We start from the raw sequence: 56,645 nt of genomic DNA, 5'->3' as shown, positions 1-56,645 counted from the left end.
GGAGATCCGCTACTTCAAGGTCGCCGACCAGCGGTCCCTGGAGGTCGCCGAGCACGGCCTGTGGGCGCCGCCCTGCCGCGAGCTGCTCCTCACCGACCAGGTGCGCGAGCGCGCCGCCGCCCTCGCCGAGGAACACCCCGAGCTGGGCGAACTCCTCGGCAAGATCGCCGAGGGCATCGCGGTCGAGGGCATGGAGTCCCTCGCCCCGGTCCTCGTCGACGACATGGAGCTGCTGCTCGACGTGCTGCCCGAGGGCTCCATGGCCGTGGTGTGCGACCCGGAGCGCGTGCGCACGCGCGCGGCCGACCTGGTGGCCACGTCGCAGGAGTTCCTCCAGGCGTCGTGGGCGGCCACGGCCGGCGGCGGCGAGGCCCCCATCGACGTGGACGCGGCGTCCCTGCGGTCCATCGCCGACGTCCGCGACCGGGCGCGCGAGCTGGACATGATGTGGTGGTCCGTCTCCCCGTTCGCCGCCGACGAAGAGCTCGGCTCGGACACCCTCAAGCTCGGCATGCACGCCCCCGAGACGTACCGCGGCGACACCGCGCGGGCGCTCGCCGACACCAAGGGCTGGCTGTCCGACGGCTGGCGCACCGTCTACGTCACCGAGGCGCACGGCCCCGCGGCCCGCACCGTCGAGGTGCTCGGCGGCGAAGGTGTCCCGGCCCGCCTCGACCAGGACCTCACCGAGCTCAGCCCCGCGGTCGTGCAGGTCTCCTGCGGCTCCATCGACTACGGCTTCGTGGACCCGGCCCTGAAGCTGGCGGTCCTCACCGAGACGGACCTGACCGGCCAGAAGGCGGCCGGCAAGGACGGCCAGCGCATGCCGGCCCGCCGCCGCAAGACGATCGACCCGCTCACCCTAGAGTCCGGCGACTACATCGTCCACGAGCAGCACGGCGTGGGCCGTTACATCGAGATGGTGCAGCGCACGGTCCAGGGCGCGACCCGCGAGTACCTCGTCGTCGAGTACGCGCCCGCCAAGCGCGGCCAGCCCGGCGACCGCCTCTACATCCCCACCGACCAGCTCGAGCAGATCACCAAGTACGTCGGCGGCGAGGCCCCGACGCTGCACCGGCTCGGCGGCGCGGACTGGACGAAGACGAAGGCCCGCGCGAAGAAGGCGGTCAAGGAGATCGCCGCGGACCTGATCAAGCTGTACTCGGCGCGCATGGCGGCGCCCGGCCACTCCTTCGGCCCGGACACGCCCTGGCAGCGCGAGCTGGAGGACGCCTTCCCGTACGTGGAGACCCCCGACCAGCTCACGACCATCGCCGAGGTCAAGGAGGACATGGAGAAGACGGTCCCGATGGACCGCCTGATCTGCGGCGACGTCGGCTACGGCAAGACGGAGATCGCGGTGCGCGCCGCGTTCAAGGCCGTCCAGGACGGCAAGCAGGTCGCGGTCCTCGTGCCCACGACGCTCCTCGTCCAGCAGCACTTCGGCACGTTCTCCGAGCGCTACTCCCAGTTCCCCGTGAACGTGAGGGCGCTGTCGCGCTTCCAGACGGAGACCGAGTCGAAGGCGACCCTGGAGGGCCTGCGCGACGGGGCGGTCGACATCGTCATCGGCACGCACCGCCTGTTCTCCTCCGAGACGAAGTTCAAGGACCTCGGCCTCGTCATCGTCGACGAGGAGCAGCGCTTCGGCGTCGAGCACAAGGAGCAGCTGAAGAAGCTCCGCGCGAACGTCGACGTCCTGACGATGTCCGCGACCCCCATCCCCCGTACGCTCGAAATGGCCGTCACCGGCATCCGTGAGATGTCGACGATCACCACGCCGCCCGAGGAGCGCCACCCGGTGCTCACCTTCGTGGGCCCGTACGAGGAGAAGCAGATCGGCGCGGCCGTCCGCCGTGAACTGCTGCGCGAGGGCCAGGTCTTCTACATCCACAACCGCGTCGAGTCCATCGACCGCGCGGCGGCCCGCCTGCGGGACATCATCCCCGAGGCGCGTATCGCGACGGCCCACGGCCAGATGTCCGAACAGGCCCTGGAACAGGTGGTCGTGGACTTCTGGGAGAAGAAGTTCGACGTCCTCGTCTCGACGACGATCGTCGAGTCGGGCATCGACATCTCCAACGCGAACACGTTGATCGTCGAGCGCGGCGACAACTTCGGTCTCAGTCAGCTCCACCAGCTGCGCGGCCGCGTCGGCCGTGGCCGCGAGCGCGGTTACGCGTACTTCCTGTACCCGCCGGAGAAGCCGCTCACCGAGACCGCGCACGAGCGTCTCGCCACCATCGCCCAGCACACGGAGATGGGCGCCGGTATGTACGTGGCGATGAAGGACCTGGAGATCCGCGGCGCGGGCAACCTGCTCGGCGGTGAGCAGTCGGGCCACATCGCGGGCGTCGGCTTCGACCTCTACATCCGCATGGTCGGCGAGGCGGTGGCCGACTACCGGGCCGCCGTCGAGGGCGGCGTCGAGGAGGAGCCGCCCCTGGACGTCAAGATCGAGCTGCCGGTCGACGCGCACGTCCCGCACGACTACGCGCCGGGCGAGCGGCTCAGGCTGCAGGCCTACCGCGCCATCGCCTCCGTGAACACCGAAGCGGACGTCAAGGCGGTCCGCGAGGAGCTCACCGACCGCTACGGCAAGCTGCCCGAGCCGGTCGAGAACCTGCTGCTCGTCGCCGGCCTGCGCATGTTCGCGCGGGCGTGCGGCGTCGCCGAGATCGTCCTCCAGGGCAACAACATCCGCTTCGCCCCCGTGGAGCTGAGGGAGTCGCAGGAGCTGCGCCTCAAGCGCCTCTACCCGGGCACGGTCATCAAGGCGGCGGCGCACCAGGTGCTCGTCCCGCGCCCGAAGACCGCGAAGGTGGGCGGCAAGCCGCTGGTCGGACGCGAACTCCTGGGCTGGGTAGGGGAGTTCTTGACGTCGATCCTCGGTTCGTAGAGTCTCGCGGGACGGGCCCGGGGCCCGTCCGGGACGGGGCGAGTGCGACGAGGGGACGGTCGGTCATGTCCGAGAAAGCTGAGGTCGAACCCGGCAGGGTGCGCCAGATGTGGCACCTGCTCGAACCGCTCCACGCGGTGCTGTACTACGCGCCCGAGGCCTTCGAGGAGGCGGCCGGGCTCGGGTTCCGGACCGACGAGCGGTGGCCGAGCTACTTCGCCTGGCGCGCCGCCCCGCTGGGCGCCGCCGGTGCCACGCGGGTGGCCTCGGCGTTCTACAGCTTCAGCCCGGCCAGGGTCGCGGAGCACGTGCCGGCGGCGTGGCGGACCGCGGGACCGGACGCGGTCCTCACGGCACGGCTGCGCTCCGTCGACCGCGCGTACCGCACGCTCTTCGGCGAGCGGCTCGACGGCCCCGAGTTCGCCGAGGCCGCCGCGCTCGCCGGTGAAGCCGCCGGGGCGGTGAACGTCGAGGGCCGCCCCTTGGCCGCAGCCAACGCCGAACTGCCCTGGCCCGAAGAGCCGCACCTCGTGCTCTGGCAGGCGGCGACGGTCCTGCGCGAGCACCGGGGCGACGGCCATCTCGCCGCACTGCTCGCGGCGGGGCTCGACCCGGTCGAGGCGCTCGTGTCGTTCGCCGGGGTGGGCGCCGCCTCCGCTCAGACGTTCACCAGCCGCGGCTGGAGCCCGGAGCAGTGGGACGCCGCATGTGAACGGCTCGTCGCGCGCGGCCTGTTGGACGAGAAGGGCTCCGCAACGGAGGACGGAAAGGCCCTGCGGGCGGAGGTGGAGGAGCGTACGGACGAGCTGGCCGCCGCACCGTGGCGCACGCTCGGCCCGGCGTACACGGCCCGGCTCTCCGACCTCCTCGGCCCCCTGTGGGTGGAGGTCCTCGGCTCCGGACTGCTGCCGTCGGAGACGACACTCGGCATCGGGAAGGTGTGACCGGGCAGGTGTGACCGGGAGGGGGACCGGGAGGGGGACCGGGAAGGTGCCTGCTTCCGCGCGCCCCGGTGCGCCCGGCCGACGGGCGCGCTCACCCGATACGGTGACACCGAAACCGGACTAGCAGGGGGGAGCGTCGTGATGCGAGGCGCTGGGCGGGCCGTCGCCGCCGTACTGGTGACCGTGGCCGCCGCCACCGGCTGCACCGTGGAGAAGCAGGGCGAGTCGGGGTCGGGGCCCGAGTACAAGGCGGGCAGTGCCCTCGACGCCGTGAACTCGCTGACCGTCAAGGGGCGGGCGCCCAAGACCGGTTACGACCGGGGCCGCTTCGGCAGCGCCTGGGCCGACACCGACTCGAACGGCTGCGACACCCGGGACGACATACTCAAGCGGGACCTGACCGGGGTGAAGTTCCGCGACGGGCGCTGCACGGTCGTGTCCGGGACGCTCGCCTCCGACCCGTACACCGGCAAGGAGATCGCGTTCGCGCGCGGCCGCAGCCAGGTCGACATCGACCATCTGGTGGCCCTCTCCGACGCCTGGCAGAAGGGCGCCCAGAAGTGGGACCCGAGCAAGCGCATCGCCCTGGCCAACGACCCGCTCAACCTTCTCGCCGTCGACGCGGGCCCCAACCGCAGCAAGGGCGAGGGCGATACGGCGACCTGGCTGCCGCCCCGCAAGGGGTACCGGTGCACGTACGTCGCCGGGCAGGTCGCCGTGAAGAAGAAGTACGGGCTGTGGGTGACGGCCGGTGAGCGGGACGCGATGAAGCGGGTGCTGTCGACCTGTCCCGACCAGGCGCTGCCCACGGGCGGCAACCCGACGTCGGCGCCGGAGCGCTTCCACGCCAAGTGACCGCGTGCGCGGGCCGGTTCAGCCGTCCAGCTTGTCGAGGTCGACGATGTCCTTGTCGGCCGGCGGGGCGGCCTTGACCGGCTTGTCGTAGTCCGAGAACGTGAGCGACGCCGGCTCCTTGGCGGACTTGGTGACGAGCTTGAGCACGTACGGCTTGCCCTCGGTCGCGACATAGAGCGTGAACTCGTCCTTGCCGTCGGTCTCGGTGACCGTGAACGCGGGGGTGCCGTCGACCGTCGTCGCCCTGCCCTTACGGGCGAGGGTGTCGTTGCTCTTGAACTCGGCGAGCATCGAGTCGAGATCGCAGAAGTCCGCCATGTCCTTGGCGTCGGGGCTGTCCGCCTTCGACTTCATCCAGCGGCCCGCGAGCATCTTCACGACGGCGTCGGTCTCCGCCTTGGACTCGCCCTCGGCCTGCGCGCGCAGGAACGCCTCGTCGGACTTGAGGTACATGGTCGGGCCCGTCTTGATCAGGTCGACCTTGCCCTGCCCCTTCATGCCCATCGACCCGGCGCACTCGCCCTTCTTGTCGAGGGCGACGTCGAGGGCGATCTGCCCCCCGTCCCCGTCGGCCGCGTCGCCCTTGATGGTGAGGGACGAGGCGCCGCGGGTGGCCTTCATCGCCTTGTTGGCGATCTGCGGTCCCGACAGGTCGGCGAAGGGGGCCTTGGGCTTGTCGTTCGGGCCCGCGGCGTCACCGGGGCCGCCGGTCCCGCACGCGGTGAGCGAGAGGGTGGCCGTGACGGCGGTGAGGCAGAGGGCGGCAAGTGTGCTGCGGCGCATGGGAGTTCCCCGGGTGAGTGGTTGAGGTGGTGGAGGCGGAGCGGTGGTGTGCGGCCGTCAGAAGTTGCCGTTGGTGATGACTTCGCCGTCGGCGTCGTAGACCGTGACGAGGCCGTTCTTGCTGTCCTTCCAGTCCGCGAACGCGGAGGCGATCAGCTTGGAGGGGCCGGAGCCCTCGCCCATCAGGCCGCCGGTGAAGTCGGTGTAGACGTCGGCGCTGTCGAGGATGTCGTTCTGCTGGTCGGCGCCCTGCACCTTGAGGACGTGGGTGACGGCGGCCTTCTCCTTGGGCGTGCCGTTCTTCGCGACGAAGGCCTTGAACTGCTCGGCCTGCGAGGCCTTCGACGTGCCCTTGTCGCCGGAGTCGGACTTGGCCCCGTCGTCGGCCTGGCCGGCCTTGTCGCCGGAGCCGCCCGCGTTCTTGTCCGCGGCGGCGGAGGTGCCGCCGCCCTTCCCCCCGTTGCCGTTGTCGCCGTTGTCGCCGGAGTTCGCCGATACGACGCCGATGACGACGATCCCGACGACCGCACCCAGCGCGACCTTGGTCTTCATGCCCATGACTGATCCCCCCAACAGAAGGCGGCCCCTCGATTCCGGCGACCGCTCGTTTCGATGGGTCAATAAGAGCAGAGCTTGTGAACCGAGTCAACACGATTCACGGAGTCGAGTGTGTACACGATCGTGAATGGGGCGCTTACGTGTTCGCGGGTATGCTCGGCGCCACAGTCATGCGGGGGAGCCGAGGGGAGCACGCCGGGTGCAGGACAACGCCACAGAAGTGACCGCGGCCGGGATCGCCCGGCTCGCGGGGGTCGGCCGCGCCGCCGTCAGCAACTGGCGCCGCCGCCACCCCGATTTCCCCAAGCCCGTCGGCGGGACCGAGACCAGCCCCTCCTTCGCCCTCACCGACGTCGAGAACTGGCTGCGCGAGCAGGGCAAGCTCGCCGAGGTCCCGCTGCGTGAACGCGTGTGGCAGCAGCTCGCCGGGCACCCCGCGGGCCCCGGCGCCGCGCTCCTGCACACCGGCTGCGCCCTGCTCCTCGTGCACGACCGGCCCACCGACTGGCTCGAACTCGCCGCGGTCTCCGACGAGCACCTCGCCCAGCGCCTCCCGGCCGCCCTCGACGAGGTCCTCACCCGCCGCTTCGGCCCCCGCGACGAGCGCGCCGTACGCCTGCCCGACACCGGGCTCCTGTCCTCCGTCCCGCTGCTGCGCGGCGCCGCCGAACTCGCCGCGGAACTGGGCGCCCGCCAGGCGTACGAGTTCCTGCTCGGCCGTCATCTCGACGCCAACCCGCGCCAGTACACGCTCACGCCCGCGGGCCCCGCCCAGCTCATGGCCGCCCTCGCCGGACCCGCCCGCACCGTGCTCGACCCGGCCTGCGGCACCGGCGCCCTGCTGCGCGCCGTGCGCGACCTCTCACCCGAGCCGGACCAGCGCCTTCACGGCCAGGACAGCGCCCCCGACCTGGCCGCCCTCACCGCGCTCCGCCTCGCGCTCGGCACCGCGGCCGCAGGCGGTGCCACCGTGCGCACCGCGGCCGGCGACACCCTGCGCGCCGACGCGTTCCCCGACGTCCGCGCCGACGCCGTGCTCGCCCACCCGCCGTTCAACGAACGCAACTGGGGCCACGACGAACTCGCCTACGACGCCCGCTGGGAGTACGGCTTCCCGGCCCGCACCGAGTCCGAACTCGCCTGGATCCAGCACGCGTTGGCCCGTCTGCGCGACGGCGGCACCGCCGTCCTGCTGATGCCGCCCGCCGCCGCCTCCCGGCGTTCGGGCCGTCGCATCCGCGCCGACCTGCTGCGCCGCGGCGCCCTGCGTGCCGTGATCGCCCTGCCCGCGGGCTCCGTCCCGCCCAACAACATCCCGCTGCACCTGTGGGTCCTGCGCAGGCCCGGCGCCGGCACACCGCCCGCGCCGGAACTCCTCCTCGTCGAGACGACCGGCGGCGCCCCGGCGGGCTCCGGCGACGGACGCGACAAGCTGCCGTGGGAGCAGGTCCAGCAGGCCGTCCTCGACGCCTGGCGGCCCTTCGACCGCGACGGCACGATCGAGGAACTGCCCGGCGTGGCCCGCTCCGTGCCCGTGATCGAGCTGCTCGACGACGAGGTCGACCTCGCGCCCGCGCGCCGGCTGCCGCCCCCGGCCGCGGGCGGCGGCGCCGAGGAGCTCGCCGCGGTCCGCACCCGCCTCGGAGACACCCTGCGCCTCACCGCCGACCGCGCCCCCGACACCCCGCCCGCCGCGCAGAGCCCGGCCCGCTGGCCGCAGACGACGGTGGGCGAACTCGCCCGCGCGGGCGCCCTGTTGCTGCGGACCGCCCCGGCGAGCTCGGGTCCCGCCACCGGCGGTTCCGCGCGCGTGCCCGTCCTCACCGACCACGACGTCCTCGCCGGCACCGCACCCTCCGGATCGCCCCAGGGCGGCGACGAGGAGCCCGTACTCGTCGAGGCGGGCGACGTCGTCGTGCCGGCGGCGGGCGGCGGGGCGGTCGTCCGCGTCGTCGACGAGGCCACCGCGGGCGCCGCGCTCGGCCGCGGCCTGACGCTGCTGCGTCCCGACCGGGCCGCGCTCGACCCCTGGTTCCTCGCCGGGTTCCTGCGCGGCACCGCCAACAACCGTCAGGCCAGCAGCTTCGCGTCCACCGCGACGCGCCTGGACGTGCGCCGCCTCCAACTCCCGCGCCTGCCACTCGCCGACCAGCGCCGCTACGGCGAACGCTTCCGCGCCCTGGCCGGGTTCGAGGACGCCCTGCGCCAGGCCGCGCGCCTCGGCGAACAGCTCGTGCGGGGCCTGCACGACGGACTGACGGACGGCACGCTCGGCCCCGAGTGACGCTTTGGACATCCGTACGACAACGGTTCCGTACAACCCGGCGCGGGTTGTCGGAGTCGGCCTATACGCTCGACACACAAAGGACCCGTCAGCAGGAGCAGCAGGAGAAACCATGCACGGCCAGGGCTACATGCCACCGCCACAGCGCCCGTCGCATGGCGTGCAGATCGGGTTGCGCGTCCTGTTCGTGGCGCTCGCCGTGCTGAGCATCGGCTTCCTCGCGTGGACGGCGCTGCTGCGCCTCGCGCTGACGACGCGCAGCAGGACGGACTGGATCGTCTTCGCGTCCGTCGCCGCGCTCCAGGCCGGCACGGTCGCGCTGCTCGCCACGGACCCGGGCGTCGACGAGTTCACGACGTGGCGCGGCGACGCGGGCATGACGATCCTCCTGATCACGCTCGCCGGAGTCGTCTCGTACTACCTCGTGGCCGACATCCGCCACGGCCGCAAGGGGCGCCTCGGGTTCTACGGCGGCTACGCGAGCGGGTACCAGCCGCAGCAACCCCCGCTCCAGCGGCCCGCGTACGGGTATCCGCAGGCGCAGCACTACGCGCCGCCCACGCCCCATCCCGCGCCGCCGTCGACGCCGCCCGTGCACGACCAGCTCACCCAGACCGCGGGCCAGGCCCCCACGCCCGTGCCCAACCCCGCGCCGCAGACCCAGACGCCGCCGCCCCACCGCATCGACCAGGTCCGCGCGGAACTCGACGAACTCAGCGACTACCTGCGAAAGCAGGAAGGCGGACGGTGACCCACCCCCTGAACGCGTCCGGCGGACAGCTCGTCGCCGGGCGCTACGAGCTGTCGACCCTCATCGGCCAGGGCGGCATGGGCCAGGTCTGGACGGCGTACGACCAGCGGCTCGACCGGCGCGTCGCCGTGAAGCTGCTGCGCCCCGACCGCGTCGCCGGCCAGGAGGCCGACGAGCTGCGCCGCCGCTTCGTGCGCGAGTGCCGCGTCACGGCCCAGGTCGACCACCCCGGCCTGGTCACCGTCCACGACGCGGGCACCCAGGGCGAGGACCTCTACCTCGTCATGCAGTACGTGGACGGGGCCGACCTCTCCGACCACCTCGCCGAGCACGACCCCTATCCGTGGCAGTGGGCGGTCTCCGTCGCGGCCCAGCTGTGCGCCGTCCTGTGCGCGGTGCACGCCGTGCCGATCGTGCACCGCGACCTCAAGCCGCGGAACGTGATGGTCAAGCAGGACGGCACCGTCACCGTCCTCGACCTCGGCGTCGCCTCCGTGCTCGACACCGACACCACCCGCCTCACCCACACCGGCTCCCCCATCGGCAGCCCCGCCTACATGGCGCCCGAACAGGCCATGGGCGGCGCGGTGGGCCCCTACACGGACCTGTACGCGCTCGGGGTGCTGCTGCACGAACTCCTCAGCGGAGACGTCCCGTTCGCGGGCTCCACCGCCCTCGGCGTCCTGCACCGCCACCTCTACGAGCCGCCCCTGCCGGTCCGCCGCCTGCGCCCCGAGGTCCCCGAAGCCCTGGAGGCGCTCGTCCTGCGCCTGCTCGCCAAGGACCCGCAGCACCGGCCCGCCTCCGCGCAGGAGACGTACGAGGCCCTGCTCCCGCTGCTGCCCGCGCGCGGTGTGCCGAGCGGCGGCCCCCTCGACCCGACCCGGCCCTTCCTGCGCCCGCACGCCCCCTGGCCCGACCGCGCCCGCACCCCCGCCCCGCAGCCCGCCGCGCCCACGCCCCACACCGACAAGCCGGACGTCGCGGGCGCCGTCGACGAGGTCAAGCGCCTCCTCGGCGAGGGCCGCATCACGCAGGCCGTCGACATCCTCGGCGCGATCCTGCCCGCGGCCGCGGCCCAGCACGGCGAGCACTCACCGGTCGTCCGGACGCTGCGCAAGCAGTACGCCGCGACGCTCATGGACGACGGCCAGTACCGCCGCGCCCTGCCCGAGCTGCGCCGCCTCGCAGACGAGCGCTCCGCCGAGGCGGGCCAGGCCGACCCGCAGTCCCTCCAGTTCCGCTACGAGGCCGCGCAGTGCCTGGAACAGCTCGGCGAACCGGCCGCCGCGCTCGCCGAATACCGGGCGCTGCTCCCGTACTACGAGAACCAGTACGCGACGACGGACATCACGCTGCCCCTCGAAGTCCGGCGCCGCATCGGCCACTTGCTCCTCGCGCTCGGCGACCGGGCCGCCGCGCACGACACCCTCGTACGTCTGCTGCACGACGCGGAGCGCCTCCACGGGCCGGGACACCCGTTCCCGGCCGAAATCCGCCGCACCTTGCAGTGGCTGGGGCAGGTCCGGGGCTGAGCCCGGGGCGGGCCGGGCGCGGGGGAGTGCCTCAACTCCCGGCGAATCGTTGGGTCGAATAGGTGGCCGAGAGCACGGCCACTGCCTAACATCGATCACCGCCGGACTTTGTGCACCGACGCACAAACTCTTCGCAGGGAGGCCCACCTTGCATCGCCGCAACAGCCGCCGCACCGCGCTCGTCCTCGCCACCGCCGCCGTAGCCGCGGTCCCCCTCCTCACCGCCTGCGGCGACAACGCGCATCCCGGCGCCGCGGCCGTCGTGGGCAGCGACCGCATCACCGTCTCCCAGCTGGAGAACCGGGTGAACGAGGTGCGCGACGCCCAGCAGGCCGCCACCAAGGACGACCAGCAGTACGAGCAGGCCATCGCCAAGTCCGGCAGCCTCACCCGGAACACGCTGCACTCCATGGTCTTCGACCGGGTCCTGCACCGCGCGGCCGCCGACGCGGGCGTCACGGTGAGCCGCAGGCAGGTCCAGGAGCGGGAAGCCGCGATGGCGCAGCAGGCCGGCGGCGTCCGGCAGATGCGGCTCGCCCTGCTCGAGCAGTACAACATCGCGCCCGAGCGCATCGCGGACAGTGCCCGCACCGATCTCGAGGTCATGGGCCTTGCCCAGAAGGTCGGCGCGAACATGCAGTCCCAGTCCGAGGCCGACCAGGCCCCCTTCTGGAAGGCGCTCGACCAGGCCTCCAAGGAGCTGAACGTCGACCTGAACCCGCGCTACGGCACCTGGGACATCGCCAAGAGCCACGGCCGCGCCGACGCGAAGACGCCGTGGGTGCGCGAGGTCACGTCCCCGAAGACGGGGGACGAGCAGACGGCGTAGGGCCTGACGGGCGGCCTGGGTTACGTTCGAGGCGTGAACGCCGAGAACGCACCCGCCGCCGTCCCGACCGGCCGCATCGTCCTGCTCACCACCAGCCACCGCGTCGCGCCCGGCCTGCTGTCCTGGTCGGCCTGGCAGCTCCTGCACGCCGCCGACGAGGTGCTGTGCGCCGACGCCGCGCACCCGCAGCTGCCGTATCTGCGGGAGGCCGGCATCGCGGTGCGGGAGGCGGCGCCGACGGCCGGCGAGCTCGTCGACGCCTGTGCCGGGGGCCGCACCGTCGTGGTCGTCGCCACCGCCGAGGGCGACCGGCGCCTGACCGACGGCCTGGCCGCGCTCGCCGGCTCGGGCCGCGTCGCGATGCCCGATCTGGAACTGCTCCCGGCCTCCTACGACCTGCCGGGCGCCCGCCTCCTCGACCTGGTCCAGGTCATGGACCGCATCCGCCGCGAGTGCCCGTGGTCCTCGCAGCAGACCCACAAGGGCCTGGCGAAGTACGCGATCGAGGAGGCGTACGAACTCGTCGAGGCGATCGAGGACGGCGACCGGGACGAGCTGCGCGAGGAGCTCGGGGACGTGCTCCTCCAGGTCGTCTTCCACGCCCGGATCGCCGAGGAGGCCTCCGGCGAGGAAGGGGACGAGGCGTTCTCCGTGGACGACGTCGCCGGCGGCATCGTCGAGAAGCTCATCCACCGTCACCCGCACGTCTTCGGCGACGACACGGCGCTCACCCCGGAGGACGTGAAGGAGCACTGGCTGCGCACGAAGGCCGTGGAGAAGCAGCGCGAGTCCGTCACGGACGGGGTGCCGGTGGGACAGCCCGGCCTCGCGCTCGCCGCCAAGCTGGGGTCGAGGGTCCGCACGGCCGGCCTCGACGTGCCCCTCCCGACCGGAGAGGGCGTCGGCTACGAACTGCTGACGCTCGCCCTGCGCGCCGAGGCCGACGGCGTCGACCCGGAAGCGGCGCTGCGGGCGGCGGCGCGGGCGTACCGGGACGCGATCCGCGTCGCGGAGGGGCAGGCCTAGGGCCTCTCGTTCGGATCAGGCCGGATCAGGCCGGATCAGGCCGGGCTCGCGGGGCCCGGCACCGCACCTCTCGGCGTTGTCGTCAGGCGCCGCCTCCCCTGGCTCCCGGGGCGTTCGAGCAGGAGCCTCATCGTGTGGGCTCCTTCCTCCGTCTTGCGCAGCACGGCACCGGGCCCCGCTCCCTGATCCGGCCTGATCCGAACGAAAGGCCCTGGGCCCGCGGACGGGCCGGCCCAGGGTCTTTCGTCCGCACCGGTCGGCGGTGGGGTCCGGCCGGAGGGGCGCCCCGCGCCGGATACCGTCGACGCGTGACCGAAAAGCCCGCGCAGCGCACCGCTCCCGAACTCTTCACCTGGGAGTTCGCCACCGACCCGTACCCGGCCTACGCCTGGCTGCGCGAGCAGTCGCCCGTTCACCGCACGACGCTCCCCAGCGGTGTCGAGGCCTGGCTGGTCACGCGCTACGCGGACGCGAAGCAGGCGCTGGCCGACCAGCGCCTGTCCAAGAACCCGGCACACCACGACGAGCCCGCCCACGCCAAGGGCAAGACCGGCATCCCGGGCGAGCGCAAGGCCGAGCTGATGACGCATCTGCTCAACATCGACCCGCCGGACCACACGCGCCTGCGCCGCCTCGTCTCGAAGGCGTTCACCCCCCGCCGGGTGGCCGAATTCGCCCCCCGTGTGCAGGAGTTGACCGACCGGCTCATCGACGAGTTCGCCGCCAAGGGCGAGGCGGACCTCATCCACGACTTCGCCTTCCCGCTCCCCATCTACGCGATCTGTGACCTGCTGGGCGTCCCGCGCGAGGACCAGGACGACCTGCGGGACTGGGCGGGCATGATGATCCGCCACGGCAAGGGCCCGCGCGGCGGGGTCGCCCGCGCCGTGAAGAAGATCCGGAACTACCTCGTCGAGCTCATCCACCGCAAGCGGGACGAGCCCGGAGACGACCTGATCTCCGGCCTCATCCGTGCCTCCGACCACGGTGAGCACCTCACCGAGAACGAGGCCGCGGCGATGGCCTTCATCCTCCTGTTCGCCGGTTTCGAAACCACCATCAACCTCATCGGCAACGGCACATACGCCCTGCTCACCCACCCCGAGCAGCGCGAGCGGCTCCAGCGGTCGCTGGCCCCCGATGCCGCCGAACCCGGCCTCCTGGAGACCGGAATCGAGGAACTCCTGCGCTACGACGGCCCGGTGGAGCTCGCCACCTGGCGCTTCGCGACCGAGCCGCTGACCGTCGGCGGGCAGGACATCGCCGTCGGCGACCCCGTCCTCGTGGTGCTCGCCGCCGCCGACCGTGACCCGGCGCGCTTCGACGAGCCCGACACCCTCGACCTCTCCCGGCGTGACAATCAGCACCTCGGATACGGGCACGGCATCCACTACTGCCTCGGCGCCCCTCTCGCGCGGCTGGAAGGACAGACCGCCCTCGCCACGCTTCTGACGCGCCTTCCGGACCTGCGACTCGCGGGAGAACCTACCGATTTGCGCTGGCGCGGCGGGCTCATCATGCGGGGATTGCGCACGCTTCCGGTCGAGTTCACGCCGCATCAGGAGGGTTCGGACCGAGCCCCGTAACTGACGTTCCGTCAAGACTGTGACTTTCACGTGATCTCGGCTGCATCGACTTGTGACAAGCGTTCGACTCCCGCTACGTTCACCAGTCATCGCGGCACCACCCGCCGCAGCATTCCCCGAGCCCCCGAAAGGCGCATCCATGCTCACCGGGAACGGTCGTCACCGTCGCCCCCGCCAGGCTCCCGCGCTCATCGTCGCCGCGGGAGTGGCCGGCTCCGCCATCGCGATCCCCCTGCTCGGCGCGACCAGCGCGAGCGCCGCGTCGACGGCGACGTGGGACAAGCTCGCCGAGTGCGAGAGCGGCGGCTCCTGGAGCGCCGATCCGGGCAACGGCTATTACGGCGGGCTCCAGTTCTCGCAGGAGACCTGGGAGAACTACGGCGGCCTCGACTTCGCGCCGCGCGCCGACCAGGCCAGCCGCTCGCAGCAGATAGCCGTCGCCGAGAAGGTCCTCGACGACCAGGGCCCGCGGGCATGGCCGGTCTGCTCGGTCACCTCGGGCCTCACGGCGGACGACGCCGCGGCCGACGTCGACCCCGGGGCGGCCCTGCCGACCCCGTCCGCGTCCGCCGGTGACTCCGGCGGCGACGACGCGGCGAAGGGCGACACCGCGAAGGACGACGCGAGCGACGAGCCGGCGGACTCCGCCTCCTCGGGCGCGAAGGGCGACTCCCGAGAGAAGAATCACGACAAGTCGGGTGATACCGCAGGTAACACCGTGGATGACGTCAAGAGTGACAAGTCCGGTCAGGATGACTCGACTTCGACCTCCGGCACGCCGTCGTCGGAGGCCTCCGGCGACGCGGACGCCGCCACCGCGCCCGCTTCCGGCCGCCATCGCGGCGACGCCGCCGAGGACGACGCCGCGGGCTCCTCGCGCGCCGACGACAGCTCGGGCCGCCACGCCTCACGCGGCGGCGAAAGCGGCCGTAAGGGCGCGAATACGGACGAAGGCGCCTATACCGTGCGCGCCGGCGACAACCTCTGGGACATCGCCGACACCCATGACGTGGACGGTGGATGGGCCGCTCTGTACGCCGAGAACAAGAAGACGGTCGGCACCGACCCCGACCTCATCCTTCCTGGTCAGAGTCTGGATCTAGGACTCGAATCGGGCGAAAAGTAGAGGCAGTTCGGGCTTAATGTCCGCTTTGGCGAGAGTGAGAGATGGGTCTCAAAGGCCCTGATCGTCTTTGAAATCAGGGCGATCCGCTGCTTACGGTCATCACCGCTCGCCACAGCGGGCCCCGTCGGATGTCACGCCGAATCCTGCCAACTTCCGTACGGGAACAGTCGTCGCGTAAGCGCCGTAGGCAGGAGCGGGGGACCCAAGGTAAGTGCCGGCCCCGGCCGTCGAGAGACGGCCGACCGACCGGCTTGGGGTGAAGTCGCACGCAGGACGTGCGACCGGGCACTCATCCGGCCCGAACCCGACAGCTCACCTCGTAGGCGTCGGTGAGGGGATCTCTCGATGCTGTTTTCCAGCAAGGGCAAGCACCGCCGCCCGTCCAAGGCCGTCCGTGTCGCCACGCTCGCCGGTGTCGCCGGTGCCGCTGTCGCCGTTCCGCTGATGGGTGCCACCGGCGCTTCCGCCGCCACCGCCTCCGAGTGGGACGCGGTCGCACAGTGCGAGGCCGGCGGCAACTGGTCGATCAACACGGGCAACGGCTACTACGGCGGCCTCCAGTTCTCCTCGTCCACGTGGGCCGCGTACGGCGGCACCGCCTACGCCTCCACCGCCGACAAGGCCTCCAAGGCGCAGCAGATAGCCGTCGCCGAGAAGGTCCTGGCCAGCCAGGGCAAGGGTGCCTGGCCGAGCTGCGGCGTGGGCCTGTCCGCCGCCTCGACCGGCTCCGCCCCGGCCGCCGCCCCGCAGAAGCAGGAGCGCACCGAGCAGCCGACCACCCGCAGCCAGGAGCGCAAGGCGCCTGCCGCCCCGAAGCAGGAGTCGAAGAAGACCGTCGAGACCCCGGCCGGCAAGAAGGTCAAGAAGGGTGACGGCGAGTACAAGGTGAAGGCCGGCGACACCCTCAGCACCATCGCCGAGGCGCACGACACCAAGGGCGGCTGGGCGAAGCTCTTCAAGCTGAACAAGGACATCGTCGAGGACGCCGACCTGATCTACCCGGGCCAGCAGCTCCACCTCAAGTAAGCGGTAGAGGAGAGCGGCAGCCCTCAGGCCGCTCGGGTACCGGCTTTCGGCGGACGGCCGGTACCACGCCAGGTCCCCCCCAAGGACTCCCCGCCCCGGGTGCGCATTCCCCCGTCGCACCCGGGGCGGGGTTTTGGTGCGTGAGGGGTCCTGGTCCTTCGTCCGTCGTCGGCCGGGACTCTTTGTTCCGTTCGGAAACAATTCGCTCTCGGTTTGTCCACGGGCCGGTCGGTCGGCCGATCCGTGCCCCGGAGCCGGTTAGGCTCAGGTCTTGCCGGACCATGCGGCCCGGCGTAGTTGCGTCACATCCCAGAAGGAGATGCTCGTGCCGTCCATCGACGTCGTCGTAGCCCGGGAAATCCTGGACTCCCGAGGTAACCCCACGGTCGAGGTCGAGGTCGGCCTCGACGACGGCAGCACCGGTCGTGCCGCTGTCCCGTCCGGTGCGTCCACCGGCGCGTTCGAGGCCATCGAACTCCGCGACGGTGACCCGAACCGCTACCAGGGCAAGGGTGTCGAGAAGGCCGTCCTCGCCGTCATCGAGCAGATCGGCCCGGAGCTCGTCGGCTACGACGCCACCGAGCAGCGCCTGATCGACCAGGCGATGTTCGACCTGGACGCCACCGACAACAAGGGCTCGCTCGGCGCCAACGCCATCCTCGGCGTCTCCCTCGCCGTCGCGCACGCCGCCTCCGAGGCCAGCGACCTGCCGCTGTTCCGCTACCTCGGCGGTCCGAACGCGCACCTGCTGCCCGTCCCGATGATGAACATCCTCAACGGTGGGTCGCACGCCGACTCCAACGTCGACATCCAGGAGTTCATGATCGCGCCGATCGGCGCGGAGTCCTTCTCCGAGGCGCTTCGCTGGGGCGCCGAGGTCTACCACACCCTCAAGAAGGTGCTGAAGACCAAGGGCCTGTCGACCGGCCTGGGCGACGAGGGCGGCTTCGCCCCGAACCTCGGCTCGAACCGCGAGGCCCTCGACCTCATCGTCGAGGCCATCAAGCAGGCCGGTTACGTCCCCGGCGAGCAGATCGCGCTCGCGCTCGACGTCGCCGCGTCCGAGTTCTACAAGGACGGCAAGTACGAGTTCGAGGGCAAGTCCCGCTCGGCCGCCGAGATGACCGAGTACTACGAGGAGCTCGTCTCCGCGTACCCGCTGGTCTCCATCGAGGACCCGCTGTACGAGGACGACTGGGCCGGCTGGAACGTCATCACCGAGAAGCTGGGCGACAAGGTCCAGATCGTCGGCGACGACCTCTTCGTCACCAACCCCGAGCGCCTCGCCCGCGGCATCGAGGAGGGCTCCGCCAACGCCCTGCTCGTCAAGGTCAACCAGATCGGTTCGCTGACCGAGACCCTGGACGCCGTCGAGATGGCCCAGCGCAACGGCTTCAAGTGCATGATGTCCCACCGCTCCGGCGAGACCGAGGACGTCACCATCGCCGACCTCGCCGTCGCGGTGAACTGCGGCCAGATCAAGACCGGCGCCCCGGCCCGCTCGGACCGCGTCGCCAAGTACAACCAGCTCCTGCGCATCGAGGAGATCCTCGACGACGCCGCGGTCTACGCCGGCCGCTCGGCGTTCCCCCGCTTCAAGGGCTGAGCACGCCCTTAAGGCACTGCCTTAGGAAGCGTCGTACGTACGTCCCCGCACCCGGTCCCGTACCGTGTGCGGGGACGTACGCACGTAAAGGGGAGGCGTGAACATGGCCGGGAGAGTCCGGGACAGGGACCGTGACCGGTTCTCCACCGCGACCCGGCTGCGTCTGCTCGGCGAGCAGACCGCCGAGCGCGTCTACCGCTCCCAGACCAGACGCCAGGCCCGCCGCTCCCGCCTCACCGGTCGCGCGGCACTCCTGGCTCTCGTCCTGTGCACCCTGGTCGTCGCGCTCGCCTACCCCATAAGGCAGTACGTCTCCCAGCGCGGGGAGATCGCCGATCTCCAGCGCCGGCAGCAGGAGGCCCAGAACAGGGTCGACAGGCTGCGTGACGAGAAGGCACGCTGGCAGGACGACTCGTACGCCGAGCAGCGGATCCGCGACCGGCTCCACCTGGTGATGCCGGGCGAGACCGGCTATGTCGCGCGTGACCCCGCCGCGGCCAAGCGCACCCGCTCCGAGAAGGCCGCGGAGGGCAGGCCCTGGTACTCGAACGTCTGGGACGGCGTCGACAAGGCCGACCGCCCCGACAACTGACCCGCCCTCGCCGAAGCCCGAAGCCCCGCACCCCGAATCCGCAGTACCCCCACCGAAGTTCACTGAAGGAAAGCCCCCAGGCATGGACACGCCCCCGCCCCAGACCGAGCCGACCACGCCCACGGACGCCGACATCCAGGCGTTCAAGGAGCAGCTCGGCCGCCCGCCGCGCGGCCTGCGGGCCATCGCGCACCGCTGCCCGTGCGGCAACCCGGACGTGGTCGAGACGGCCCCGCGCCTCGAGGACGGCACGCCCTTCCCGACGACGTACTACCTCACGTGCCCGCGTGCCGCGTCCGCGATCGGCACGCTGGAGGCGAACGGCGTCATGAAGGAGATGACGGAGCGCCTTCAGACGGACCCCGAGCTCGCGGACGCGTACCGCAAGGCGCACGAGGACTACATCGCGCGCCGCGACGCCATCGAGGTCCTCGAGGGCTTCCCGAGCGCGGGCGGCATGCCGGACCGGGTGAAGTGCCTGCACGTCCTGGTCGGCCACTCCCTGGCCGCGGGCCCGGGTGTGAACCCGCTCGGCGACGAGGCCATCGCGATGCTGCCCGAGTGGTGGGCGAAGGGCCCCTGCGTGTCGGCCGCGCCCGAGGAGAGCGAGTGACCAGGGTCGCCGCCGTCGACTGCGGCACGAACTCGATCCGGCTGCTCGTCGCCGACGCCGACCCCGCCACGGGTGAACTCGTCGAACTGGACCGCCGCATGACGATCGTGCGGCTCGGGCAGGGCGTGGACCGCACGGGACGCCTCGCGCCCGAGGCGCTGGAGCGCACCTTCGCCGCCTGCCGCGAGTACGCCGAGGTCATCAAGGCGCACGGCGCCGAGAAGATCCGGTTCGTGGCCACGTCCGCGTCCCGCGACGCCGAGAACCGGGACGACTTCGTGCGCGGGGTCATCGACATCCTGGGTGTCGAGCCCGAGGTCATCACCGGTGACCAGGAGGCCGAGTTCTCCTTCACCGGCGCGACGAAGGAGCTGACGGGCCGGGCCGACCTCGACAGGCCCTACCTGGTCGTGGACATCGGCGGCGGCTCGACGGAGTTCGTCGTCGGCGAGGACACGGTCGTGGCCGCGCGCTCCGTCGACATCGGCTGCGTCCGGATGACGGAGCGCCACCTCGTGGGGGAGGACGGCCAGGTCACCGACCCGCCGACGCCCGCGCAGATCGAGGCCGTCCGCCAGGACATCGTCGAGGCGCTCGACCTCGTGACGCAGACCGTCCCGCTGACCGCGGCCCGCACGCTCGTCGGTCTCGCCGGTTCCGTGACGACGGTCGCCGCGCTCGCGCTCGGCCTGACCGAGTACGACTCGGTGGCCATCCACCACTCCCGTATCTCCTACGAGCGTGTCGCCGAGCTCACGGACTGGCTGCTGACGTCCACGCACGACCAGCGCTCCCTGAACCCGGTCATCCACCCGGGCCGCGTCGACGTCATCGCCTCCGGCGCGCTGGTGCTGCGCCTGATCATGGAGTGGATCGGCGCCAAGGAGGTCGTGGTGAGCGAGCACGACATCCTCGACGGCATCGCCTGGTCGATCGCCTAGCCCTTTCCTGGCCCACCCGATCCAGGCCTTTTCCCGGCCCCTTCCCGGTCCCTTCCCCACCCCCCTTCTGACCTGCCGGTACCGCCGGCGGCCGACTCCCCTGAGCGCTCAGGACGTCGTCTGAGCGCGGTCCAGGAGGGGGGCGACACGCTCCGGCGACACTCCGTCGGGAAAGTTCGTGAAGTTCTTCACAAGGAATTCGGCCTCATGGGGCGAGGTTCCGGGCCAGATGGCCCGCGGGAGGGGGTCTTCGGACTCTGGCGGCTGCCGCGCGGGGCGTTCCAGGCTTGTTACGTACCGATGAACCGGATGAGTGGTCCACCCCCGCCGAATGCCCGGAGCGGCAGCTCAAGAGGGGTGCGGAACGACCGGCCCTCTACCGTGGTTCCCCGCCGGGGCCATGACCTCGGTCACTTGGGCGGCGGAGTGTAGCAGAGGCCCCACCCGTGCTTGTGAAGGGGCGCACGAGCGACCCCCTCCGGACGGGTGGATACTCGATGGCATGAGCACCACGGAGCGTCCCAGGATCCTCGTAGTAGGCGGTGGGTACGTAGGCCTGTACGCAGCACGACGCATTCTCAAGAAGATGCGTTATGCGGAAGCGACCGTCACGGTCGTGGATCCGCGCTCGTACATGACTTACCAGCCCTTCCTCCCCGAAACCGCCGCCGGCAGCATCTCGCCGCGCAACGTCGTCGTCCCGCTGCGACGCGCTGTGCCCGGAGCCGAGATTCTCACCGGCCGGGTCACCACCATCGACCAGGACCGCAAGGTCGCCACGGTCGCCCCGCTCGTCGGCGAGGCGTACGAGGTTCCCTTCGACTACCTGGTGATCGCGCTCGGCGCGGTCTCCCGCACCTTCCCGACGCCGGGCCTCGCCGAGGTCGGCATCGGTATGAAGGGCGTCGAGGAGGCCATCGGCCTGCGCAACCACGTGCTCGAGCAGCTCGACAAGGCCGAGTCCACGAACGACGAGGAGATCCGCCGCAAGGCGCTCACCTTCGTGTTCGTCGGCGGTGGCTTCGCGGGCGCCGAGACGATCGGTGAGGTCGAGGACCTGGCGCGCGACGCGGCCAAGTTCTACAAGAACGTGAAGCGCGAGGACATGCGCTTCGTGCTCGTCGACGCCGCCGACAAGGTTCTGCCCGAGGTCGGCCCCGAGCTCGGCACGTACGGCAGGAAGCACCTGGAGTCCCGCGGTATCGAGGTCTACCTCGGCACCACGATGCCGTCCTGCGTCGACGGTCACGTCGTGCTCAGCAACGGCCTCGAGGTCGACTCCAACACCGTCGTGTGGACCGCCGGCGTCAAGCCGAACCCGGCCCTCGCGCGCTTCGGTCTCCCGCTCGGCCCCCGCGGCCACGTGGACACCCAGACCACCCTCCAGGTGCAGGGCAGCGACTACATCTGGGCCGCGGGCGACAACGCCCAGGTTCCGGACCTCGTCGGCCGCGCCGCGGGCAACCCGAACGCCTGGTGCCCGCCGAACGCCCAGCACGCCATGCGCCAGGCCAAGGTCCTCGGCGACAACGTGGTCTCCGGCATGCGGGGCTTCCCGCAGAAGGAGTACAAGCACGCCAACAAGGGTGCTGTGGCGGGTCTCGGCCTGCACAAGGGCGTCGCGATGATCGTCATGGGCAAGATGAAGATCAAGCTCAAGGGCCGTCTCGCCTGGTACATGCACCGTGGCTACCACGGGCTCGCCATGCCGACCTGGAACCGCAAGATCCGTGTGATCGCCGAGTGGACGATCAACATGTTCCAGAAGCGCGACATCACCGCGCTCGGCGCCCTGGAGACTCCGCGCGAGGAGTTCTACGAGGCCGCCAAGCCGGCGCCGGCCCCGGCCGCCGCCGAGTCTCCGAAGGTCGAGGAGAAGGCCAAGGCCTCCTGACCCCGGTCCAGTAACACCCCTGAAGGGGCGCTCGCCATCCGTGGTGCGAGCGCCCCTTCGGCGTTCCCGGATCCGCCCGGCCGGTGCTCCGGCCCGCCGATATACGTGGCGGCTACATGTATTTTGCCGTTCCGTAACGCAGTAACGGGACTGCGAGAGCGCTCCGTTGGTGTTTACGTGGTGTTGGACGATTCCGGGATCGTCTCCCATTACGGAGGTGTGCGCCATGCAGGACGCCGCACAGCGGCTGAAGAACCTCGCCGAACAGCTACTCGGAGTACCGCTTCCCGTAAGGCTTCGCGCCTGGGACGGTTCGGAGGCCGGGCCGCCCGCCGGACCCACTCTCGTCGTACGCAACCGCCGCGCGCTGCGCCGCCTGTTGTGGAAGCCGGGAGAACTCGGCCTGGCCCGCGCCTGGGTGGCCGGTGACCTGGACGTGGAGGGCGATCTGTACGACGCCCTCGGCCGGATGGCCGGGCTCATCTGGGAGCGCCCCGAGGAGGACGGCAGGAGCCTCGTCGAGGCACTGAAGGAGCCCAGGGTCAGGGCCGCCGTCGCCGAGCTGGTCAAGCTCGCCGGGCCCTTCCTGCCGCCCGCCCCGCCCGGTGAGGAGATGCGCAGACGCGGCCGCCTGCATCTGCACACCAAACACAGCGACCGACGGGCCATCAGCCACCACTACGACGTCGGCAACGACTTCTACGAGCTGGTCCTCGGCCCCTCGATGGTCTACTCGTGCGCGTACTGGGACTCGCCGGACGGCACCCTCGAGGACGCTCAGCGCGACAAGCTCGAACTCGTCTCCCGCAAGCTCGGCCTGGCACCCGGTCAGCGCCTGCTCGACGTCGGCTGCGGCTGGGGCTCCATGGCCATCCACGCCGCCCGCGAGTACGGCGTCGGCGTCGTCGGCGTGACGCTCTCGCAGGAGCAGGCCGCGTACGCCCGTAAGCGGGTCGCCGAGGAAGGGCTCACCGACCGGGTGGAGATCCGGGTCCAGGACTACCGCGACGTGCGCGACGGCCCCTTCGACGCGATCTCGTCCATCGGCATGGCCGAACACGTCGGCTCCGAGCGGTACCTGGAGTACGCCGAGTCGCTCTACGGGCTCCTCAAGCCGGGCGGCAGGCTCCTCAACCACCAGATCGCCCGGCGCCCCCAGAAGGACGAGTCGACGTACGAGGTCGACGAGTTCATCGACGCGTACGTCTTCCCGGACGGGGAGCTCGCGCCGGTCGGCACGACCACCGGGCTCCTGGAGCGGGCCGGGTTCGAGGTCAGGGACCTGGAGGCGATCCGGGAGCACTACGCGCTCACCCTGCGCCGCTGGGTGGCCAACCTGGAGGCGGGCTGGCCCGCGGCCGTGAAACTGACCAGCCCCGGCCGGGCCCGCATCTGGCGCCTCTACATGGCCGCGTCCGCGCTGAGCTTCGAGCGCAACAAGATCGGCGTGAACCAGATCCTCGCCGTGAAGACACCCCTGTCGGGCGAGCCGGGCATGCCCCTGAGGGCGCGTACCTGGAACTGAGGGCCCGGACACGCGGATGGGGCGCACCGGCACTCGGCCGGGGCGCCCCATCCGCCGTTTCGCTACTCCGACTTGATGGCCGCGAGCATGTTCAGCCGGGCCGCGCGGCGGGCCGGCCACAGGGCCGCCAGGATGCCCACGAGGGCGGCCAGCGCGAGGAAGATCCCGATCCGGCCCCAGGGCAGGACCAGCTCGTACGTCGTCAGGGACGTCGCCATCAGCTTGCCGGCCGCCCAGCCGAAGAACACGCCGAGGCCGACGCCGAGCACACCGCCGAACAGCGAGATCACCAGGGACTCCAGGCGCACCATGCGCTTGATGCCCTTGCGGTCGAGGCCGATCGCGCGCAGCATGCCGATCTCCTGCGAGCGCTCGAACACCGACATGGCCAAGGTGTTGATGACGCCGAGGACGGCGACGACGACCGCCATGGCGAGCAGGCCGTAGAGCATGTTCAGCATGAGCGTGAACATCTTCGAGATCGCGTTGGAGATGTCCTGCTTGTCCTGGACGAGGATCGCCGGGTTGTCGCCGAGCGCCTTCTCGATGCGGTCCTTGGCGGCGGCGGACGTGCCGCCGTCGGTCTTCACCATGACCTGCATGTCGGACGGGTCCGTGACGTGCGGGGTCAGGACGGCGGAGTCCAGCATGATGCCGCGCATCATGTCGTTGCCCTCGTAGACCCCGGCGACGGTGAGCTGCTGCTTCTTGCCGTCCTCGAAGTTCGTGGTGAACGTCGAGCCGGTGCGCCAGCCGTGGTCCTTCGCGGTCTTGTCGTCCACGACGACGTCACGGCCGCCGATCCGGAAGGTGCCGCTGTCGACCTTGAGATCGGTCAGCGAGGCGATGGTCGCGCCGTTGACGCCGGTCAGGAACTCGGTCTGTCCGTCGATGCGCGAGGGCGAGTTGCTCAGGCCGCTGGTGGCGGTGACGCCGTCGACCTCGGCGAGCTTGCCGGCGACCTCGGGGGACAGGGAGTTCATGTTCGCCATGGAGACGACGTAGTCGGCCTTGAGGGCGGACGACGCCATCTTGTCGATGGCCTGCTGGGCGCTGCCCGCGATGACCGTCATGCCGGTGATCAGCGTGAGGCCGATCATCAGGGCGGAGGCGGTCGCGGCGGTGCGGCGGGGGTTGCGGACGGCGTTCTGGCGGGCCAGCTTGCCGGAGATCCCGAAGACGCGCAGGACCGGTCCCGCGGCCGCGATCAGCGGGCGGGACAGCAGCGGGGTGAGGATGAAGACGCCGATCACGAGGAGGCCCGCGCCGAGACCCAGGGGGGCCTGCGCCGAGGTGCCGTCGCTCATCGTCGTCGCGTACAGGGAGGCGGCGATGCCGGCCGCCGCGAACAGCGCGCCGATCGTGTTCCGTACGACGAGGGAGCGGGTGGTCGCCGTGGCGTGCACGCTGCTCATCGCCGCGACCGGCGGGATCTTGGCGGCGCGGCGGCCGGGCAGCCACGCGGCCAGCATCGTGATGACGACGCCGACGACGAGGGACGTGACGACCGTGCCGGGCGAGACCACGAGCGGCCCGTCGGGGATCTGCGCGTCGGTCGCGCCCATCAGGGAGCGCATCCCGGCGCCGATGCCGATGCCCGCCGCCAGACCCGTGACGGCCGCGACCGCGCCGACCACGAACGCCTCCGCGAGGACGGAGCGCGTGACCTGCCTGCGCGAGGCTCCGACGGCCCGCATGAGCGCGAGCTCCTTGGTGCGCTGGGCGACGAGCATCGTGAACGTGTTGGCGATGATGAAGACGCCGACGAAGAGCGCGATACCGGCGAACACCAGCAGGCTCGACTTCATCGAGCTCATGCTGGACGAGATCTGCTGGGCCTGGTCGTCGGCGAGCTGCTTGCCGGTCGTGGTCTCGGCCTGCCCCTTCGGCAGGGCCTTGTCGAGCGCGCTCCGCAGGGCGGCTTGGCCGGTGCCGGCCGCGGCCTTGACGTCGATCTCGTCGTACGAGCCCTGCTTGTGCAGGAGCTGCTGCGCGGTCGCCGTGTCGAACAGGGCGAGGCTGCCGCCGGCCGCGACGTTGCCGTCCTCGGTGGTGAAGATGCCGGTGACGGTGGGCGTCAGGACGGGTCCGTCGATGGACATCCGTACGGTGTCGCCGACCTTGTAGCCCGCGCGCTTCGCGGTCTGCGAGTCGAGCGCGACCTCGCCCTTGCCGCTGGGCGCCCTGCCGCTCTTGAGCGGGTAGCGCGGGTCGTGGTCGCCCCAGTAGTTGGCGCCCTGGGTGGAGAAGCCGTTGCCGACGAGCTTGCCGTTCTTGTCGGCGACGGCCGCGAAGCCGCTGACGACGCCGATGGCGGAGGCGGCGCCGGGCGTCTTCGTCGCCCGGTCGAGGGTGGCCTGCGTGAGCTTCGGGTCCTTGGCGACCCGGTCGCCCTTCGACTCGGCGGTCTTGGGCGTGACGGCGACGTCGACCTGGTCGAAGCCCTTGGCGGAGCTCTTCTGGAAGGCGTCGGAGATGGTGTTGGTGAAGACCAGGGTGCCGGAGACGAAGGCGACGCCGAGCATGACGGCGAGCACGGTCATCAGCAGCCTGGTCTTGTGCGCGAACACATTGCGCAAGGCGGTACGGAACATGGGGTTTCTCAGTCCAGGAGTACGGCGACGGGGCGGCGGGGCGGCGGCTGTGCGGGCAGGCGTCAGCTGGTGCGGCCCTTGGCGTCGAACTGCTTCATGCGGTCCAGGACCGAGTCGGCGGTGGGGGCGTACACCTCGTCGACGACGCGGCCGTCGGCGAGGAAGATCACGCGGTCCGCGTAGGCGGCGGCGACCGGGTCGTGGGTGACCATGACGACGGTCTGGCCCAGCTCGCGCACGGAGTTGCGCAGGAAGCCGAGGACCTCGGCGCCGGAGCGCGAGTCCAGGTTTCCGGTCGGCTCGTCACCGAAGATGATCTCGGGCCGGGAGGCGAGGGCGCGGGCGACGGCCACGCGCTGCTGCTGGCCGCCGGAGAGCTCCGAGGGCCGGTGGCCGAGCCGGTCGGACAGGCCCACCATCGCGATCACGTTCTCCAGCCACTGCTTGTCCGCCTTGCGGCCCGCGATGTCCATGGGGAGCGTGATGTTCTCCAGGGCCGTCAGGGTGGGCAGCAGGTTGAACGCCTGGAAGATGAAGCCGATCTTGTCCCGGCGGAGCTTGGTGAGCTGCTTGTCCTTGAGGGACCCGAGCTCGGTGTCGCCGATGCGCACGGAGCCCGACGAGAAGGTGTCGAGGCCGGCGACGCAGTGCATCAGGGTCGACTTGCCGGACCCGGACGGGCCCATGATCGCGGTGAACTCGGCCTGCCGGAAGTCGACGGAGACCCGGTCGAGCGCGACCACCTGGGTCTCGCCCTGTCCGTAGACCTTGGACAGATCCGTGGCGCGCGCGGCCACTGCGGTGGCCTTGCCGGCGATGGGGGTGGTGGTCACGGAAGGGGGCTCCTGTCGGACGACGGGTGGGGACGGGGTCCCGTTGGAGGGACCTCTCCATCGTCGTGGCCGTCTCGGGCCGTGAAGTCAGCCGCTGTTCCGGTTCCTGGGGGCGACTTCGGGGGGACCGGAGCCGTCCGGGTCATACCTGGGGATGACCCGCGACCCTGAGAGCGAAGATCACCGCGGGAGGTGAAATCCCGTCAATCCACGGTGACGGGGTCGAGGGCGCCGAGGGGTGTGGAAGGGCCTGCGGCATGTGCTGATGGCGGCTACCGTGGTCTGATGCACCCTCAGGCGTCAATAAAATAAGACAACATCGAGCGGGTGTTCCGCTGTTCGGGGGATCTGTCCCGATAGGCTCAGAACCTCGTTGCGGAGCCCACGGCCTGCCCGGATGGTGGAATGCAGACACGGCGAGCTTAAACCTCGCTGCCCCTTCGCGGGCGTACCGGTTCAAGTCCGGTTCCGGGCACCTCCCGCTTTTCCTCCCCGCTCCCGACCGAGTCGTTCTCCGAGCCGCTTCTTGTCGCCGCGTGTCGATCGCATCCGATCGCCGCGGCGTTTTTTCGTGCCCCCATGAGTCCCGGGACCGTTTTCGGATCGTTTTCTCGGCCCGAGACCGTTGACAGCGGTTCGAGCCGGGCGGAGACTCCGCTGAGCACATTATGAACGAAAGTTCACCATGCGAACAAGGCTGAACGAAAAAGAAGGTACCCATGCGCACCACCGTCGGCATCATCGGAGCGGGCCCCGCCGGACTGCTCCTCGCCCGGCTTCTGCACAACGCCGGAATCGACTCCGTCGTCCTGGAGAGCCGCGACCGCGCGTACGTCGAACAGCGCCAGCGCGCCGGGATCCTGGAGCAGGGCACCGTCGACGTACTGCGCGAGGCGGGCGCGGCGGAGCGCATGGACCGCGAGGGCATCCCGCACGACGGCATCGAGCTGCGCTTCGACAGGCGCCGCCACCGCGTCGACTTCCCCGCCCTGACCGGCGGCAGGTCGGTCATGGTCTATGCCCAGACCGAGGTGTGCAAGGACCTCATCGCCCTGCAGCTCGCCGAGGGAGGCCCGCTGCTCTTCGAGGCGGAGGCGCTGGCCGTCGAGGGTGCCGAGACCGAGAGCCCGAGCGTCCGCTTCCGCCACGAGGGCCGCGAGGACGTCCTCGACTGCGACTACGTCGTCGCCTGCGACGGCTCGTGGGGCGTGGGCCGCAAGGCCGTACCCGCCGACGTCTCCCAGGTCTTCGAGCGCACGTACCCCTTCGGCTGGCTCGGCATCCTCGCCGATGTCGCCCCGTCCCACGACGAGTTGGTCTACGCCCGCCACGACCGCGGCTTCGCCCTCCTGTCCATGCGCTCCCCGTCCGTGACCCGCGCCTACCTCCAGGTCCCCGAGGGCACGAACGCCGACGACTGGAGCGACGAGGAGATCTGGGACGAGCTCGACCACCGCCTGGAGACCGCCGACGGCTGGAAGCTGGAGCGCGGCCCCATCACCTCCAAGTCCGTGACCCCGATGAGGAGTTACGTCCACGAGCCGATGCGCCACGGACGGCTCTTCCTCGCCGGGGACGCCGCCCACATCGTCCCGCCGACCGGCGCCAAGGGCCTCAACCTCGCCGTCGGCGACGTCGTCACCTTCGCCCGCGCCCTGACCCACTGCCACAGGACCGGCTCCACACAGCGCCTCGACGCCTATTCGGAGACCTGCCTGCGCCGGGTCTGGCAGGCCGAGCGGTTCTCGTACGCGATGACGACGATGCTGCACCGCATCCCCGACGCGACCCCCTTCGACGACCGCATCCAGCGCGCGCGCCTCGACCGGATCACGGCCTCGCGCGCCGCCGAGACCGACCTCGCCGAGGGCTACACGGGCTTCCCCCTCGACTGAGCCCCGTCCAGGAACCGCCGCCCACCCGTCCCCGCGTACCCACGACGAAGTGAGTGCTGATGTCCCCCGACACCTCCCACGGCACCGCCATACCCTCCCCGCCCCGCACCTTCAGGGCCGTCGCCCCCGTCATCGCCCTGTGCTGGCTCGTCGTCTTCTTCGACGGCATGGACGTCAACATCTACGGCGCCGTCATGCCGCACCTCCTCGACGACAAGGGCTTCGGCTTCACCCCCTCCACCGCCGGCACGATCGGCTCCTGGACCACGTTCGGCATGCTGATCGGCGCACTCGGCTGCGGCACACTCACCGACTGGCTCGGCCGCAAGCCCATGGTCACGGGCTCCGTCGTGCTCTTCTCCGTCGGCTCCGCCGTGTGCGCGCTCGCCCCGAGCGCCGCCGTCTTCGGCGGGGGCCGCTTCCTCGCCGGGCTCGGCCTCGGCGGCCTGATGCCGATCGGCCTCGCGATCGTCGCCGAGTTCGCCCCGCCCCGCAGGGCCGCCCTCGCCACCGGCCTGATGATGACCTCGTACCACGCGGGCGGCATGGCCGCGACGGGTCTCGGCCTCGCGCTCGGCCCCGACCACGGCTGGCGCGTCGTCTTCTGGACCGGTGTCATCCCGGCCGTCGTCGCCGTCCCCCTCGTCCTGAAGTGGCTGCCCGAATCCCCGGCCGTCCTCTTCGCCAAGGGCCGCACCGCCGACGCGAGCGCCGTCGCCGCCCGCTACGGGCTGCCCGAGCCGACCCGCGCCGAGGCCCCCGCCGCCGGCGCCAAGGGCCGCTTCGCCGCCGTAGCCTCGCTCTTCTCACCCGGCACCCGCGCCGCGACCCCACTCCTGTGGGTCGCCTCCTTCGCCGGCCTGCTCCTCGTCTACGGCGTCTCCACCTGGCTGCCCGAGCTGATGCGCGCCTCCGGCTACTCGCTCTCCTCGTCCGTCACCTTCCTCATGGTGATCAACGCGGGCGGCATCGTCGGCATGCTCGTCGCGGGCCGCGCCGCAGACCGGTTCGGCGCGGTCAGGGTGTCCGCCCTCTGGTTCGTCCTGACCGCCTGCGGCGCCTTCCTGCTCCGCGCCCACCTGCCGCTCGGCGTCGCGTACGCCCTGGTCTTCGTCACCGGCGTCTGGCTGTTCTCCGCCCAGGTCATGGTCTACGCGGCCGCCCCGTCCGTGTACACGCCCGGCCAGCGCGCCACCGGCCTCGGCTGGATCACCGGTGTGGGCCGCACCGGAGCCGTCGTCGGCCCCTGGCTGGGCGGCGCGGTCGTCGCCGGAGGCAACGCGGGTCTCGGCTTCACCACCTTCGCCGCGGCCGCGGTCCTCGGCGCCGTCGCCATCTCCCTCGTGCCCCTCGTTCGGCGGAACACCGGGCATGCCCCGGACGTTGCGGGTAACAGGATGGGAAAGATCCTCCCTGAGCACTAGGCTGGGGTCTTTGCCTGCCTATTACCCTTGAGCCAAGGCCGCGCAGGGTGGCTATGGAGGAGTGAGATGAGGAGCAGTAACCCGGTCTTCTCGCGACGGGGGTTCAGCCGCGACAACGGCTACGCGGGCTTCAACGCGCAGCCGCAGGCCGGGGGACCCGCAGTCGGCACACAGGGCAACCCCTACGCCGGCAACAACCCGTACGCGCAGAACCCCTACGCCCAGCAGGACCTGCAGTACGGCGCTCCGCCGCAGGCCCCCGCCACCACCGGCCGCATGACGATGGACGACGTCGTCATGCGCACCGCCACCACCCTCGGCGTCCTCGTCCTGACGGCCGCGCTCGCCTGGGCGCTGCTGCCGGTCGACACGGCGAACATCAACAAGTCGTACGGCATCGCGATCGGCGCGGGCCTCGTCGCGATGGTCCTGGGCTTCGTCCAGTCGTTCAAGCGCAAGGCGTCGCCGCCGCTCATCCTGGCGTACGCGGCGCTCGAGGGCGTCTTCCTCGGCGTCCTGTCGAGCATCGTCGACAACTACATCGCGAGCGGTGCGGCCATGCAGGCCGTGCTCGGCACGATGGCGGTCTTCGTGGCCGTCCTCGTCGCGTACAAGGCCGGCTGGATCCGCGTCAACCGCCGCTTCTACGGCTTCGTGATGGCCGCGGCCATGGGCTTCATCCTGCTCATGGCGGTGAACCTGCTGTTCGCCGTCTTCGGCGGCGGTGACGGCCTCGGCTTCCGCAGCGGTGGCCTCGGCATCGTCTTCGGCATCATCGGCGTGCTGCTCGGCGCGTGCTTCCTGGCCCTCGACTTCAAGCAGGTCGAGGACGGCATCGCGTACGGCGCCCCGCGCGAGGAGGCCTGGCTCGCCGCCTTCGGCCTCACGATGACGCTCGTGTGGATCTACCTCGAGTTCCTGCGCCTCATCGCGATCCTGCAGGGCAACGACTGATCACCCGGCCAGACGGAGAAGGGCCCGCGCACCATCGGTGTGCGGGCCCTTTTTCATGGGGTTCATGGGTTACGGGTTTTACGGGTTTCAGGGGTGCGGCTGTCGTGGGGACGGATGGGTCGGGGGTGGAACGCTCAGCCCAGGCGACGGGCGGCCCGCCGCAGGTCGTACTCGTGGATGATCGCCTTGGCATGGCCGTAAGCGAGGTCGTGCTCCCCGCGCAGCCAGCTGACCTTGTCTTCGAAGCGGAGGAAGCAGGGGCCTTCCTCGACGGTGCGCAGCCAGTCGGAGATCTCACGACCGGTGCAGTGGGGGATGCGAGCCAACAGATTCTGGTGGGTCTCCTGCGAGAACACTTGGGACATCGGCGCCTCCGGACGCATTGCGATGTAGCCGGTCCTTCAGGCCACCGTGCCTGAGCGTTCGGTCGTTGGCAACAGTCGAGGGAAGGCGCATAGGGTCGCGGCATGCTCGATACGACGTCGTTGACGGACGCAGTGGACCGATTCGCCGACCGGCTGCGCGCCGCGCCGCAGAGCAGGCTCCAGCGGGGGGCCGCCGCCGAGGCGCTCGCCCTCGCCAGGGAACTGTCCGCATGGGCGCAGCGCCTGGAGGACCCCGACGGGCCCGTACGGGAGATGCCGGACGCCGGGATGTTCGCCGGGGCCGACCAGATCACCGTCGCCGCACACGACCTGTCCGTCGTCCTTCAGAACCCCGCCCAGCTGGGCGAGGCGCTCACGCTCGTCGAGGAGGCACAAAAACGCGCCGGGGTGTGAGCCGACCCGGCGCGTTCTTCGATGTGTGGGGACAGAGGCCGAGCGGGGCGCTCAGACGGAGGCTATGACCCGGTCGGCCAGGATGTAGACGTTCTCGCGGCCGCAGGCGAACGTCAGCGCGTACGCGCCCGAGACGCCCGAGCCGCCCAGCAGCACGGGGGACTCGCCCTCGCGCAGGGCCGCGGCCAGCTGCTCCGCGGTCTCGCGGTGGCCGGGGGTCATGCAGAGCGTGGTGCCGTCCACGAAGACGTACACGTCGAGCGTGCCCAGCGGGCCCGGGCGCACATCGGCCAGGGCGGTGCGGGCGTCGGCCAGCTCCTCCAGACACGTGACCGTCCGCTCGTGGTCGCTGCTCCCGCCCGAGACGGGCGACTGCACCGGCACGAAGTCGGGGTGCGAGGGGTGACGGCGACGGGCGGCCGCGAGCTCCGCGGACTCCCCGGCGAACTCGTCGGCGCCCGCGTCGGCCGGCTCCACCACGGGCTCCAGGCCCGCCGCGAGACCCGGCTCCAGGCCCGCGAAATCGGCCTGGCGCGGCATGAACAGATCGTCACCGAGACCCAGCGCGCCACCGAGCATGGACGGCGCGTCGGAGGCGTCCCGCGCCTCCTGCGCGGCCCAGAAGGCACGCGCCTCGGCGAGCTCGCGCTCCCGCTCCTCCGCGAGTGCGTCGGCGACGGCCGCGCGTATCTCCTCCGCGTCGGGCGTGGTGCGCGCGGCGGGCACGCCTCGACCGGCGCCGACGGCGCGGTCATGGGCGAGCTCGTCCCGCAGTTCGGTGATCTGCCTGCGCAGTCCGTGGACGGTGTGCAGGGCAGCGGCGCCCACGGCCGTGGCGGCGGCCGTGGCGATGAGCAAAGCAAGAGGCATGGCGCTCACTGACGTACTCCCGGTTTCAAGTCGACCCCCGACTTCCTACATCAGCTTGAAGCCTGGACCATCCCGCTGTCAGTGCATTACGTCACGAAATGGACAGGTATTTGGCCGGGTGTTTAGGGGTGGTATGCGCTGGGGGCCCTGTTGACCTGCAAAAACCCTCTCCCCCAGGAGATACGTCACATCCTGGGGGAGATTGGATCACGATTCAGCAGAGGCGCAACCCGACTCCTGGGTCAGCTGAGGCGCTCGATGACCATCGCCATGCCCTGGCCACCGCCGACACACATGGTCTCCAGACCGAACTGCTTGTCGTGGAACTGGAGGCTGTTGATCAGGGTGCCGGTGATGCGGGCGCCCGTCATGCCGAAGGGGTGACCCACGGCGATCGCGCCACCGTTGATGTTCAGCTTGTCCTCGTCGATGCCGAGGTCACGCGCGGAGGGGATGACCTGCGCGGCGAACGCCTCGTTGATCTCGACCAGGTCGATGTCGCCGATGCCGAGCCCGGCGCGCTTCAGCGCCTGCTTCGACGCCTCGACCGGGCCGAGGCCCATGATCTCGGGGGACAGGCCCGAGACGCCGGTGGAGACGATGCGGGCGAGCGGCGTCAGACCGAGCTCGCGGGCCTTCGTGTCGGACATGATCACGAGGGCCGCGGCGCCGTCGTTGAGCGGGCAGCAGTTCGCGGCCGTGACCAGACCGTCGGGGCGGAAGACCGGCTTCAGGCCCGAGACGCCCTCCAGGGTGACACCCGCGCGCGGGCCGTCGTCCTGCGAGACGACCGTGCCGTCGGGGGTGGTGACCGGGGTGATCTCCCGCTCCCAGAAGCCGTTCTTGATGGCCTGCTCGGCCAGGTTCTGCGAACGCACGCCGAACGCGTCCATGTCCTCGCGCGTGACGCCCTTCGTCCGCGCCAGGTTCTCGGCGGTCTGGCCCATCGCGATGTACGCGTCCGGGACGAGGCCGTCCTCGCGCGGGTCGTGCCAGGAGGCGCCCTCGGACTCGGCGACGGCGGCCGTACGGGCCTCCGCGTCGGCGAACAGCGGGTTGTGCGTGTCCGGCAGCGAGTCCGAGTTGCCCTTCACGAAGCGCGACACCATCTCGACACCGGCCGAGATGAAGACGTCACCCTCGCCGGCCTTGATGGCGTGCAGCGCCATGCGGCTGGTCTGCAGCGACGACGAGCAGTAGCGGGTGACCGTACATCCGGGCAGGTGGTCCATGCCCATCTGCACGGCCACGATGCGGCCCAGGTTGTTGCCCTGCTCGCCGCCGGGCAGACCGCAGCCGAGCATCAGGTCGTCGATGTCCCGCGGGTCGAGCTCAGGGACCTTGGCCAGCGCGGCCTGGACGATCGTGGCGGTCAGGTCGTCCGGGCGCAGGTCCTTCAGGGACCCCTTGAAGGCGCGGCCGATGGGAGAGCGGGCGGTCGAGACGATCACGGCTTCGGGCATCACGGCTCCAAGAGGTCTACGCGTACGAGCTATTCGCCTACCAGCTGGGAAGTTACCTGTACGTACTGGCTGGGTCACCGGTGTGCGTGTGTGACTCCCACCGCATTTTTCTAAGCGCTTGCTCAGGGAGATTTCGGGGTAGCGGGATTCCGGCTCGGGGGCGTGGTCCAGGACACAGGGCTCCGTCCCGGACCCCGCTCCCCGATCGCCGCGGTATCCGCTCGGCGTTCGTACCCGCTAGATGTTCAGCGGCGTCGGGTCCTGCGTCGCCACCCGCCGGCGCCTGCGACGCTTCAGCAGAGCCCAGGGCCCCCTCGGACCCGTCGGCATCGCCGCCGTCACCTCTGTGCCGCCCTCTTCCGCCGCCTGGGCCGCCGCCCTGGCCACCGGCAGGAAGCCCTCACGCCGCGACACGTCCGGACGCTCCTCCTCCGGCCACAGGCCCAGCGACGCGCACAGCGTCGGCAGCACCGCCATCGCCGCCGTCGCATAGCCCTCGGCCGACGGGTGGTAGTTGTCGGGACCGAACAGCTCCCGCGGATTGGCCAGGAACTCCGGGCCGAGCAGATCGCCCAGCGACACCGTGCGCCCGCCCTGCTCCACCGTGCCGATCGTCTGCGCCGCCGCCAGCTGCCGCGAGGCCCGCCGGGCCAGATAGCGCAGGGGCTGGTTCACCAGCTCGATCGTGCCCAGATCCGGGCACGTCCCCACCACCACCTCCGCACCCGCCGTACGCAGCCTGCGCACCGCCGCCGACAGATGACGCACCGACCGGGTCGCCGGCATCCGGTGCGTCACGTCGTTCGCGCCGATCATCACGACGCACACGTCCGGCACCCAGTCCGGATCCGAGAGGATCACCGCGACCTGACGGTCCAGGTCGTCCGACCTGGCGCCCGGCAGCGCCACGTTGCGCAGCTCCACGGGACGCTCGGCCACCGCCGAGAGACCCGAGGCGAGCAGCGCGCCCGGGGTCTGCCGGGCCCGGTGCACGCCCTGCCCCGCCGCCGTCGAGTCACCCAGCATCGCGAACCGCAGCGGCTCCGTCTCCGCCACCTCGGTGGCCGGACGCTCGGCGAACACCCTCCCGTACAGACCGTTCGCGGACGGGACCTGCACCCCTCTGCCGTGGTTGCCCACCTGCCGCTTCGCCAGCTGGACCTCCGCGATCACCAGACCGACCGCGGCGGCACCGACCAGACCGATACCGCCGCCGCCGTACGCCGCGCCCGCGGCGATCCGCCGTGCCACCCTCGCCCTCGACATGCGTCGCAGCCACCTGCCTCTGCGTAGTCCTTTTCAGCCGTACATCCAGTCATTGCCCCGTAAGCACGGTCGGCCAATCGCAACAGGCGATGAAGGGGCGGCACTCGGCTTACGCTGACCGCACATCACATCGCGGATCCCTCAGATCCATCGCAGCCCGGAGACAACGGTGCAATTCCACGACTCGATGATCAGCCTCGTCGGCAACACCCCGCTCGTCAGGCTCAACAGCGTGACCGAAGGCATTCAGGCAACCGTCCTGGCCAAGGTCGAGTACTTCAACCCCGGCGGTTCGGTGAAGGACCGCATCGCCCTGCGCATGATCGAGGCGGCGGAGGAGAGCGGCGCCCTCGAGCCCGGCGGCACGATCGTGGAGCCGACCAGCGGCAACACGGGTGTCGGCCTGGCCATCGTGGCGCAGCAGAAGGGGTACAAGTGCATCTTCGTGTGCCCCGACAAGGTCTCCACGGACAAGATCAATGTGCTGCGGGCGTACGGCGCGGAGGTCGTCGTCTGCCCGACGGCCGTGGACCCGGAGCACCCGGACTCGTACTACAACGTCTCCGACCGGCTGGTGCGGGAGACGCCCGGCGCCTGGAAGCCGGACCAGTACTCCAACCCCAACAACCCCCTCTCGCACTATCACTCCACCGGCCCCGAGCTGTGGGAGCAGACGGAGGGCGAGATCACGCACTTCGTGGCGGGCGTCGGCACGGGCGGCACGATCTCCGGGACCGGCCGCTATCTGAAGGACGTGAGCGAGGGCCGCGTACAGGTCGTCGGCGCCGACCCGGAGGGCTCGGTGTACTCCGGCGGCTCCGGGCGCCCGTACCTCGTGGAGGGCGTGGGCGAGGACTTCTGGCCGACGGCGTACGACCGCACGGTCGCGGACGAGATCGTCGCGGTCTCCGACAAGGACTCCTTCCAGATGACCCGCCGCCTCGCCAAGGAGGAGGGCCTCCTCGTGGGCGGCTCCTGCGGCATGGCGGTCGTGGCGGCCCTCCGCGTGGCCGAGCGCCTCGGCCCGGACGACGTGGTGGTGGTCCTCCTCCCGGACAGCGGCCGCGGCTACCTCAGCAAGATCTTCAACGACGAGTGGATGGCCGACTACGGCTTCCTCGCCGACACGGGCACGAGCGCGCGCGTGGGCGACGTGCTCCAGGACAAGGAGGGCGGCGCGCTGCCGTCGCTCGTCCACATGCACCCGGAGGAGACCGTCGGCGACGCCATCGAGGTGCTGCGCGAGTACGGCGTCTCGCAGATGCCCATCGTGAAGCCGGGAGCCGGACACCCGGACGTGATGGCGGCCGAGGTCATCGGCTCCGTCGTCGAGCGGGAGCTGCTCGACGCCCTGTTCACGCAGCGCGCCTCGCTCGGCGACCCGCTGGAGAAGCACATGTCGTCCCCGCTGCCGCAGGTCGGCTCGGGTGAGCCGGTGGAGGACCTGATGTCCGTGCTCGGCTCCGCGGACGCCGCGATCGTCCTGGTGGAGGGCAAGCCCAAGGGCGTGGTGAGCCGTCAGGACCTGTTGTCCTTCCTCGCGAAGAGCGGCGGGAAGTAGGCGGGAAGCAGGACGGAGCGGGTTCGTGCAATCGGTACGAGCGCGACACGTGCGCGCAGCACCCGCTTAACACGGGTCCGGCACATTGGTGGGTGTCGGCAGGGGTGGGAGCGGCTCCCCGCCCAGGCCGGCACCGTAGCGGCGTCAAGGACCTCCGGAGCGGCTCCCGGACCTCCACGGACGCCTGCGGACGCGGTGACCCGGTCCTGACCCGGTTCCGTGTCCTTCGCGGGGACCGCCGTCGTCCCGCCCCCCGTTCACGGGGGTGCGGCGGTCCCCGCGCAACACTCCTCTACTCGACGAACAGGCCCCGCTCCGCGGCGCGCACGTCGAACTCCTCCAGCCGGGCCTGGGCCTCGGGCAGGTTGTCGCACATCGCTTCCAGGAGTACGCGGCCGAGCAGCATCGGTGAGCACGCCGTGTCGAAGGCGAGGCCCTCGCCGACCGCGGCCGGCAGGAGCAGGTCCGAGTGCTTGGCGACGGGGGCGAAGGCCGAGTCGGCGACGGTGACCACGGTGAGGCCGGCCGACTTGGCGTAGGCGAGCGCGTCGACGACTTCCTTGGGGTGGCGGGGCAGCGCGAAGCAGAGGAGCGCGGTGGCTCCGGCGCGGACGGCGGCGTCGACGCGGTCGGCGAGCATCGTGCCGCCCTCCTCGAGGAGCCGTACGTCGGGGTGGACCTTCGCCGCGAAGTACGAGAAGCCGTACGCCTGGGAGGCGGCGGCGCGCAGGCCGAGGACGAGGAGCGGGCGGGAGGCGGCGAGAAGGCGGCCCGCGCGTTCGACGGGGGCGGGGTCGGCGAGGAGCTGCGCGAGGTGCCGGAGGTTCTCGATCTCGGCCTCGACGGCCTGCTGGTACTCGTTGGCCGAGGCGGGCGTGGTGGGTTCGGCGGGGGCGACCTCGCGCAGGTGTTTGCGCAGGGCGGGGTAGCCGTCGAAGCCGAGTGCCACGGCGAAGCGGGTGACGGAGGGCTGGCTGACTCCGGCGAGTTCGGCGAGTTCCACGGAGGAGAGGAACGGGACGTCGGCGGCGCGGCGCACCATGCAGTGCGCGATGCGGCGCTGCGTGGGTGTCAGGCGGTGTACCTCGAAGAGCTGTTGCAGTCGTGCGGCTGGGCTGTCGTTCATTCCGTCCCCCCAGGGCGGTCTGATCCGGCTGTTGCGATGGCTGTGGCCGGTCCGTCTGTTCCGTCGGCGATGCGGGTGAAGCTGTCCAGGAGTCCCGCCGCGGCCCGGGTGACATCTTCCGTCAGGGGGCGGTCGGTGGCGTCGGGGTCGAGGACCGAATCCGCGAGGGCGAAGGCGCGGCCGACCGGGAGTTCGGGGTCGGGGCGCATGTCGCGCTGGCGCAACGCCCTTACGGCGGCGACGAGTTCGCAGCCCACGACGAGGCGGTAGGCGCCGCAGACGCGCAGGGTCTGCCGGGCGGCGAGGGACGCGAAGCTGGCCTGTTCCTCGACGCCGCGGGAGAGGACCGCGTGGCCGAGCGACGCGGGGGCGGCGAAGGCGCGCAGGTCGCCGAGGGCCGCTCCGGCCGCGTATTCGAGGATCATCACGCCCGACGAGGCGGCCTCGCCGTCGGCGAGGAAGGGGCGCAGGCGGGTGTAGGAGGGTTCGTTGAGGGTGGACAGGCGTGAGGTGGAGAGCCGGGCGACCTGGGCGATGGCGAGCCTGAAGTGGTCGAGCGCCAGGGCGAGTTGGGCCATGTAGAAGCCGCCGTGGTGGTAGGCGGCCATGTCCTGGGGGGAGATGAGGGGATTCTCGGCGGCCGCGTTGATCTCGACGGTGAGCACGTCTTCGAGGGCGTCGGCGGCGTCCTGGGCGGGGCCGTGGATCTGCGGGAGGCAGCGGAAGCCGTACGGGTCCTGGATGCGGCCGAGGGGCGGGGTGGGACGTTCGGGGGCGCCGAGTATGGCGCGCATGCGGGCGGCGACGTCGTACGAGCCGCGGTGGTGGCGGGCCTCGTGGACGGGCAGGGCGTACGCCTCGTAGGAGCCGTCGACGGCCAGCAGGGAGAGCGCGGCGACGAGCTGGGTGGCGGAGATCAGGTCGCGCAGTTCGTGGAGGGCGAGGGCGGACTGGCCGAGGGTGAGGGCGTTGCTGCTGATGAGGGCGAGGGCGTCGTTGTTGTCGAGGGGCTGGGCCTCGGGGACGCCGTCGCCGCGCCAGGGGTGTTCACCGGCGAGGGCGAGGCCCATCTGGGCGAGGGCCGCGATGTCGCCGGTGCCGACGGAGCCGAACTCGTTGACGACCGGGTAGGCGCCGGTCTCCAAGGCTTCGCACAGGGCCGTGACGACGGTGGGGCGCAGTCCCGCGCCGCCGGCGAGAAGCTGGTTGGCGCGGACGGCGAGCATGGCGCGGACCTGGCGTGCGGGAAGCTCTTCGCCGATGGCGCCGGCGTGGCTGCGCAGCAGGCGCAGGCCGTGGTCGGCAGCGGCCTCGGTGGGCACGTCCTCGTTCCGGTTCGCGCCGACGCCGGTCGAGCGGCCGTAGACGCGGCCCCAGGCGGCGATCTCGCGGGCGGCGTTCCAGGACTCCTCGACGCGCTTCATGGCGTCGGTGCCGGGGACGGGCCTGGCGGCGGAATCGGCCAGGCGGACGACGTCGGGCACGGGGAGCCCGTGGCCGTCGAGCACGACGACGGGCGTGGGACGCTGGGGGGCCGTCATTCGGGGCTTACCCGCGGTGTCCGCGATGTGAGACGACATGGTGCGCCAAACCCTCCTCAACCGGACGTCTTGTCTCGTTCCTCGGCCGCGTTAACCAGCGATTTACCTGGCGATGTGTGCCGGGGCATTGACAACTTATTCAGATACAGAGAACTCTGCATGACGATATGCAGCCCGGGCAAGGGGACTCCACATGATCCAGTTCGATACGGTCCACAAACGCTTCCCGAACGGCACGACGGCAGTGCACGACCTGACGCTCGACATGCCTGAAGGGGGCGTGACCGTCTTCGTCGGGTCTTCCGGTTGCGGCAAGACGACCAGTCTGCGGATGATCAACCGGATGGTCGACCCGACCTCCGGCACCATCCGCGTCGGTGGTCGCGACGTCCTCGAGCAGGACGCGGCCGAGCTGCGCCGCTCCATCGGGTACGTCATCCAGCAGTCGGGCCTCTTCCCGCACCGCACCGTCCTCGACAACATCGCGACGGTGCCGCTCCTGCTCGGCTGGGGCCGGCGCAAGGCGCGGGCGCGGGCGGCCGAACTCCTGGAGACCGTCGGCCTCACCGCCGAGGCCGGCAAGCGCTACCCGCACCAGCTCTCCGGCGGCCAGCAGCAGCGCGTCGGCGTGGCCCGCGCGCTCGCCGCCGACCCGCCGGTACTGCTCATGGACGAGCCGTTCGGCGCGGTCGACCCCGTCGTGCGTACGCAGCTCCAGGACGAACTCCTGCGTCTCCAGCAGGAGTTGAACAAGACCATTGTCTTCGTCACGCACGACATCGACGAGGCCGTGCGGCTCGGCGACCGGATAGCCGTCTTCCGCACGGGCGGTCACCTCGTGCAGTGCGCGCCGCCCGCCGAGCTGCTCGCCCGCCCCGCGGACGACTTCGTCGCCGACTTCCTGGGCGCCGAGCGCGGCCTGAAGCTGCTGTCGCTGACCACGCTCGCGGACGTCGGCCAGGGGCCGGCCCCCGAGGGCACCGGCTGGGAACTGGTCCTCGACGCGGCCCGCAAGCCGCTGCTGTGGCGTGACGAGGGCACCTCCGCCGAGGTGCCGGTGCGCCCGCTGCGGGACTCGGACTCGCTCCTGTCGGCGCTGAACGAGTCGATCGCGGCGCCTGGCGGCCTCGTGGCCCGGGTCGACGCGGACGGCGTCCTGACGGGCGTCACCTCACGCGACGAGATCCATGACCGCGCGGGCCTCGCCCACATAGCCGCCGGCACCCGTGTGGACCTTCCCGAGGACGCCGGCGACACCAGTGACACAGTCGTCCGCAAGGACACGGACGTGGCCTCATGACCATCGACTGGTCCTGGATCTCGGAGCACACCTCCGACCTCACCACGCTCACGCTCTCGCACCTCCAGGCGGCGCTCTCCGCCGTCGCGCTGGGCCTGGTCATCTCGCTGCCGCTGGCCGTCGTCGCCCATCGCGTCAAGCCGCTGCGCGGCTTCCTGCTCGGGTTCTCGAACGTCCTGTTCACGATCCCGTCGATCGCGGTGTTCGTCCTGCTGCTCCCGGTCTCCGGGCTCACCCGCACCACCACGGTCATCGGCCTGACGATCTACACGCTCGTGGTGCTCCTGCGGAACACCGTCGAGGGTCTCGACTCGGTGCCGGCGAAGACCAAGGAGGCCGCGAAGGCCATGGGGACGCGCCCGCTGCGCACCCTGCTCACCGTGGAACTGCCGCTCGCCCTGCCGGTGATCATGGCCGGGGTGCGCATCGCGACCGTCATGGCGATCTCCCTGGTCTCCGTGGCGACGTACATCGGCGACGGCGGGCTCGGCCAGCTGTTCACCGACGGGTTCCAGCGCAACTTCCCCACCCCGGTCATCGCCGGCGTCGTGCTGACCCTGCTCCTCGCGCTCGCCGCGGACGCGGCCCTCGTCGCCGTGCAGTACGTGCTGACCCCCTGGACCCGCCGCCGGAGGAGTGCCTGAGATGTACGAGCTCTTCAAGAACCTCGGCGCGTGGCTGGTCGACGGCGACCAGTGGGCGGGCCCCGACGGCATCGGGCACCGCCTCGCCGAGCACCTCCAGTACTCGCTGCTCGCCACGCTCATCGCGGCCGTCATCGCCCTGCCGCTCGGCCTGCTCATCGGCCACACCGGGCGCGGCGCGTTCCTCGCGATCAACCTGTCCAGCTTCGGCCGCGCGCTGCCGACCGTCGGCCTGGTCGTCCTCGTCTTCCTGGCGAGCGGCCTGTCCATGTGGCCGGTCTACATCGCGCTCGTGGCCCTCGCGGTCCCGTCGATCGTCACCAACACGTACGCGGGCATGAGCGCCGTCGACCCGGAGGTCAAGGACGCGGCGCGCGGCCAGGGCATGCGCGGCCACCAGGTCCTGTTCCAGGTCGAGCTGCCGCTCGCGATGCCCCTGATCATGACCGGCCTGCGGCTCGCCCTGATCCAGGTCGTCGCCACGGCGACCATCGCCGCGTACGTCTCCTTCGGCGGCCTCGGCCGCTACGTCTTCGACGGGCTCGCCCAGCGCGACCTCGTACAGGTGCTCGGCGGTGCCGTCCTCGTGGCGGTCGTCGCCGTCGTACTCGACCTCGCGCTCTCCGCACTGCAGCGCGCCCTCTTCCGCCACCGCCCCGCCAAGTCGGCCTAGGAGCACGCAAGATGAACCGCAGGACTGTCATCGGCGGCCTGTTCGCCGCAGCCTCCGTCCCCGCGCTCGCCGCGTGCAGCGGCGGCATCACCTCTCTCGACGGCCAGGGCTCGGGCGGCGGGGGCGGCGGCTCCAGCAAGAACGGCGTCACCATCGGTACCGCCAACTTCACCGAGAACCAGGTGCTCGGCTACCTGTACGCGGCCGCCCTCGAAGCGGCCGGCGTGAAGACGAAGGTCCGCCCCAACCTCGGCACCCGCGAGATCCTCATCCCCGCCCTGGAGGGCGGCGACATCGATCTGCTCCCCGAGTACCAGGGCGCCCTCCTGCACTACCTCGACCCGAAGTCGACGGCCACCGAGGAGGGCGAGATGCAGAACGCCCTCGCCGTCGCCCTGCCCAAGGGCCTGCAGATCCTGCCCTACGGCCTGGCGGAGGACTCCGACGCGTTCGTCGTCACCCGCGAGACGGCCAGGAAGTACAAGCTGACCTCGCTCGCCGACCTGGCGAAGCACAACGGCAAGCTCGTCATCGGCGCCGCGCCCGAGGTGAAGAAGCGCCAGGTCGGCGCGGTCGGCCTGAAGGACGTGTACGGCGTCGAGTTCAAGGAGTTCAAGTCCCTCGACTCGTCGGGGCCGCTGGTCAAGGGCGCCCTGAAGAAGGGCGACGTCGACGTGGCGAACCTCTTCACCACCGACACGGACATCGTCGACAACCACTGGGTCGTCCTCACCGACCCCAAGAACCTCGTCCCCGGCCAGCACGTCGTCCCGCTCGTCGCCGACCGCAAGGCCGACTCGACGGTCCGCAAGGCGCTCGCGCGCCTGGGCAACGTCCTGACGACGGAGCAGCTCACCGAGCTCAACCGGCAGGTGGACAAAGACAAGAAGGATCCCGAGGACGTCGCGAACGCATACGCGCGTCAGCACGGGATCAGCAAGGGCTGAAGGAGAGTCGGATCATGGCCGAAGCACTCGTGGAGCGGCGCTCCATCGACGTAGTACCCGACGAGGAACGCCACGGCACGGCCTTCTCGCAGTTCACGCTCTGGCTCGGCGCGAACCTCCAGATCACGGCCGTCGTGACGGGCGCGCTCGCCGTCGTCTTCGGCGGCGACGTGGTCTGGTCGCTCGTCGGTCTCGTCGTCGGCAACCTGCTGGGCGGCGCCGTCATGGCGCTGCACTCGGCGCAGGGCCCCAGGCTCGGCCTGCCGCAGATGATCCAGTCCCGCGCCCAGTTCGGTGTGCGCGGCGCGGTCGTCCCGCTGCTCCTGGTGATCCTGATGTACGTCGGGTTCTTCGCCAGCGGCAGCGTGCTCGCCGGGCAGGCCGTCGGCGAGCTCACGCACACCGGGGACACCACGGGCATCATCGTGTTCGCCCTGGTCACCGGGGTGATGGCGACCGTCGGCTACCGCGTCATCCACGCGCTCGGCCGAGTCGCCAGCATCGTGTGCGCGATCGCCTTCGTCTACCTCGGCATCCGGCTCCTGGACCGGGTCGACCTGTCCGCGCTGCTGCACGACGCGCACTTCGACGCCCCGATGTTCCTGCTCGCCATCTCGCTCTCCGCGTCCTGGCAGCTCGCCTTCGGCCCGTACGTCGCGGACTACTCGCGCTATCTGCCCCGCACGACGTCGGCGAAGTCCACGTTCTGGTGGACGCTGTCGGGGTCGGCGATCGGCTCGCAGTGGTCGATGACGTTCGGCGTCCTCGTCGCGGCGACGGCGGGCGCGAAGTTCCTCGACAACCAGGTCAGTTACGTGGTCGGCCTCGGCGGCGCCGGGATCATCGCCTCGTTCCTGTACTTCGTGATCGCGCTCGGCAAGCTGACCATCAACGTGCTCAACACGTACGGCGGCTTCATGTCGATGGTGACGAGCGTCAGCGGATTCCGCGGGCAGAAGGTCCTCTCGCAGCGCGCCAGGGCCTTGTACATCGCACTGATCATGATCGCGGGCACGGCGGTCGCGCTGGTCGGCAAGGACAGCTTCCTGTCGTCCTTCAAGGACTTCCTGCTGTTCCTGCTGACGTTCTTCACGCCCTGGTCGGCGATCAACCTGGTCGACTACTACCTGATATCCAAGGAGCGGTACGACATCCCGGCCCTCTCCGACCCGCACGGGCGCTACGGGGCCTGGCGCTGGGACGCACTCACCGTGTACGCGATCGGGCTCCTCGCGCAGCTCCCGTTCCTCGCCACGCACTTCTACACGGGCCCGCTCGTCGAGCCGCTCGGCGGCGCCGACATCTCCTGGATCGTGGGGCTCGTGGTGCCGGCCGTCCTGTACTGGGCCGTGGCCCGGCGCAACACGGCCCACATCCCCGAGCGGACGCTGCGTGAGCCGGTGGCGGCCGAGTAGGGCCCGGCCCAGGGACAAGAGGGGGGTTAGCCCCACTGTCACGGCGGCCTGCGGTCCGTAACGTGGCCCGGTATGGAAGCCCGTGACGCCGAACTCAAGAAGGAACTCGACGCCACCCTGCACGCACGCAGGGAACTCGGCGAAGAGTACGAGTCCGCGCTCGTCGACTCGTTCCTGGACAAGGTCGAGCAGCGCCTCGACGGTGCCGTGGACCGCCGTGTGCGGCGGCAGCTGGCGGAGCAGCAGATGGTCGTCGCGCGGGGCGCGCGCTCCCCGCGCGGCGACAGCGACAGTTGGGGCGAGCGCTTCGGCTTCGGCATCGTCTCCCTGGTCCTCGCCATCCCGCTGTCCGCGATCGCCGTCGTCAACGCCGATCTGCCCGGCCTGCTGATCGCCTGGACGGGCATCGTCGGGGTGAACGCGCTGCACGCGATGCGGTGGATGCCGCGCTTCGGGTCGCGCAAGGAGCGCGACACCTCGGACTGGGAGGACTGAGCCCCCTCACGCCCGCTCTCAGGGAGCCCTCAGATTCCCTCGTTAGTCTCCGCCCGGTCGAGGTGACACCGGAGTGCGGAGGTGGCGGACGTGGCGACGCGCGGTGGGCAGGGGCTGGCCCGGGTGGCGGTGGTCGTGAGGGCCGGGGCCGCGCCCCTGTGGTGGCTCGGGGTGTGCGCCGCGGGCATCGGAGTGCTCCCGCCGGGACTCACGGGCCGCCGTATCGGCGTGCTCGCGGGAGCGGCCCTCTTTCTGCTCTCGGCGGCCACGGTGGCGGGCGTCCGGCGGAAGCGTCACGAGGGTCTGGCGCGCTCGGCGTCGCGCGCGGGCAAGCACGATGTGCTCCAGGACCGCGCGGTGACGGTACGCAACTGGCGCCGCGGCCACCGCTGGTGGCTGCTCCTCGCCTTCCTCGCCGCCCTCGGCTCCGCCTTCGCGCTGCCCGCCGCGGGCGGCCTCCTCGTCGCCGGTACGGGCGTCGGCCTGTGGCTGCGGGCGACCCGCCTCGGCCGCCTGGAACGCCGCGAGGACCAGCTCCTGTGGGTACGGGTCGACTGGCTCGACGGGCGCGCGGGCGCTCCCGCGGGCGCCCGGGTCAAGGGCTACCGGTCGACGGGCACGGGCGCGGGCGACGCCGCACCCGGTGGGGCGCGGCGCCGCCCCTGACCGGGCGTGCGGGCCGGAGGATCAGACCTCGAGATCGGACTCGATCTTCTTCAGCTGGTGACGTGCCATCGCCAGGTTCGCGCGGCTCTTGTCGAGCACCAGGTAGAGGAAGAGGCCGTTGCCGGCACGCCCCGACAGCAGGCGGATCAGGTGGTACTGGGTGCCGAGCGTGATCAGGACGTCCTCGATCTCGTCCTTGAGGCCGAGGTGTTCCATGGTGCGGAGCTTGGACCGGACGACGTCGGTGTTGCCGGCGGCGGCCACTTCGAGGTCGAAGTCCTTGGTGCTGCCGATGGTGCCGAGCGCCATGCCGCTCGTGTAGTCGACGAGGGCGGCTGCTGTGGCGCCTTCGATCGAGGTGACGGCGTCCTTGAGGGCGGCTTCGGTGTTGGCCATGGTCGGTCCTTTCGGGGGATCGCGTGTGTGACGGGTTCGTTCAGGAAGCTGACTGGGGCGGTACGGGGCGTGTGGGCAGCCGCTGTTGCCGGGTTGACGGCCGGGGCTGGCGCCGGTCGGGCGCGGGCGGTTCGACGGGTGTCAGGACGTCCGCCACGAGTTCGCCGATACGCGCCCCGCAGCGGCGGCCCTCCAGGTGCAGGCGGCCGACGCTGACCTGGTCGTCCGCGAGCAGCGTCAGGACCGCGGACGGGCCGGCCGCGTAGGTGGCCACATAGCCGTGGGTGCCGCGCACGAGGAGTTCGCGGAGGTCGCCGCGCCCCGTCGCGTCGGCCATGCGCAGGGCCACGCCGAGCGCGGCGGCGGTGAGCGCGGCGATGCCCTCGGCCTCCACGCCGGGGGTGTCGTGGGCGAGGACGAGCCCGTCGACACCTGCCGCGAGCGCACCCGTGAGGCGGGGCACGCGGGCTCTCAACCGGTGCAGTTCTTCGAGGACTTCGGCCTCGGCCGTCATCAGCTGTCTCCTCTCGGCACGCTGGCGGAGCGCGCGTCTCACAGGGCCTCCAGCGCGTCTCTGAGGCGGCGTAACAGGGCGACATCGGGGTCGGTCGACGCCGCGCCCGCCCAGTCGGGCGTGGCCGGGGCGGGCGGCAGCGGACGCGGTGCCACAGCCCGTACGAGGCCGGCGGCGGCGAGCCTGCGCAGATCCACCAGGGTGTGGAAGGCGGGCCTGCCGAGGAGGTGGGAGATGTCGGCCGCGGTGCGTACCCCGTCGACCAGGGCGAGCACGGCGCGCTGGCGCGGCGGGACCGTGGGGCTGTGGCCGCCACGCTGTTCGAGGGGGGCCGTGTCGGCGGCGGCGTCGGGCCAGATGCCGTGCAGCAGCTCGCGCCGGCGCAGCGTCTCGGCCTCCACGGACGCGACGGAGACGGGGTGGACGGTGCCGAACCAGTGGGCGGCGCCGTAGCGGAAGCGGGCCGGGGCGCCGCTGGGCGCGAGTGCGAAGAACGCGGCGTCGTAGAGGGCGCCCAGATGGCACAGTTCGAGCGCGCCGTCGGTGAGCCGGCCGCTTTCCACGAGGTACCGGCCGACCCGCTGCCGTGTCCCGGCCGCGTCGACGGCCTCCCACCAGCCGTCGGGGTGCAGGGCGCCGCCGGTGGTGAGCAGCACGTCGATGCCGGGCGTCGCGGGGCTCTCGGCGTGCACGACCTGCCCGTCGGCGAGATAGAGCGTGCCGCGGTCGCGCAGCAGGGCGCCGGTGGCCCGCTCCTCGGCGAGGCGGCGCAGCATGGGAGAGACCCCGGCCGATGTCGTGGTGCGGCCCTCGATTCTGGCCGCCGCCGTCGTGGTCACCCGAGCACCAGCCGGTCCGCCATCTCGCCGAGCCGGATGCGGGACAGCGCCAGGTTGCCCTGTTCCCGGTCGAGCCAGAGATGGAGGAAGACGCTGCTGTCGAACGTCGTCCGCACGAAGCGCAGTACGTGATAGCCGTCCCGGCTGGTGACGATGACGTCCTCCACCGGCGGCTCGCCGGCGGTCCAGTCGGCGCCGCCGGCGGGCGCGAAGGCGCGGTGCTCGGCCGTCATCCGGGCCAGCTCGGCGGCCTCCGCGGCGGTCGCCTCGTGGTCCCCGTTCGGCGAGTCCCCGACGGTGCCGAGGGCGAGCCCGCTGGTCCAGTCGACCACGGAGGCACCCCGCGCACCGGGCAGCCGCATGGCTTCCAGCAGGCACTCGTCGATTCCGGGCACACCGGACTCCTCCCGTACGTGACGTTCGGCCGTGTGCACGACGCTACGCAACGTACGGAGGCCAGGTGAGGGTTCTGGCATTTTCACGTGGAACATGCGTGGAGCGACTAGAATCCGCCAACCGGCCTGATACCCGCGGGAGTCGGGGGGCATCGCCTGCCTGGAGAAAGCCCCTCCGTATGGCCCTCGCGGCGCCCCTGCAGTGCCCACGTAGCGCCCTTCCAGGGCCCCTGCAGCCCTTTCGGCGCGTCGCCGTCCGACTCCCTGAAGATCCCTGTGACCAGGCAATCACCCCTGTCCGGCGCTGCGGCGCGGCAACCGGTCGCGGAGATGTATTGACTAGTTCTATTCAGAACGCCAGGATGTGAATAACCAAGGCAACAGTTTCTAGGAGGCAGCCATGTCAGGACCCCGCCCCGTACGAGCCCCGCGCGGTACGGAACTGAACACCTTGGGATGGCAGCAGGAGGGCGCCCTCCGGATGCTCATGAACAACCTCGACGCCGAGGTCGCCGAGTATCCCGACAAGCTGGTCGTCTACGGGGGCACCGGCAAGGCGGCCCGCTCCTGGGAGGCGTACGACGCGATCGTGCGCACGCTCAAGACGCTGAAGTCGGACGAGACCCTCCTCGTGCAGTCCGGCAAGCCGGTCGGTGTCATGCGCACCAGCGAGTGGGCGCCGCGCGTGCTGCTCGCCAACTCCAACCTGGTGGGCGACTGGGCCAACTGGGAGGAGTTCCGCAAGCTCGAGGCCGAGGGCCTCACCATGTACGGCCAGATGACCGCCGGTTCGTGGATCTACATCGGCTCGCAGGGCATCGTCCAGGGCACGTACGAGACCTTCGGCGCGGTCGCCCGCAAGAAGTTCGACGGCACCCTCGCCGGGACCATCACCCTCACCGCCGGCGTCGGCGGCATGGGCGGCGCCCAGCCCCTCGCCGTGACGATGAACGAGGGCGTCGCCATCTGCGTCGACGTCGACGAGACCCGCATCGACCGCCGCATCGGCACCCGCTACCTGGACGTCAAGGCCGACAACCTGGACCACGCCCTGGAGCTCGCGGTCCAGGCCCGCGACGAGCGCCGCGGCCTGTCCATCGGCGTCGTCGGCAACGCCGCCGAGGTCTTCCCGGAGCTGCTGCGCCGCGAGGCCCCGATCGACATCGTCACCGACCAGACCTCCGCCCACGACCCGCTGGCCTACCTGCCCGTCGGCATCTCGGTCGAGGACTGGGACAAGGAGCGCGAGGCCGACCCGGCCGGCTTCACCGACAAGGCGCGCCACTCGATGCGCCTGCACGTCGAGGCCATGCTCGGCTTCCTCGACAAGGGCGCCGAGGTCTTCGACTACGGCAACTCCATCCGCGACGAGGCCCGCAAGGCCGGCTGCGAGCGCGCCTTCGACTTCCCCGGTTTCGTCCCGGCGCACATCCGCCCGCTGTTCGAGGAGGGCCTCGGCCCGTTCCGCTGGGCCGCCCTGTCCGGTGACCCGGAGGACATCGCCAAGACGGACAAGGCGATCAAGGAGCTGTTCCCGGAGAACAAGCACCTGCACCGCTGGATCGACATGGCCGGCGAGCGGATCGCCTTCGAGGGTCTCCCGGCGCGTATCTGCTGGCTCGGCTACGGCGAACGCCACCTGGCCGGCCTGAAGTTCAACGAGATGGTCGCCTCCGGCGAGCTCTCCGCCCCGGTCGCCATCGGCCGCGACCACCTCGACTCCGGCTCCGTCGCCTCCCCGTACCGCGAGACCGAGGCGATGAAGGACGGCTCCGACGCCATCGCCGACTGGCCGCTGCTCAACGCCCTGGTCAACACGGCCTCCGGCGCCTCTTGGGTCTCCATCCACCACGGCGGCGGCGTCGGCATGGGCCGCTCCATCCACGCCGGCCAGGTGTGCGTCGCCGACGGCACCGAGCTGGCCGCGCAGAAGATCGAGCGCGTCCTCACCAACGACCCCGGCATGGGCGTCATCCGCCACGTCGACGCGGGCTACGAGCACGCGGCCGACGTCGCGGCCGAGCGCGGGGTGCGGGTGCCGATGCGCGAGGGTGACGACGCGTGACGAGTCCTTCCTTCGGCGAGATGTGGCGCGACCTCGCGCCCATCGGCCGCAACGACGAGAGCGGCGGGTACCGCCGCTTCGCCTGGACCGCGGCCGACACCGACTGCCGGGCCTGGTTCAAGGACCAGGCCGAGTCACGCGGCCTGACCTACGAACTCGACCGCAACGGCAACCAGTGGGCCTGGCTCGGCGACCCCGCCGCGGGGGACGCCGTCGTCACGGGCTCCCACCTGGACTCCGTACCGGACGGCGGAGCGTTCGACGGCCCCCTCGGGGTCGTGTCGTCCTTCGCCGCCCTCGACGAACTCCGCCGCAGGGGAGTGGAGTTCACCCGCCCCCTCGCCCTCACCAACTTCGGTGACGAGGAGGGGGCCCGGTTCGGCCTGGCCTGCGTCGGCTCCCGCCTCACCGCGGGCCGGCTCACCCCGGAGCAGGCGGCGCGGCTGCGGGACGGCGACGGCGTCACCCTCCCGCAGGCCATGGAGCGGGCGGGCTACGACCCGGAGGCGATCGGCCCCGACCCCGAGCGGCTCGCGCGCATCGGCGCCTTCGTCGAGCTGCACGTGGAGCAGGGCCGCGCCCTGGACCTGTCCGGCGACGCCGTGGGCGTCGCGAGCGCGATCTGGCCGCACGGCCGCTGGCGCTTCGACTTCCGCGGCGAGGCCAACCACGCGGGCACCACGCGTCTCGTGGACCGCCGCGACCCGATGCTGTCGTACGCGCAGACCGTCCTCGCGGCCCGCCGTGAGGCGGAACTCGCGGGCGCCGTCGCCACGTTCGGCAAGATCTCCGTCGAGCCGAACGGCGTCAACGCCATCCCGTCCCTGGTCCGCGGCTGGCTCGACTCCCGCGCCGCCGACCAGCAGACCCTCGACACGGTCGTCACGGCCGTCGAGAAGGCGGCCCGCGAGTACGCCGACGCGCACGGCATCGACCTGGAGACCGTGCGCGAGTCGTTCACGCCGGTCGTCGAGTTCGACCACGCGCTGCGCGACGAGCTCGGCCGCATCCTCGGCACCGACGACCGGCTCACCGTCCCGGTGCTCGGCACCGGCGCGGGACACGACGCCGGAATCCTCGCGGACTCCGTGCCGACCGCCATGCTGTTCGTGCGCAACCCCACGGGCGTCTCGCACTCCCCGGCCGAACACGCCGCGGAGGACGACTGCCTCGCCGGAGTGAGCGCACTCGCCGACGTACTGGAGGGCTTGGCGTGCAGGTGACGTACTGGCTGGAGCATGCCTGGCTCGACCCGGAGGTCGAGCCGGGCGTGGTCGTCGAGGTGTCGCAGGACGGCCGCATCGCGGACGTGCGCACCGGCGTCGACACCCCGCCCCCCGGCGCGACCGTACTGCGCGGCCTGACCGTCCCCGGCCTGGCCAACGCCCACAGCCACGCCTTCCACCGCGCCCTGCGCTCCACCGTCCAGGTGGGCTCGGGCACGTTCTGGACGTGGCGCGAGGTCATGTACTCGGTCGCGGACCGGCTGACCCCGGACACGTATCACGCGCTCGCCAGGGCGGTGTACGCGGAGATGGCGCTCGCCGGGATCTCCACCGTCGGCGAGTTCCACTATCTGCACCACGCGCCGGACGGCACCCTGTACGACGACCCCAACGCGATGGGCGAGGCCCTGATCGCGGCGGCCGCCGAGGTCGGCATCCGCATCACGCTCCTCGACACCGCGTACGTCTCCTCGGGCTTCGGCAAGGAGCCGGACCGCCACCAGCGGCGCTTCTCCGACGGCAGCACCGAGGCGTGGGCCGAGCGGGCCACGCTCCTCAAGGACCGCGACCACGCGCGCATCGGCGCGGCGATCCACTCCGTGCGGGCCGTCCCCGCGGATCAGCTCGACACGGTCGCCGAGTGGGCGAGGACGCGCGGCGCGCCCCTGCACGTCCACCTCTCCGAGCAGACCGCGGAGAACGAGGCGTGCCTGGCCGCGCACGACTGCACGCCGACCCGGCTCCTCGCGGACCACGGCGTGCTCGGCCCGAACACCACGGGCGTCCACAACACGCACCTCACCGACGAGGACATCGCGCTGCTGGGCGGTTCCGGGACGGGCACGTGCATGTGCCCCACCACGGAACGCGACCTGGCCGACGGCATCGGCCCCGCCGTCGCCCTCCAGAAGGAGGGCTCACCGCTCTCCCTGGGATCGGACAGCCACGCCGTCATCGACCTCTTCGAAGAGGCGCGGGCGATGGAGCTGAACGAGCGGCTGCGCACGCGGACACGGGGCCACTGGACGGCGGCGGCGCTGCTGCGCGCCGCCACGGCCGACGGTCACGCGGCGCTCGGCTGGAACGACGCCGGACGGATCGAACGCGGGGCGCTCGCCGACCTCACGACGGTCGCGCTGGACTCCGTGCGGACGGCGGGCCCGGTGCCGCGCCTCGGGGCGGAGACGGCGGTGTTCGCGGCGTCGGCCGCGGACGTGCGGCACACGGTCGTGGGCGGCCGGCACATCGTCCGTGACGGCCGGCACGAGCTGGTCGGAGATGTCCCCGGGGCACTGGCCGCGGCGATCGGGGCGCTGCGGGCGTAAGGCCGTCGCCTCTGCCCGGCCCGCCTCTTCCCGAATGTCCTCGAACGCCGGACGGGCTGACACCACAGCCCTCCGGCGTTCGAGGATTTCCCACCCACGGAGAGGAACCATGACCACCACCGTCATCACCAACATCGGCTCCCTGGTCACCAACGACCCGGCCCACGGCGACAGCCCGCTCGGGCTCATCGAGAACGCGGCGGTGGTCGTCGAGGGCGACCGGATCGCCTGGGTGGGGCCGCAGGCGAAGGCCCCCGCGGCCGACGCCACCCATGACGCCGAGGGCCGCGCCGTCATCCCCGGCTTCGTCGACTCGCACTCCCACCTGGTGTTCGCGGGCGACCGCACCCAGGAGTTCAACGCCCGCATGTCGGGCCGCAGTTACTCCGCCGGAGGCATCCGTACGACGGTCGCCGCCACCCGCGCCGCCACGGACGCGGAGCTGGAGGCGAACCTCACCCACTACCTCGCCGAGGCGCTGCGCCAGGGCACGACGACGTTCGAGACGAAGTCGGGCTACGGGCTGACCACCGAGGACGAGGAGAGGGCGCTGCGCATCGCGGCGCGGCACACCGACGAGGTCACCTACCTCGGCGCGCACATCGTGTCGCCGGACTACGCGGACGACCCGGCGGCCTACGTCGCGCTCGTCACCGGCGAGATGCTGGACGCCTGCGCCCCGCACGCCCGCTGGGTCGACGTCTTCTGCGAGAAGGGCGCCTTCGACGGCGACCAGGCCCGCGCGATCCTCACGGCCGGCAAGGCCCGCGGCCTGCACCCCCGCGTCCACGCGAACCAGCTCAGCTACGGGCCCGGGGTCCAGCTCGCCGTCGAACTCGACGCGGCGAGCGCCGACCACTGCACGCACCTCACGGACGCGGACGTCGACGCCCTCGCGAACGGCGGGACGGTGGCCACGCTGCTGCCCGGCGCCGAGTTCTCCACGCGCGCCCAGTGGCCCGACGCCCGCCGTCTCCTGGACGCGGGAGCGACCGTGGCGCTGTCCACGGACTGCAACCCGGGCTCGTCCTTCACGTCCTCGGTGCCGTTCTGCATCGCCCTGGCCGTACGGGACATGGGGATGACGCCGGACGAGGCGATCTGGTCGGCGACGGCGGGCGGCGCGCGGGCGCTGCGCCGCGACGACATCGGCCGCGTGGCGCCGGGCGCGTACGCGGACCTGGCTCTGCTCGACGCGCCTAGCCATGTGCACCTGGCGTACCGGCCGGGCGTGCCGCTGGTGTCGGCGGTCTGGCGGCGCGGAGTACGCGCCGCCTGACCCGCAACACACGTCGCCTCCGCGCTGTGTGCGCGGAGGCGATGGAGGTCATGGCACCGCCGTGACGGCTATTCCTCGAGCGTGAGGCCCTTGCGCAGGCGCACCAGCGTGCGCGACAGCAGCCGGGACACGTGCATCTGGGAGATGCCCAGCTCCTCACCGATCTCCGACTGCGTCATGTTGGCCACGAAGCGCAGGGAGAGGATCTTCCGGTCCCGGGACGGGAGTTCGGCGATCAGGGGCTTCAGGGACTCGACGTACTCGATGCCCTCGAGCCCGTGGTCCTCGTACCCGATGCGGTCCGCGAGCGCGCCCTCGGAGTCGTCCTCCTCGGGCTGTGCGTCCAGGGAGCTGGCCGTGTAGGCGTTGGAGGCGGCCATGCCCTCGACGACCTCGTCGTTCGTGATGCCCAGGCGCTCGGCGAGCTCGCCCACCGTCGGTGCGCGGTCGAACTGCTGGGCGAGTTCGTCGCCCGCCTTGGCAAGGTCGAGACGAAGCTCCTGGAGGCGCCGCGGAACGCGGACCGACCAGGACGTGTCACGGAAGAAGCGCTTGATCTCGCCGACGATGGTCGGCATCGCGAACGTGGGGAACTCGACGCCGCGGCTCAGCTCGAAGCGGTCGATCGCCTTGATCAGGCCGATCGTGCCGACCTGGATGATGTCCTCCATCGGCTCGCTGCGGGAGCGGAACCGGGACGCCGCGAACTTCACCAGGGCGAGATTGAGTTCAACGAGCGTGTTGCGGACATACGAATACTCGTGGGTGCCCTCTTCGATGGACTCCAGCCGTTCGAAGAGCGTTTTGGACAGGGCCCGTGCGTCCTGGGGGGCCACCTCGTCGAACGGCGGGATCTCCGGCAGGCCGGCCAGGTTGTCGAAGGCCTCGTGTTCCGGTGGGGGTGTCGACGTCGACGCCTGGTCAGTACGCGATTCGTCGAGCCGGGGTGACATGATGTCCTCCATCGTTCTCGGCATATGGCTGCCGATGCCAATACGTGCACTGCGGTGTGCGGCGCCTCCAAAGCCGGCCGTGGTCGATAGCTGTCCTTACTAGGCCTACCCGCTTTTACGCTCCGGCCGCAAGTGCGTTCTGTGCGTAAATGTCCGATTCCTAGGGGTTGTTCGGGTACCGGAGGGCATACTGAAGGCGTAGTGTTCGAGGGCGTCATTGAACAGCCACGACGGTCGAGCAGACTCGGAAGAGAGAGACGTCATGGACCGCGGGACAGTCGGCAGCGCGCATCGGGGCCGGCTTCTGGTCGAAGTGCGGGAAGAGGGCGCCAGCGCCGTCGTGACTCCGGTGGGTGAGCTGGATCACCACACCGCCGATCTATTGCGAGAACCGCTGGAGAGCTGTCTCACCGCCGGGTTTTCACGGCTGGTGATCGACTGCTCACGGCTCGAGTTCTGTGATTCGACCGGACTCAACGTGCTGCTGGGTGCCCGGCTCAAGGCGGAGGCCGCCGGTGGCGGAGTCCATCTGGCCGGGATGCTGCCGGTGGTGGCCCGGGTCTTCGAGATCACCGGCGCGGAGGCCGTCTTCACCGTTCACGAGTCGCTGGCCGCGGCTCTCGACGACTGACAGGACGCGTACGCAGGTGAAGCACGGAAGTTACGCGTCAGTTGTCTCTACGTGATCGAGGCGTTACCAGCGTCACATCAGCCATGCCGAACAAGTGGGTGTTCTCACGGATCGGTCGGGCAGGAGACATGCTGGGTCCCACGTCGGGCCAAGCCGCCACGGCGGATCTTTTCCACACATCACACGTCAAGAGTCTCGGTGAGGTGAAGTGCTGATGAGCACCACCCGGCCTTACTCGCCGGGCGACCGCGGCCCGGAGCCGGAAGCCGCCGGCGAAACCGGTGGCACGCCAGGTCTGCCCCCCGTCGACGTCGGGCGGGCAGCCGGGCACCAGAGCCGCAGGCTGAACCTCGTCGGGGCAGCCGGCATCGTTCCCCTGGCCCGCGACTTCACCCGCGAGGCGCTGCACGCGTGGGGCTGGATGCCGGCGGACACCGCCGACCGGCGGGCCGCCGCCGAGGACGTCCTGCTCGTCGTCTCCGAGCTGGTCACCAACGCCTGCCTGCACGCCGAGGGCCCCGAGGAGCTGCGTATCTCCTGCGACAGCAAGGTGCTGCGCATCGAGGTCTCCGACCGGGGGGCCGGACAGCCCGCGCCCCGGACCCCGCACCGCGCCGGCCGCCCCGGAGGGCACGGAATGTTCATCGTGCAGCGCCTGTGCGTGGACTGGGGGGTCGTCAGGACCGCGGGTGTCCCCGGCAAGACCGTGTGGGCCGAAGTCGGGGCGCCCGCCTGACGGCAGCCCTTGGGGGGACTGGGGTTACCCCGGGTTCGCACATCTCTTCGCACGCGCCGGATCCCATGGGATCCGGCGCGCACTTATGTCTTCCCTCGACAAGGTCCCCGGCGTACCTTGAGCGCCCAATCTGATGTGCCGTCAGTAACTTGGCGCGTGCAACTCAGGAACTCCCGGCATGAGGGGAACTCGAGGTGTCGTACCGGACGTACCAGAAGCGAACGGCAGCGCTCGCGCTGGCCGCGGCCCTGGCCGGCTCCGGGGTGCTGATGGCCGCCCCCGCAGCCCAGGCCGATGTGCAGGACGTCAACTACCAGTGCAAGACGCCGATCGGGAACAAGGGAGCGGTCTCCCCGATCGACATCAAGGGCGTGAAGAGCGGCAGCGGCTACAAGATCACCATGTCCTTCCAGAAGGGCGTCTCGTCCAGCCCGGTCGAGCTCGGCAAGGGCGCCATGAAGCCCAGC

51 protein-coding genes, 1 tRNA gene and 1 riboswitch (2 of these 53 only partly in view) are annotated in these 56,645 nt (G+C 71.2%); of the genes, 37 read left to right on the top strand and 15 right to left on the bottom strand.

Annotation, left to right across the window (positions count from 1 at the left end; genetic code table 11):
* The 3 genes from mfd to LGI35_RS20015 form a co-directional block, all read left to right on the top strand.
* Positions 1-2,899, top strand: the 3' portion of a protein-coding gene (mfd, locus tag LGI35_RS20025) for a transcription-repair coupling factor (RefSeq protein ID WP_227295175.1). 632 nt of this gene lie to the left of the window's left edge; the window shows 2,899 of its 3,531 coding nt (coding positions 633-3,531); the start codon falls outside the window, past its left edge; its stop codon occupies positions 2,897-2,899.
* A gap of 65 nt (positions 2,900-2,964) precedes the next feature.
* Entirely contained in the window at positions 2,965-3,843 is an 879-nt protein-coding gene (locus LGI35_RS20020; RefSeq protein WP_227295174.1) for an SCO6745 family protein, read from the top strand.
* A 141-nt stretch (positions 3,844-3,984) separates the two neighbouring features.
* Entirely contained in the window at positions 3,985-4,698 is a 714-nt protein-coding gene (locus LGI35_RS20015) for an HNH endonuclease family protein (RefSeq protein WP_227295173.1), read from the top strand.
* Between the two features lie 18 nt (positions 4,699-4,716).
* On the opposite strand, the gene LGI35_RS20010 is transcribed toward LGI35_RS20015, so the two are convergent.
* A complete protein-coding gene (locus tag LGI35_RS20010) occupies positions 4,717-5,481 on the bottom strand; it encodes a hypothetical protein (RefSeq protein ID WP_227295172.1) in 765 nt (254 codons plus the stop codon).
* Between the two features lie 57 nt (positions 5,482-5,538).
* Positions 5,539-6,039 (bottom strand): hypothetical protein, encoded by a 501-nt coding sequence (locus LGI35_RS20005; RefSeq protein WP_227295171.1) that lies wholly within the window; start codon positions 6,037-6,039, stop codon positions 5,539-5,541.
* Between the two features lie 199 nt (positions 6,040-6,238).
* Here LGI35_RS20005 and LGI35_RS20000 point away from each other — a divergent pair, with 199 nt between their 5' ends.
* The 14 genes from LGI35_RS20000 to LGI35_RS19935 all read left to right on the top strand — a co-directional run bounded on the left by LGI35_RS20000 (position 6,239) and on the right by LGI35_RS19935 (position 23,373).
* Positions 6,239-8,323 carry an N-6 DNA methylase gene (locus LGI35_RS20000; protein ID WP_227295170.1) on the top strand — a complete coding sequence of 695 codons (2,085 nt, stop codon included), beginning with the start codon at positions 6,239-6,241 and terminating at the stop codon, positions 8,321-8,323.
* 112 nt (positions 8,324-8,435) lie between these two features.
* The gene (locus tag LGI35_RS19995; RefSeq protein ID WP_227295169.1) at positions 8,436-9,074 is read left to right on the top strand and encodes a hypothetical protein; all 639 of its coding nucleotides are present in this window, start codon (positions 8,436-8,438) and stop codon (positions 9,072-9,074) included.
* A gap of 50 nt (positions 9,075-9,124) precedes the next feature.
* Positions 9,125-10,609, top strand: a complete 1,485-nt coding sequence (locus LGI35_RS19990; protein WP_264484725.1) for a serine/threonine-protein kinase — start codon at positions 9,125-9,127, stop codon at positions 10,607-10,609.
* A 148-nt stretch (positions 10,610-10,757) separates the two neighbouring features.
* Positions 10,758-11,438: a SurA N-terminal domain-containing protein gene (locus LGI35_RS19985; protein WP_227295168.1), complete on the top strand. Its 681-nt coding sequence runs from the start codon at positions 10,758-10,760 to the stop codon at positions 11,436-11,438.
* Between the two features lie 15 nt (positions 11,439-11,453).
* On the top strand, positions 11,454-12,464 hold the full coding sequence (locus LGI35_RS19980) for a nucleoside triphosphate pyrophosphohydrolase (protein WP_376218637.1): 1,011 nt from the start codon (positions 11,454-11,456) through the stop codon (positions 12,462-12,464).
* A gap of 308 nt (positions 12,465-12,772) precedes the next feature.
* Positions 12,773-14,050, top strand: coding sequence for a cytochrome P450 family protein (locus tag LGI35_RS19975; protein ID WP_227295166.1), 1,278 nt, complete (start codon positions 12,773-12,775; stop codon positions 14,048-14,050).
* Between the two features lie 139 nt (positions 14,051-14,189).
* Complete coding sequence (locus LGI35_RS19970) at positions 14,190-15,176, top strand: transglycosylase family protein (protein WP_227295165.1); 987 nt, start codon at positions 14,190-14,192, stop codon at positions 15,174-15,176.
* Positions 15,177-15,345: 169 nt separating this feature from the next.
* Positions 15,346-15,517, top strand: a riboswitch (cyclic di-AMP (ydaO/yuaA leader).
* Positions 15,518-15,521: 4 nt separating this feature from the next.
* Positions 15,522-16,202 carry a transglycosylase family protein gene (locus tag LGI35_RS19965; RefSeq protein WP_227295164.1) on the top strand — a complete coding sequence of 227 codons (681 nt, stop codon included), beginning with the start codon at positions 15,522-15,524 and terminating at the stop codon, positions 16,200-16,202.
* Positions 16,203-16,521: 319 nt separating this feature from the next.
* Positions 16,522-17,808: a phosphopyruvate hydratase gene (gene eno / locus LGI35_RS19960; protein ID WP_116512577.1), complete on the top strand. Its 1,287-nt coding sequence runs from the start codon at positions 16,522-16,524 to the stop codon at positions 17,806-17,808.
* Between the two features lie 103 nt (positions 17,809-17,911).
* On the top strand, positions 17,912-18,400 hold the full coding sequence (locus tag LGI35_RS19955; protein WP_227295163.1) for an FtsB family cell division protein: 489 nt from the start codon (positions 17,912-17,914) through the stop codon (positions 18,398-18,400).
* 82 nt (positions 18,401-18,482) lie between these two features.
* Complete coding sequence (locus LGI35_RS19950; RefSeq protein ID WP_116512579.1) at positions 18,483-19,013, top strand: DUF501 domain-containing protein; 531 nt, start codon at positions 18,483-18,485, stop codon at positions 19,011-19,013.
* Positions 19,010-19,954: a Ppx/GppA phosphatase family protein gene (locus LGI35_RS19945; RefSeq protein WP_227295162.1), complete on the top strand. Its 945-nt coding sequence runs from the start codon at positions 19,010-19,012 to the stop codon at positions 19,952-19,954. Before LGI35_RS19950 ends, LGI35_RS19945 begins: the two co-directional genes overlap by 4 nt.
* A 502-nt stretch (positions 19,955-20,456) precedes the next feature.
* Positions 20,457-21,848, top strand: a complete 1,392-nt coding sequence (locus tag LGI35_RS19940) for an NAD(P)/FAD-dependent oxidoreductase (protein WP_227295161.1) — start codon at positions 20,457-20,459, stop codon at positions 21,846-21,848.
* A gap of 226 nt (positions 21,849-22,074) precedes the next feature.
* Positions 22,075-23,373 (top strand): SAM-dependent methyltransferase, encoded by a 1,299-nt coding sequence (locus LGI35_RS19935; protein WP_227295160.1) that lies wholly within the window; start codon positions 22,075-22,077, stop codon positions 23,371-23,373.
* A gap of 62 nt (positions 23,374-23,435) precedes the next feature.
* Here LGI35_RS19935 and LGI35_RS19930 read toward each other — a convergent pair whose 3' ends face one another.
* Positions 23,436-25,967, bottom strand: a complete 2,532-nt coding sequence (locus tag LGI35_RS19930) for an ABC transporter permease (protein ID WP_227295159.1) — start codon at positions 25,965-25,967, stop codon at positions 23,436-23,438.
* 62 nt (positions 25,968-26,029) lie between these two features.
* Positions 26,030-26,800: an ABC transporter ATP-binding protein gene (locus tag LGI35_RS19925; protein WP_116512584.1), complete on the bottom strand. Its 771-nt coding sequence runs from the start codon at positions 26,798-26,800 to the stop codon at positions 26,030-26,032.
* Positions 26,801-27,191: 391 nt separating this feature from the next.
* On the opposite strand from LGI35_RS19925, the gene LGI35_RS19920 reads away from it, so the two are divergent.
* The 4 genes from LGI35_RS19920 to LGI35_RS19905 all read left to right on the top strand — a co-directional run bounded on the left by LGI35_RS19920 (position 27,192) and on the right by LGI35_RS19905 (position 31,073).
* Positions 27,192-27,275, top strand: a tRNA-Leu gene (locus tag LGI35_RS19920).
* A 244-nt stretch (positions 27,276-27,519) separates the two neighbouring features.
* Complete coding sequence (locus LGI35_RS19915; RefSeq protein ID WP_227295158.1) at positions 27,520-28,695, top strand: 4-hydroxybenzoate 3-monooxygenase; 1,176 nt, start codon at positions 27,520-27,522, stop codon at positions 28,693-28,695.
* 59 nt (positions 28,696-28,754) lie between these two features.
* Positions 28,755-30,119: an MFS transporter gene (locus LGI35_RS19910; RefSeq protein ID WP_227295157.1), complete on the top strand. Its 1,365-nt coding sequence runs from the start codon at positions 28,755-28,757 to the stop codon at positions 30,117-30,119.
* Positions 30,120-30,185: 66 nt separating this feature from the next.
* Positions 30,186-31,073: a Bax inhibitor-1/YccA family protein gene (locus LGI35_RS19905; RefSeq protein ID WP_227295156.1), complete on the top strand. Its 888-nt coding sequence runs from the start codon at positions 30,186-30,188 to the stop codon at positions 31,071-31,073.
* Positions 31,074-31,207: 134 nt separating this feature from the next.
* Here the strand turns inward: LGI35_RS19905 and LGI35_RS19900 are convergent, their stop codons facing one another.
* Complete coding sequence (locus tag LGI35_RS19900) at positions 31,208-31,438, bottom strand: DUF4287 domain-containing protein (RefSeq protein ID WP_199842040.1); 231 nt, start codon at positions 31,436-31,438, stop codon at positions 31,208-31,210.
* A 102-nt stretch (positions 31,439-31,540) separates the two neighbouring features.
* Here LGI35_RS19900 and LGI35_RS19895 point away from each other — a divergent pair, with 102 nt between their 5' ends.
* Positions 31,541-31,852, top strand: a complete 312-nt coding sequence (locus LGI35_RS19895; RefSeq protein WP_227295155.1) for a hypothetical protein — start codon at positions 31,541-31,543, stop codon at positions 31,850-31,852.
* A gap of 51 nt (positions 31,853-31,903) precedes the next feature.
* On the opposite strand, the gene LGI35_RS19890 is transcribed toward LGI35_RS19895, so the two are convergent.
* The 3 genes from LGI35_RS19890 to LGI35_RS19880 form a co-directional block, all read right to left on the bottom strand.
* Entirely contained in the window at positions 31,904-32,722 is an 819-nt protein-coding gene (locus LGI35_RS19890) for a hypothetical protein (protein WP_227295154.1), read from the bottom strand.
* A gap of 242 nt (positions 32,723-32,964) precedes the next feature.
* The gene (locus tag LGI35_RS19885) at positions 32,965-34,185 is read right to left on the bottom strand and encodes an acetyl-CoA C-acetyltransferase (protein WP_227295153.1); all 1,221 of its coding nucleotides are present in this window, start codon (positions 34,183-34,185) and stop codon (positions 32,965-32,967) included.
* 237 nt (positions 34,186-34,422) lie between these two features.
* On the bottom strand, positions 34,423-35,451 hold the full coding sequence (locus tag LGI35_RS19880; protein WP_227295152.1) for an SGNH/GDSL hydrolase family protein: 1,029 nt from the start codon (positions 35,449-35,451) through the stop codon (positions 34,423-34,425).
* Between the two features lie 169 nt (positions 35,452-35,620).
* On the opposite strand from LGI35_RS19880, the gene LGI35_RS19875 reads away from it, so the two are divergent.
* On the top strand, positions 35,621-37,012 hold the full coding sequence (locus LGI35_RS19875) for a cystathionine beta-synthase (RefSeq protein WP_227295151.1): 1,392 nt from the start codon (positions 35,621-35,623) through the stop codon (positions 37,010-37,012).
* A 292-nt stretch (positions 37,013-37,304) separates the two neighbouring features.
* Here the strand turns inward: LGI35_RS19875 and LGI35_RS19870 are convergent, their stop codons facing one another.
* Positions 37,305-38,138: a MurR/RpiR family transcriptional regulator gene (locus tag LGI35_RS19870; RefSeq protein ID WP_227295150.1), complete on the bottom strand. Its 834-nt coding sequence runs from the start codon at positions 38,136-38,138 to the stop codon at positions 37,305-37,307.
* Positions 38,135-39,718 (bottom strand): aromatic amino acid ammonia-lyase, encoded by a 1,584-nt coding sequence (locus LGI35_RS19865; protein ID WP_376566362.1) that lies wholly within the window; start codon positions 39,716-39,718, stop codon positions 38,135-38,137. The genes LGI35_RS19870 and LGI35_RS19865 overlap by 4 nt, the downstream gene beginning before the upstream one ends.
* Before the next feature lie 154 nt (positions 39,719-39,872).
* On the opposite strand from LGI35_RS19865, the gene LGI35_RS19860 reads away from it, so the two are divergent.
* The 7 genes from LGI35_RS19860 to LGI35_RS19830 all read left to right on the top strand — a co-directional run bounded on the left by LGI35_RS19860 (position 39,873) and on the right by LGI35_RS19830 (position 45,819).
* Positions 39,873-40,979: an ABC transporter ATP-binding protein gene (locus tag LGI35_RS19860; RefSeq protein WP_227295149.1), complete on the top strand. Its 1,107-nt coding sequence runs from the start codon at positions 39,873-39,875 to the stop codon at positions 40,977-40,979.
* On the top strand, positions 40,976-41,623 hold the full coding sequence (locus LGI35_RS19855) for an ABC transporter permease (protein WP_227295148.1): 648 nt from the start codon (positions 40,976-40,978) through the stop codon (positions 41,621-41,623). Before LGI35_RS19860 ends, LGI35_RS19855 begins: the two co-directional genes overlap by 4 nt.
* A gap of 1 nt (position 41,624) precedes the next feature.
* The gene (locus tag LGI35_RS19850; protein ID WP_116512595.1) at positions 41,625-42,296 is read left to right on the top strand and encodes an ABC transporter permease; all 672 of its coding nucleotides are present in this window, start codon (positions 41,625-41,627) and stop codon (positions 42,294-42,296) included.
* Positions 42,297-42,307: 11 nt separating this feature from the next.
* On the top strand, positions 42,308-43,243 hold the full coding sequence (locus LGI35_RS19845) for an ABC transporter substrate-binding protein (protein ID WP_227295147.1): 936 nt from the start codon (positions 42,308-42,310) through the stop codon (positions 43,241-43,243).
* Between the two features lie 14 nt (positions 43,244-43,257).
* A complete protein-coding gene (locus LGI35_RS19840) occupies positions 43,258-44,658 on the top strand; it encodes a purine-cytosine permease family protein (RefSeq protein ID WP_227295146.1) in 1,401 nt (466 codons plus the stop codon).
* A gap of 72 nt (positions 44,659-44,730) precedes the next feature.
* A complete protein-coding gene (locus LGI35_RS19835; RefSeq protein WP_116512598.1) occupies positions 44,731-45,153 on the top strand; it encodes a hypothetical protein in 423 nt (140 codons plus the stop codon).
* A 90-nt stretch (positions 45,154-45,243) separates the two neighbouring features.
* On the top strand, positions 45,244-45,819 hold the full coding sequence (locus LGI35_RS19830; RefSeq protein WP_227295145.1) for a hypothetical protein: 576 nt from the start codon (positions 45,244-45,246) through the stop codon (positions 45,817-45,819).
* 21 nt (positions 45,820-45,840) lie between these two features.
* Here LGI35_RS19830 and LGI35_RS19825 read toward each other — a convergent pair whose 3' ends face one another.
* The 4 genes from LGI35_RS19825 to LGI35_RS19810 are packed head-to-tail and all read right to left on the bottom strand — an operon-like array spanning position 45,841 to position 47,963.
* Positions 45,841-46,215: a roadblock/LC7 domain-containing protein gene (locus LGI35_RS19825; RefSeq protein WP_227295144.1), complete on the bottom strand. Its 375-nt coding sequence runs from the start codon at positions 46,213-46,215 to the stop codon at positions 45,841-45,843.
* A 40-nt stretch (positions 46,216-46,255) separates the two neighbouring features.
* Positions 46,256-46,729 carry a roadblock/LC7 domain-containing protein gene (locus tag LGI35_RS19820; protein WP_227295143.1) on the bottom strand — a complete coding sequence of 158 codons (474 nt, stop codon included), beginning with the start codon at positions 46,727-46,729 and terminating at the stop codon, positions 46,256-46,258.
* A gap of 38 nt (positions 46,730-46,767) precedes the next feature.
* Positions 46,768-47,505: a transcriptional regulator gene (locus LGI35_RS19815; RefSeq protein ID WP_227300387.1), complete on the bottom strand. Its 738-nt coding sequence runs from the start codon at positions 47,503-47,505 to the stop codon at positions 46,768-46,770.
* Positions 47,506-47,564: 59 nt separating this feature from the next.
* Positions 47,565-47,963, bottom strand: coding sequence for a hypothetical protein (locus tag LGI35_RS19810; RefSeq protein WP_116512601.1), 399 nt, complete (start codon positions 47,961-47,963; stop codon positions 47,565-47,567).
* Positions 47,964-48,363: 400 nt separating this feature from the next.
* On the opposite strand from LGI35_RS19810, the gene hutU reads away from it, so the two are divergent.
* The 4 genes from hutU to hutI all read left to right on the top strand — a co-directional run bounded on the left by hutU (position 48,364) and on the right by hutI (position 53,858).
* Positions 48,364-50,028 (top strand): urocanate hydratase, encoded by a 1,665-nt coding sequence (gene hutU, locus LGI35_RS19805; protein WP_227295142.1) that lies wholly within the window; start codon positions 48,364-48,366, stop codon positions 50,026-50,028.
* Between the two features lie 20 nt (positions 50,029-50,048).
* Positions 50,049-51,251, top strand: coding sequence for an allantoate amidohydrolase (locus LGI35_RS19800; protein WP_227300385.1), 1,203 nt, complete (start codon positions 50,049-50,051; stop codon positions 51,249-51,251).
* A complete protein-coding gene (locus LGI35_RS19795; RefSeq protein ID WP_227295141.1) occupies positions 51,242-52,579 on the top strand; it encodes a formimidoylglutamate deiminase in 1,338 nt (445 codons plus the stop codon). Before LGI35_RS19800 ends, LGI35_RS19795 begins: the two co-directional genes overlap by 10 nt.
* 109 nt (positions 52,580-52,688) lie before the next feature.
* Entirely contained in the window at positions 52,689-53,858 is a 1,170-nt protein-coding gene (hutI, locus tag LGI35_RS19790; RefSeq protein ID WP_227295140.1) for an imidazolonepropionase, read from the top strand.
* Between the two features lie 68 nt (positions 53,859-53,926).
* Here the strand turns inward: hutI and LGI35_RS19785 are convergent, their stop codons facing one another.
* Positions 53,927-54,811, bottom strand: a complete 885-nt coding sequence (locus LGI35_RS19785) for an RNA polymerase sigma factor SigF (protein ID WP_227295139.1) — start codon at positions 54,809-54,811, stop codon at positions 53,927-53,929.
* Positions 54,812-55,073: 262 nt separating this feature from the next.
* On the opposite strand from LGI35_RS19785, the gene LGI35_RS19780 reads away from it, so the two are divergent.
* The 3 genes from LGI35_RS19780 to LGI35_RS19770 all read left to right on the top strand — a co-directional run.
* Positions 55,074-55,442, top strand: a complete 369-nt coding sequence (locus LGI35_RS19780; RefSeq protein ID WP_227300383.1) for an STAS domain-containing protein — start codon at positions 55,074-55,076, stop codon at positions 55,440-55,442.
* Between the two features lie 214 nt (positions 55,443-55,656).
* Entirely contained in the window at positions 55,657-56,178 is a 522-nt protein-coding gene (locus tag LGI35_RS19775; protein WP_227295138.1) for an ATP-binding protein, read from the top strand.
* A gap of 194 nt (positions 56,179-56,372) precedes the next feature.
* Positions 56,373-56,645, top strand: the 5' end (the start) of a protein-coding gene (locus tag LGI35_RS19770) for an LPXTG cell wall anchor domain-containing protein (RefSeq protein ID WP_227295137.1). 429 nt of this gene lie beyond the right edge of the window; the window shows 273 of its 702 coding nt (coding positions 1-273); the start codon lies at positions 56,373-56,375; the stop codon falls past the right edge of the window.

The sequence above is a fragment of the Streptomyces longhuiensis genome, from assembly GCF_020616555.1.
GTDB classification, from domain to species: domain Bacteria; phylum Actinomycetota; class Actinomycetes; order Streptomycetales; family Streptomycetaceae; genus Streptomyces; species Streptomyces longhuiensis.
Note: the sequence above shows the minus strand (reverse complement) of the source record. Positions and strands in the feature narration are given on the sequence as shown.

Bases quoted from the DNA above. Each gene is read 5' to 3' on its own strand.
- LGI35_RS20005 (WP_227295171.1), bottom strand. From the start codon at position 6,039: ATGGGCATGAAGACCAAGGTCGCGCTGGGTGCGGTCGTCGGGATCGTC.
- eno (WP_116512577.1), top strand. From the start codon at position 16,522: ATGCTCGTGCCGTCCATCGACGTCGTCGTAGCCCGGGAAATCCTGGAC.
- LGI35_RS19775 (WP_227295138.1), top strand. From the start codon at position 55,657: ATGAGCACCACCCGGCCTTACTCGCCGGGCGACCGCGGCCCGGAGCCG.
- LGI35_RS20015 (WP_227295173.1), top strand. From the start codon at position 3,985: ATGCGAGGCGCTGGGCGGGCCGTCGCCGCCGTACTGGTGACCGTGGCC.
- LGI35_RS19845 (WP_227295147.1), top strand. From the start codon at position 42,308: ATGAACCGCAGGACTGTCATCGGCGGCCTGTTCGCCGCAGCCTCCGTC.
- LGI35_RS19800 (WP_227300385.1), top strand. From the start codon at position 50,049: ATGTGGCGCGACCTCGCGCCCATCGGCCGCAACGACGAGAGCGGCGGG.
- LGI35_RS19895 (WP_227295155.1), top strand. From the start codon at position 31,541: ATGCTCGATACGACGTCGTTGACGGACGCAGTGGACCGATTCGCCGAC.
- LGI35_RS19995 (WP_227295169.1), top strand. From the start codon at position 8,436: ATGCACGGCCAGGGCTACATGCCACCGCCACAGCGCCCGTCGCATGGC.
- hutU (WP_227295142.1), top strand. From the start codon at position 48,364: ATGTCAGGACCCCGCCCCGTACGAGCCCCGCGCGGTACGGAACTGAAC.
- LGI35_RS20020 (WP_227295174.1), top strand. From the start codon at position 2,965: ATGTCCGAGAAAGCTGAGGTCGAACCCGGCAGGGTGCGCCAGATGTGG.
- LGI35_RS19900 (WP_199842040.1), bottom strand. From the start codon at position 31,438: ATGTCCCAAGTGTTCTCGCAGGAGACCCACCAGAATCTGTTGGCTCGC.
- LGI35_RS19785 (WP_227295139.1), bottom strand. From the start codon at position 54,811: ATGTCACCCCGGCTCGACGAATCGCGTACTGACCAGGCGTCGACGTCG.
- LGI35_RS19855 (WP_227295148.1), top strand. From the start codon at position 40,976: ATGACCATCGACTGGTCCTGGATCTCGGAGCACACCTCCGACCTCACC.
- LGI35_RS19870 (WP_227295150.1), bottom strand. From the start codon at position 38,138: ATGAACGACAGCCCAGCCGCACGACTGCAACAGCTCTTCGAGGTACAC.
- LGI35_RS19970 (WP_227295165.1), top strand. From the start codon at position 14,190: ATGCTCACCGGGAACGGTCGTCACCGTCGCCCCCGCCAGGCTCCCGCG.
- LGI35_RS19910 (WP_227295157.1), top strand. From the start codon at position 28,755: ATGTCCCCCGACACCTCCCACGGCACCGCCATACCCTCCCCGCCCCGC.
- LGI35_RS19860 (WP_227295149.1), top strand. From the start codon at position 39,873: ATGATCCAGTTCGATACGGTCCACAAACGCTTCCCGAACGGCACGACG.
- LGI35_RS19955 (WP_227295163.1), top strand. From the start codon at position 17,912: ATGGCCGGGAGAGTCCGGGACAGGGACCGTGACCGGTTCTCCACCGCG.
- LGI35_RS19930 (WP_227295159.1), bottom strand. From the start codon at position 25,967: ATGTTCCGTACCGCCTTGCGCAATGTGTTCGCGCACAAGACCAGGCTG.
- LGI35_RS19835 (WP_116512598.1), top strand. From the start codon at position 44,731: ATGGAAGCCCGTGACGCCGAACTCAAGAAGGAACTCGACGCCACCCTG.
- LGI35_RS19850 (WP_116512595.1), top strand. From the start codon at position 41,625: ATGTACGAGCTCTTCAAGAACCTCGGCGCGTGGCTGGTCGACGGCGAC.
- LGI35_RS19915 (WP_227295158.1), top strand. From the start codon at position 27,520: ATGCGCACCACCGTCGGCATCATCGGAGCGGGCCCCGCCGGACTGCTC.
- LGI35_RS19935 (WP_227295160.1), top strand. From the start codon at position 22,075: ATGCAGGACGCCGCACAGCGGCTGAAGAACCTCGCCGAACAGCTACTC.
- LGI35_RS19840 (WP_227295146.1), top strand. From the start codon at position 43,258: ATGGCCGAAGCACTCGTGGAGCGGCGCTCCATCGACGTAGTACCCGAC.
- LGI35_RS19885 (WP_227295153.1), bottom strand. From the start codon at position 34,185: ATGCCCGAAGCCGTGATCGTCTCGACCGCCCGCTCTCCCATCGGCCGC.
- LGI35_RS19940 (WP_227295161.1), top strand. From the start codon at position 20,457: ATGAGCACCACGGAGCGTCCCAGGATCCTCGTAGTAGGCGGTGGGTAC.
- hutI (WP_227295140.1), top strand. From the start codon at position 52,689: ATGACCACCACCGTCATCACCAACATCGGCTCCCTGGTCACCAACGAC.
- LGI35_RS19905 (WP_227295156.1), top strand. From the start codon at position 30,186: ATGAGGAGCAGTAACCCGGTCTTCTCGCGACGGGGGTTCAGCCGCGAC.
- LGI35_RS19780 (WP_227300383.1), top strand. From the start codon at position 55,074: ATGGACCGCGGGACAGTCGGCAGCGCGCATCGGGGCCGGCTTCTGGTC.
- LGI35_RS20010 (WP_227295172.1), bottom strand. From the start codon at position 5,481: ATGCGCCGCAGCACACTTGCCGCCCTCTGCCTCACCGCCGTCACGGCC.
- LGI35_RS19865 (WP_376566362.1), bottom strand. From the start codon at position 39,718: ATGTCGTCTCACATCGCGGACACCGCGGGTAAGCCCCGAATGACGGCC.
- LGI35_RS19825 (WP_227295144.1), bottom strand. From the start codon at position 46,215: ATGGCCAACACCGAAGCCGCCCTCAAGGACGCCGTCACCTCGATCGAA.
- LGI35_RS19890 (WP_227295154.1), bottom strand. From the start codon at position 32,722: ATGCCTCTTGCTTTGCTCATCGCCACGGCCGCCGCCACGGCCGTGGGC.
- LGI35_RS19950 (WP_116512579.1), top strand. From the start codon at position 18,483: ATGGACACGCCCCCGCCCCAGACCGAGCCGACCACGCCCACGGACGCC.
- LGI35_RS19880 (WP_227295152.1), bottom strand. From the start codon at position 35,451: ATGTCGAGGGCGAGGGTGGCACGGCGGATCGCCGCGGGCGCGGCGTAC.
- LGI35_RS19820 (WP_227295143.1), bottom strand. From the start codon at position 46,729: ATGACGGCCGAGGCCGAAGTCCTCGAAGAACTGCACCGGTTGAGAGCC.
- LGI35_RS19815 (WP_227300387.1), bottom strand. From the start codon at position 47,505: ATGCTGCGCCGCCTCGCCGAGGAGCGGGCCACCGGCGCCCTGCTGCGC.
- LGI35_RS19965 (WP_227295164.1), top strand. From the start codon at position 15,522: ATGCTGTTTTCCAGCAAGGGCAAGCACCGCCGCCCGTCCAAGGCCGTC.